Source organism: Rhizobium sp. ZK1 (assembly GCF_047782645.1).
In the GTDB taxonomy this organism is placed as follows: domain Bacteria; phylum Pseudomonadota; class Alphaproteobacteria; order Rhizobiales; family Rhizobiaceae; genus Rhizobium.
Window position 1 is genome coordinate 1,717,300 of sequence record NZ_CP180586.1, and the last position, 55,867, is coordinate 1,773,166.

Sequence of the window (55,867 nt, forward strand, 5' to 3'; positions counted from 1 at the left end):
CGACATGAAGATCACGCCGGCCTTCTTCAGCTCTTCCTTGAAGGTCGTCACGACGGAAACCGAATCGAACACCGCATCGACGGCAATCTTCGGCTTCTCGACGCCGGCGAGGATCTCCTGTTCCTTCAGCGGAATGCCGAGCTTCTCATAGACCTTGAGGATTTCAGGGTCGACCTCATCAAGCGATTTCGGACCCGGCGTGCTCTTCGGCGCCGCGTAATAGTGGATCGCGTTGAAATCGATCTTCGGATAGTCGACGCGCGCCCATGTGGGCTCGTCCAACGTCTGCCAGCGCTTGTAGGCTTCCAGGCGCCATTCGAGCATCCATTCCGGCTCCTGCTTCTTGGCAGAGATCAGGCGGATGATGTCTTCGGAAAGGCCCTTGGGTGCCTTGTCCATTTCGATGACGGTTTCAAAACCGTATTTATACTGGTCCACGTCGATCTGACGGACGCGATCGACTGTTTCCTGGACTGCAGCCATGTCGTTCTCCAATCTCGCCGGAGAAAAGGTCCGGCAGCTTGTCGTGCGGGCAATTTTCTTTTGCCCCTGATATAAGTGGCCAAAAGGGACTTTTCAGCCCTGATGGCAAGTGGAAATTTGCGTTTCCGCAAGTTTGTGAGGCGTTCAGGCCGCCTCGCCCGCCAGCTTTCGGCGGGCGGCAATTTTCGTAAATGCGGCAATCGCCCGATCCACGTCTTCTTCCGTCGTCGAAAAGCCGAGCGACATGCGCAGCGCCCCGAGCTTGGGATCGCGACCCATTGCCGTCAGTACATGGCTTTCGCCGACCCTGCCGGAAGAGCAGGCCGAACCCGCCGAAAGGGCCACGCCTTCGAGATCGAAGGCGATCTGCCCGGTCTCCGCCTTCAGGCAGGGAAGCGTGAAGAAGATGGTGTTGGCGACGCGCGGGCCGCCTGCCCCATGAATGATGACATCGGGCGCCGCAGCGCGCATGCCGGCTTCCAGCCGATCGCGCAGGACCGCAATCGCAGCATTGCGCTCCTCAAGATTCTGCAGCACGGCTTCAGCAGCTGCCCCGAAGCCGATCAGCGCCAGCGAATTCTGTGTCCCCGAGCGGTGACCCTTCTCCTGCCCGCCACCGCGGATCAGCGCTTTCGGCATCAAAGCCTCGCCTCGGGCGATCAACGCGCCCGCTCCTTTCGGTCCACCGATCTTGTGGGAGGAAATGATCATGAAATCGGCGCCGATCCGCCCGATATCGATCGGCAGCCGGCCGGCCGCCTGCACGGCATCGACCACGAAGAGTCCGCCATGAGCACGCACGATCCTGCCGGCCTCTTCGACCGGCTGGACGATGCCGGTCTCGTTGTTGACGAACATGATCGCCACCATCGGCAGGCCCGTCGACTTGTCGTGGGCGTCGAGAAGTGCTGAGAGCGCGGTGAGGTCGACAATGCCGGCATCGGTCACCGGGATCTCGGTCGTCCTGTCCTTCGGGAAACGTCCACCCTCGCGCACTGCCAGATGCTCGACGGCGGAATGGTAGAGGCGGCCGAGCTTCAGCGGCGTGCGACCCATACTGAAATCGGGCGTCAACATCATATTGGCCGCTTCGGTCGCGCCGCTCGTAAAGATCACATTGGCCGGATCGGTGCCCGTCAGCAACGCGACTTTGCGGCGCGCGCCCTCGATGGCGGCACGGGCGGCGCGGCCCTCGCCGTGCACGGAATTGGGATTGCCGAAGACGTCCACGGCGCGCATGACCGCGTCACGCGCGGCAGGGTGCATCGGCGATGTTGCGTTCCAATCGAGATAAAGGCGTGGCGGCGCCATTGTCTTCGGTCCTGCGCTTGACGAGCTTGCTTTGGCGTGGCGGCGCATTTTTCTTGAAATTTCCGCCGGGCTTGCCTTATGACACGTTCCACGCTGCGTGGATTGCCATGCAAGTTTCGAATTGTTCTAAACTGCGTTTTAGAAAAGCTGACAACCGTCGTCAAGTCATGTTGTCGCCAAACGTGGCGTGAACGCGAAATAAAACCCGGAGTACCGATGCCCGAAGTCATTTTCAACGGCCCTGCCGGCCGTCTTGAAGGCCGCTACCAGCCCTCCAAGGAAAAGAGCGCACCGATCGCCGTCATTCTGCACCCGCATCCGCAGTTTGGTGGCACGATGAACAACCAGATCGTCTACCAGCTCTTCTACATGTTCCAGAAGCGCGGTTTTACAACACTGCGCTTCAATTTCCGGGGCATCGGCCGCAGTCAGGGCGAATTCGACCATGGTGCGGGCGAGCTTTCGGACGCGGCTTCTGCGCTCGACTGGGTGCAGAGCCTGCATCCCGATTCGAAGACCTGTTGGGTCGCCGGTTACTCCTTCGGCTCCTGGATCGGCATGCAGCTTCTGATGCGCCGCCCGGAAATCGAAGGCTTCATGTCGATTGCCCCGCAGCCGAACACCTATGACTTCTCGTTCCTGGCGCCTTGCCCTTCCTCCGGCCTGATCATCAACGGCGAGGCGGACAAGGTGGCGCCCGAAAAGGACGTTAACGGCCTCGTCGAGAAGCTGAAGACACAGAAGGGCATCCTCATCACCCATCGCACGGTGCCGGGCGCCAACCACTTCTTCAACGGTCAGGTCGACACGCTGATGGCCGAGTGCGAGGATTACCTCGATCGCCGCCTCAATGGCGAACTCGTGCCGGAACCGGCAGCCAAGCGCATCAGGTGATTTCTTTATACGTCTCGTGGTGGATACGAACGTTTTGATAAGCGCTTGTATCGGCCGCGGGGCGGCCTCAAGCGTTATAGAAGCTTGTCTCGAAGATCGCGTTGTTCCCTACATTTCCGGGCCGCTGCTGCTGGAATATTGCGATGTTATCGGCCGCGATGAGATTTTCCGTGCGGCCCGGTTGAACGCAAATGAGCGAATGTTTCTGCTCGATGTGTTTGTTTCCAAGTGCAGGTTGAGCATTCTGCATTTCAAATGGCGGCCGAACCTTGTCGATGAAGGCGACAATCACCTTGTCGAATTGGCAATCGCGGCGAACGCGCATATTATAGTCACATCGAACATTGGGACTTTTCCAGGTCGGAACTCAAGTTTCCGCATTTGGTCGTGGAGACGCCCGAGCGTTTTATGGAAAGGTTGCAGCAATGAGCGCAATAACAATCGAACTTTCCGAAAGCATTCGCGAGAAGATTGAATTTATCGCAACCGAAAAAGGGCTGCGGAGCGAAACATTGCTGGAGAACATGGCCAAAGATCTGGTTCAGCAATTCGAAGCGATCAAACTCTATCAGGAAATGGCTGAGCGTGGTCGCGGCCGAGAAAAGGAAGCTCTTGAGCTTCTAAAGCGTTAGATAAAAGATTCTCAACATTTCATGGTCTCGCCAGAATGCCACCGGTCATCGGCTGGCTGACACCCGTCGTGCCGGGATAGGTCAGCGGCAGGCCCTCCAGCGAGCGTACGGCGAGATAAGCCCAGGCCTCCGCCTCCATCGCATCGCCATCGAAGCCCGCCTGTTCGGCACTCATCACGCTGGAAGCGCTCTTCCCGGCCATATCGGCAAACTCCGCCATGATCGCCCCGTTCAGCCGCCCGCCACCGCAGACGATGTAGACTGAGGGGCTCTCGGGCAGATAGCCGGCCGATTTGATGATCGAGGCCGCAGCGACATGCGCAAGCGTGCGCGCCCCATCCTCAAGGCTCGCTTCACCATTCGCAAGCGGCTTGAAATCGCCGCGGTCGAGCGAACGGCGGATATTGCCTTGGAAGAACGGGCTGCCGAGGTAGCGCGCGGCGATGTCAGGCACCACCTGCCCGCGCCCGGCGATCTCGCCGCCCGGATCATAGGTCTTGCCGGTCTGCATCTCCACCCACTGATCGATCAGCGTATTGCCGGGGCCGCTGTCGAAGGCGGCGATGCGGCCTTCCGCGCCGATATAGGTGAGGTTGGAAATGCCGCCGATATTGACGAAGCAGACTGTCTGCCCGTCCTTCTGGAAGCGACCAGCAAGCGCAGCGTGATAGGCCGGCACCAGCGGCGCGCCCTGCCCGCCATGCGCCATGTCGTTGGCGCGCATATCATAGACGACAGGAATGCCTGTGCGTTCGGCCAGAAGCTGCCCGTCACCGATCTGGATCGTCAGCGCATCGTCCGGCCGGTGCAGCACGGTTTGGCCGTGAAAGCCGAGCACGTCGATTTCGTCCTTATCCAGGCCGAATTTAACGAGAAATGCCGCAACGGCATCTGCATGACGCTCAGTGAGTTCAATCTCGATGTCGCGCAATTCGTCCGGTCGTGCATTGCGATCCGTCAACGGCCGCGCCAGATCGAGTGCCTGTTTCAGCCGCTCGCGAAAACCGCCGTCATAGGCCACACCCAGGAACGGGCCGCGCTCGATGAAGCCTCGCCCGTCTGTCCTGAGCAACGCCACATCGATGCCGTCCATCGAGGTGCCGCTCATCAAGCCGATCGCAGTCCTGACGATATCCATTGCGCCGCGCGCCTTTCATGCGATTCCCGGATGCACTTTTGGAAAAACAGTGCTAAACGCGCCGCGACGGTTCAACAAGCGTCAATCCCAATTCACGTTCGACGTTCAAGAGACGAAGCCCATGCCCGAGTTCAAGTCCGATTTCCTCCGCACGCTGCAAGAGCGCGGCTTCATTCATCAGATTTCCGATGAAAGCGGCCTCGACGATCTCTTCGCCAAGGAAACCGTGACGGCCTATATCGGCTTCGATCCGACCGCACCCAGCCTGCACGCCGGATCGCTGATCCAGATCATGATGCTGCACTGGATGCAGAAGACCGGCCATCGCGCCATCTCGCTGATGGGCGGCGGCACCGGCATGGTCGGCGACCCCTCCTTCAAGGAGGAGGCCCGCCAACTGATGACCGTCGATACGATCGAAGGCAACATTGCCTCGATCAAGCGCGTCTTTTCCAACTACCTGAACTACGGCGACGGCCCGAAGGACGCGCTGATGATCAACAATGCCGAATGGCTGCGCTCGCTGAACTATCTCGAGTTCCTGCGCGATGTCGGCAAGCATTTCTCGGTCAACCGCATGCTGTCCTTCGACAGCGTAAAGACGCGTCTTGACCGCGAACAGTCGCTGTCCTTCCTGGAATTCAACTACATGATCCTCCAGGCTTACGATTTCGTCGAGCTCGCCAAGCGCTACGACTGCCGCCTGCAGATGGGCGGCTCGGACCAGTGGGGCAACATCGTCAACGGCATCGACCTCGGTCACCGCATGGGGACGAAGCAGCTCTATGCGCTGACCTCGCCGCTGCTGACGACTTCGTCCGGCGCCAAAATGGGCAAGTCGGCGACCGGTGCGGTGTGGCTGAATGCCGACATGCTCTCGGCCTATGACTTCTGGCAGTACTGGCGCAATACGGAAGACGCCGATGTCTCGCGCTTCCTGAAGCTCTACACCACGCTGCCGATGGACGAGATCGCCCGCCTTTCCGCGCTCGCAGGTTCCGAGATCAACGAAGTCAAGAAGATCCTGGCAACCGAGGTCACCGCGATCCTGCACGGCCGCGAGGCCGCAGAACAGGCAGCCGAGACGGCCCGCAAGACCTTCGAGGAAGGCGGCCTCTCCGACAACCTGCCATCGGTCGAGGTTCCGGCCTCCGAACTCGACGCCGGCATCGGTCTGCTCTCCCTGATCGTCCGCGCCGGTCTTGCCGCCTCGAATGGCGAAGCCCGCCGTCACGTCCAGGGCGGCGCCGTGCGCATCAACGACCAGGCCGTCAGCGACGAGCGCAAGATGATCGGCAGCGGCGAAATCACCGCCGATGGCGTCATCAAGCTGTCGCTCGGCAAGAAGAAGCACATCCTGATCCGCCGTGCTGCGTAAGCAGTGCCGCAGAACCAAGACAAAAGCCGGCCCTTGCGCCGGCTTTTGTATGTCTGCGGTAAAGTGAAGCTCAGGATCGAAGCCAGTAGCGCTTCGAATCCGGCGATCACTGGAATTCGAAAATCTGCCGGAAAACGCCGGGCGCGATCACCGAGAGCGGATTGATCTGCAGGTTCGGCTGGTCGAACTTGCCTGTCAGCTTGAAAGTAATGCCGATCAGACCGCGGTCCGAGCCGTTGCCGAGGATGACACCGATCAGCGGCAGTTCGGCAAACAGCCGGTTGAGGCCATAGGCCGGCATGAAGGTGCCGGTCATGTCCATATTGCCCTTCGCATTGCGCACCACACCCTGGAAGGTGGCGCCAATCTGATCACCGCGCAGCACGCCGTTTTCGATGGAGATCGCCCCGCCGCGCGAAACGATACGGGCGAAGCCGCGCTGGAAACGCTGCGAGGAGGTATCGATATCGCGTTTGACGGCTTCGTTCAATGTGCGCTGGTCAGAGCCGACAGGTGTGGAAACGATCGAGCGCAGGCGTTGCTCGTTGACGATCGAGAAGCGACGCACGTCGAGTGAGCCGTCCCAGCCGTTGCCCGCATTGAGGCGGATCGACAGGTTGAGAAGCCCGCCCTGCATATGCTGATAGAGATCGGCAAAACGTGAGACGGAGCCGGCATCGCCGCTGGTGATATTGATGACGCCGCCGCCCTGCATCTGGCTGACGACCGCCTCGCCGCTATCGGTGATGCCGGAGAAATTCAGCGATTGCAGCCGGCTGCCGCTCATGGCGATCTGCGCCTGGAAATTGCCGATCTTCTCGTCATTGAAGCCGATGATGTTCTGCAGCTTCGCCCGCACGGTCACGCTGCTGTTGTCACTGCCATCGCCATCGCTGTCCGAATCCGATTTCAGCCGGGCGATGATCGGTCGCGCGTCGGCGCTGGCGCCGGATACGGAAATATCGAAGCCGCCTTTGCTGCGTTTCAGCGACAACCCGAAATCATCGACCGAAGACAGTTTCACGCTATCGAAATCAGCCGATATCAGGCCGCTTTTGCCGATCACAAGCGCCCCGGTTGCCCCGAAGCCATCCCCCTTCAAACGGAAATTCTTGACCTGCGTATTGTCAGGCGGGCCGGAAACCTCGAATTCGGCATTGGCCGGAATACCGCTGCCCTTCGACCAGCCGATCCAGGGCAGATCGAGCGATGCCTTGCCGAGATCGAGTTGCACGTCCTGCCGGTCCTCGTCAAGGCGCGTCAGTACCAGCTTGATGCTGCCGCCGAGGATGCCGGAAAGGCCAGGCAGCAGCCTGTCACGCTGGTCGCCGTTCAGCGTTGCCGTGATCACGCGCTGCGGCTCGATGCCGGAAGATTTGTCGACAGGCTCCAGCATATCGATATCGGCGGATACGCCGTCGATGTCGGCCTTGCCCTTGACCTTCACCTGCCGCGGATCGGCATCGAGCATGCCGTCGAGATTGGTGATGACTCGCCCCGAGAACGGCTTGGCAAGCGCGACATCGGTAAGCTTCATCTGCGCCTCCCATTCGGGTGGCGGCGGGTTCTGCGAGGACAGAAGTCCGAAATGCGCCTGCACATGCGCGTCGATAGTGCCCTTGAGGTCGTCGGGCACAAAGCCTGCGCGTTGCAGCACCTTGATCGGCTTGTAGGTCAGAAGCTCGCCCACCGCATCCGCCGAGCCTGAAACGGAAATGTCCGCATCGGCCATCAGCGGCTTGTCATAGACTGACGGCATCACGAAGGTGCCCGGGAGCACTGCCACTGAACGCCCGGATGGGAAATAGGAGGTGCCGCTCTTGAGCGAGATCATCGCCTTTCCGCCCGTCAGGTCGAAATGCGCTGCGGTATCGCGCACCGGCGGGATCTCACCGGCGACATTCAGGCGCGTCCCGTCGATGTCGAAGGCGATGCGGAGCTGGTTCTCATCGAGCCGCAGGCCGCGTCCTCCCGCCGCCTCGTCCAGCCGGCCTGCCGGAATGAAGACGGAAATGGAAGCATTGCTCACCGTGCCGCCGAACAGGTTTGCAAGCACCCAGACCCGTGCCTTGGACGCCATCCAGAAGGGCCAAAGCTGCTTGACTGCCGTCGTCTGCATCTGCTGCGACTGACCGGCAAAACTGATCTCCGGTGACTTCTCGTTCAGTCGGATGTGAAGAGCCCCGTAGAGCGAGCCGAGCGGCGAGGAAGCCACCATATTCGTGAACTGAAATTCGCGGCCGGCAACGAGATAGCGCCCGGTCGCCTGCAGATCGAAGGATAGCGGCTGCTCGCCGGAATTGGGTGCGGCAGTGCCGCCGCTGATCAGCGCGTCGATGCCGAACCCCTTGCCCGCATTCGGATCGAGCTTGTCGAGATCGATGATCGCGCCGTTGAACGGCAGAATGGTCGCGCCGAGATGCAGCTGCGACTTGGCGATCTCCAGCGTCTGCTTGTCGAAGTCATAAGCCAGATTGAGTTGCCCGTCCGTCAGCTCCTGAGAATCGCCGTCGACATAAAGAACGCCCGGATCGAGTTTCAGAGCCGCATTGAGTGACGGTTTGACTCCGTCGGCAGTTCTGACCGCAGAAATGGTGAGATTGCCGAAGGTATTGAGGCCCTGGCGGATCTCGCCCTGCTCGTTCCGTTTCAGCGCAAATGGCGTGAGATCGGCGTGCGACAATGTGGCAACGAGCCGGGATGCCCGCCCGCCGGTCTGCTCGGTGATTACATTGAGATCAGCCGCTTCGCCGTTGATGGAAATCTGGCCGCTCAGTTGCAGCGAGTTCGGCCCGGCATGCTCGAAGGCGAGATTGTCGACGACGAGCGAAAGCGGCCCGTTTGCCGTATCCGCAAGCTTGATGTCGATGCCGGAGATGCGCACGGAATCGGTCGCGCCGCGTTCGACGAAGTTTTCGAACAGATCGAGATGCGAGAATATCGTCTCCATTGCCGCCGGAACGGCATCGACGCGCAGATCGTCAAGCTTGACGGGAGCGCCTGACGGAAGCAGCGACGTGTCGAGGGCAATATCGTCGGCTTCCACCGATGTCACAGCGATCCGGCCGCGGAAGAGCTGCAGCGGATCGAGCGCCATACGCATCGAGGACGTCGTGGAAAGATGCTGGCCGCTTTGCTGGTCGATCATGTTGACGTCGCGCGCTTCGAGCGCCAGCCGCAGGCCGGACGTGAAGCGGATGACGGTGGACCCGACTTCGGCCCGGTAGCGCGGTCCGAGCGCACTGTTCAGTGCCGACTGCGCCTGCTGCGACAGCGGTGCGTCGACAATTCCGCTTTCGATGGTGAAAACGATCGCCGCCAGGATGAACAGGATGACCGCGCAGAAGCCGCCGGTGGCTTTTGCGGTGCCGCGCATGCGCGAGCGTGGCGGCGGGCAATGCACGATGAGAGGATCCTCCACTTGCGCGGAAGGCAGGTTATGCAACGCGACGATATCCTTCTTGCGAAACGTGACTTTTTCGCCGCGGATGGCTGACATGCGCCTTGGGAAACTCCTGAATCTGATTTGAACGGCTCTGGGCGGGACGCCGTTTCATCCACTATATAACCCGTCTGATATAGTATCCCTCCTAAACCCGGCAAAAGAAAGTTTTGAGAATGTCTGCACCCGGTATCGGCTCTCCTGCTCCCGATTTCAGCCTCCCGCGCGATGGCGGCGGGCGCATTTCACTCTCGGATTTCCATGGAAAGCCGGTGGTTCTGTTCTTCTATCCCAAGGATGACACGACGGGCTGCACGACCGAATCCCTGGATTTCACGGCACTTGCTGGTGAGTTCGCAGCCGCCGGGGCCGCCGTCGTCGGCATGTCGCCCGATTCGGCGACCTGCCACGATCGCTTCATCAAGAAACACAAGCTGACGGTGGCGCTTGCCTCCGACGAGGAGAAGACGGTGCTGCAGGCCTATGGCGTGTGGAAGGAGAAAAAGATGTATGGCCGCACCTTCATGGGCGTCGAGCGCACCACTTTCCTGATCCGCCAGGACGGCACCATTGCCACCATCTGGCAGAAGGTAAAGGTCGCAGGCCATGCCGAAACGGTACTGGCAGCCGTCAGGAACCTTGCTGCGTGATGAGCATCACCTCGCTGCGCGGCGGCGCGATCGATGCGATCCGTTCCGCCGATCTCGACCGCAAGACGGAACTCGCGCAGGAAAGTGCCGCAAGATGGTTTGCGCGGCGCATCTCGCTGCGCTCGCCGCTGGACGCGCCCCTGCCGGAGCGTCCCGGCCGGCCGGAAAAGCCGCTGCTGGTGCCGCCGACCCAGGTCGAGAAGCGCTCGCTGCATACCATGCCTGGCCGCATCGCCCTGTTGCATGCGATTGCCCATATCGAACTCAATGCCGTCGATCTGGCGCTCGACATCGTGGCGCGATTCGCTTCCGCCCATGTGCCGAATTCTTTCTTCGATGGCTGGATGCAGGTGGCCTACGAAGAGGCCAAGCACTTCCGCATGGTGCGGAAGCGCCTCAAGGATCTCGGCGCTGACTATGGTGATCTGCCCGCCCATGATGGCCTCTGGCAGGCGGCGCATTCGACCCGCAACGACCTGACGGCGCGCCTAGCCGTCGTGCCGCTCATTCTCGAAGCGCGCGGTCTCGATGTCACACCTGCGCTGCAGGCCAAGATGCGCGAGACCGGTGACCTCGAAAGTGCCGCGGTGCTCGACGTCATCTACAATGACGAGAAGGGCCATGTCGCCGTCGGCGCCAAATGGTTCCGCTTCCTCTGCGCACGCGAAAAGCGTGATCCCGCAAGGACATTCCAGGAATTGGTGCGGGCCAATTTCCGCGGTCCGCTGAAGGCACCGTTCAACGATGTGGCCCGAGCCGAAGCCGGGCTGACGCCCTCCTTCTACAGGGCACTGACCTCGACCAGCCAGAGCTGATTGGTAAGCTCTGGCTTGCTGACGTAAACCGACTATTAACCATAAAAGTATGTAATCATTTCCCAATGAGGCGGCGCTGAAACGGCGAATCTTTGGGAGACCCTCCGTGACGAACGGGCATCACAGTCGGGTATTCGGCAAGAGGGCGCAGGAGCACGTCCTCATCCTCGCCAGTGGCGACAAGGTGCGTCACATGACGGTGAAGCCCTGGATGGCGGCGCTGGCCTTCTGCTTCGTCGGTGTCTTTTCCATCGGCTATCTGCTTGCCACCTCTTACCTCGTGCTGCGCGACGATCTGATCGGTGCGACCATGGCCCGCCAGGCCCGTATGCAGCATGACTACGAGGATCGCATCGCGGCACTGCGCGCCCAGGTCGACCGCATCACCTCCCGCCAGCTTCTTGATCAGCAGGTCGTCGAGGACAAGGTCGACAAGCTGATGGAGCAGCAGATGGCGTTGACCTCGCGCCACGGCAAGCTCGATAACCTGCTCGACCGCGCCCAAAGCTCCGGCCTGACGGGCAAGGATGTGCCTGCCGCGAATGTTCCGGCGCAATCCTATGCGCCCGACATCAAGGACAAGCGCGCTTCGCTGACCGGCGGTGCGCAGGCGATTGAAAATATGCTGGCAGGCGACAGCAAGCCGGCCGACGCCGAAACGCCCGATAATTCCACCCTCGCCTATGTTCCATCACAAGAAACTGTTGGCGACCGCGCTGACCGCATCTTTTCCAAGGTCACGCTTTCGCTGAAGAGCGTCGAGCAGGATCAGAAGAGCCGTATCGAGCTGCTGACGAGCGACGCCGGCAATGCCGCCGATACGATCCAAGGCGTACTCGACCGCTTCCATATTGCGGTCCCGGCTGAGGCTGTTGCCGCCAAGGAAGATGAGGACGAAGCCGTCGGTGGTCCTTATGTGGAGCCTGAAAGCAACGACGACTTCAACAATTCGCTGATCCAGCTCGACGGCGCGCTGACGCGTCTGGAGGCCGTGCGCAGCACCGCCGAAGCAATGCCCTTCCGAAATCCGGCCATCGGCAAGGAAGTCACCAGCCCCTTCGGCAACCGGCGCGATCCCTTCCTCGGCCGGCTTGCCCTTCATTCCGGCATCGATTTCCGCTTCTCTCCTGGCGAAAGGATCCGACCCACCGCGCCCGGCAAAGTGATCGCGGCCGGCTGGACCGGCGGCTACGGCAACATGGTCGAGGTCGATCACGGCAATGGGATTTCGACGCGCTACGGCCATATGTCGGAAATTCTGGTCAAGGTCGGCGACACGGTCGACTGCAATGATGTCGTCGGCCTGGCCGGCAGCACGGGCCGCTCCACCGGCACGCACCTGCATTATGAGGTGCGTCAGGATGGACATGCCGTCGACCCGATCTATTTCATGAATGCCGGCCTTAAACTTGCCACTTATATAAAATAGCCGGTCGCGGTAACGAATGCTTCACCTCGCTACCTGGGGTGGAGGCGCTCTTCCTTGACTTGCCGGCCGTTTCGGATTATGTCGCCCAGCATTGCGGCATGCAATCCTGCCGACTCGCCAGAGACCGGCCGAACGAAACGGAAACAGTTTTCCCTTTGACGACATTTGCTGAACTTGGTTTGAGCCCCAAAGTGCTCTCCGCTGTGACCGATGCGGGCTACACGATCCCCACTCCCATTCAGGCCGGGGCAATCCCCTTCGCGCTTGAACGCCGTGACATCTGCGGCATCGCGCAGACCGGCACCGGCAAGACGGCATCCTTCGTTCTTCCCATGCTGTCGCTTCTGGAAAAGGGTCGAGCCCGCGCCCGCATGCCCCGCACGCTGATCCTGGAACCGACCCGCGAGCTGGCCGCCCAGGTTGCCGAAAATTTTGAAAAATACGGCAAGAATCATCGCCTCAACGTCGCCCTCCTTATCGGCGGCGTGTCCTTTGAGGATCAGGACCGCAAGCTCGAGCGCGGCGCCGATGTGCTGATCTGCACGCCCGGCCGCCTACTCGACCATTTCGAACGCGGCAAGCTCCTGATGAGCGGCGTCGAGATCCTCGTCATCGACGAGGCCGACCGCATGCTCGACATGGGTTTCATCCCCGATATCGAGCGCATCGCCAAGTTGATCCCCTTCACCCGCCAGACGCTGTTCTTCTCGGCCACGATGCCGCCGGAGATCCAGAAGCTCGCGGATCGCTTCCTGCAGAACCCCGAGCGCATCGAGGTTGCCAAGCCCGCATCGGCTTCCAAGACCATCACGCAGCGTTTCGTCGCCTCTCACGACAAGGATTACGAGAAGCGCGCCGTGCTGCGTGATCTCATCCGCTCCCAGGAGGATCTCAAGAATGCGATCATCTTCTGCAATCGCAAGAAGGATGTTGCAGATCTCTTCCGTTCGCTGGAGCGTCACGGCTTCTCGGTCGGCGCCCTGCACGGCGACATGGACCAGCGCTCGCGCATGACGATGCTTGCCAACTTCAAGGACGGCAACATCCAGCTGCTCGTTGCCTCCGACGTCGCGGCCCGCGGGCTCGATATTCCCGATGTCAGCCACGTCTTCAATTTCGACGTGCCGATCCATTCGGAAGACTATGTTCACCGTATCGGCCGCACCGGCCGTGCAGGTCGCTCCGGTGCTTCTTTCACCATCGTCACCCGCCGCGACCAGAAACATGCCGACGCGATCGAAAAGCTGATCGGCGAAAAGGTGGAATGGCAGAGCGGCGATCTCTCCGCCCTCCCGGCGGCAGAAGAAAGCCGCGACAGCGAGCGTTCTCCCCGTCGCGGAAAGGGTCGCGAGAGGGATAAGGATCGTGGCCGCGACCGCCGGCCTTCGAGTCATAAATCTGATATCAACGCCGAAGATAATGGCAGCGAAGTCGTGGAAGCAGCACCAGCAAGGGCCGAAAGCGTGAAGAACGAGCGCAAAGCAGAACAGAAGCCACAGAACAACGCGCGCGGCGGTCGGCAGTATCCGGCAAACGATGACAATCGCGATCGTCGCCGCCATCGCGACCATGACGACGGCCCGACGCCGGTTGGATTCGGTGATGACATCCCTGCCTTCATGCTGATCGCGGGCAACGCCAAAGCCTGAGCGGTTCCATGGGTAAGCCCGGCATCGATTTCCCCGGCCTCGGCGTAGGCCTGGTGATTTTGCGTGACGGCAAAATCCTTCTCTACAAGCGCATGCGCCCACCTGAAGCCGGCTACTGGAATATCGTCGGCGGCAAGGTGGACCATATGGAGCCGGCTGAGGAAGCCGCGCGCCGCGAGGCTGAAGAAGAAACGGGACTGACCATCGGTCGCATCGAGCAGATCGGCTCTACCGAACAGATCATCGAAGCTGACCGCCAGCACTGGATTTCCCTTCTTTATATCGCCCGTGAGGTGACGGGTGAGCCACGGCTCACGGAACCGGACAAGCTCTCGGATTTCGGCTGGTTCGGCCTTGCCGACCTGCCCGAGCCGCTGTCGGCTTTCACCAGGGTTGCGATATCAGCCCTTCCGGCCGGGCAATTGTGCTGATCATTCCGCGCGCAATGCTGCCTCATAGGCAAGCCGCACCCAGCGCGCCATGATATCGGGGTCGTCATAGGCCTCTTCGGGGATGCTCCAGTAAGGCATTTTCACCGGAGCGCCCTTCTTGCCCTCATAGAACCATTGGCTGGCGCCTGCCGCGGCAAATTCCGGCGCGCTTTTTTCATCGGCCTTCAGCAGAATTTCGTCGCGCACTTCGAGTGCCAGGATGCGGCCGAGATGATAGATGCCCTTGCCGCCGAACATGCGCTTGATGGTGACGGGTCCAAGCGACTGAAACATCTCCTCGATGCCGGCATTGTCCATGATTTGAAGCCTATACCGAATGATAGCCGCGGTTCAGATAGAGAAGCGCCGGATGCATTTCGGTAAAGCGCACGGCAGCGACCTCGCCGAAAATGACATTGTGGGTCGGCATTTCCTTGATGTCGGTCACCCGGCAGTCGAAGACGGCGAGTGCATCGGCTAGGACCGGCGCGCCCGTTGCCAGCGTTTCGAAGCGGGCGCTCAAGAAACGATCCCCGTTTTCCAGATGCGTGCGGCCTGAAAAAGCATCGGCAACACCCTGATGGTGCGCGCCGAGCGAGTTCAGCGCAAAGATGCCGCTGCGCCAGAAGATCTCGTTCTTCTCATTGGTGTTGTTGAGGCAGACGAGAACGGAAGCCGGATTGTCGGATACCGAGCAGGCAGCCGTGATGGTGACGCCGCGGCGGGCTTCCCCGAGCGCCGTCGTCACGAGCTGCACATGGCCGGCATAGCGGCTCATGGCATCGCGATAGAGGCCGGGATCGATATGCTGCCTGTTCAACACATGCTTCTCCACAATCCGTGTCTTGTTCTTGTTATTTCACCAATATGGCGGGCATCGGTTACCTTTTCTACAATGGCACCCGCTAAAAGCTGCAGAACCTGCTTGTTTTTCTTTGACGATTGCCGCCGTGCGGATAAAAGGGCATGGACAAGACGAGAGACCTGCACCTTTCATGATGACCTTGCGTGTCATAGCCGCCCTTCTGTCGCTCCTGGCGTTGACGGCCGAAAGCCGTGCAGCCGGCGTGACGATCGGTGTCGTGGCGCCCCAGGACGGTACTTTCGCCTCGCTCGGCGCCCAGGTTCGCGCTGGCGCGGTTTTCCAGATTGGGCAGGCTGGCGATACGATCGTTCCGATCAGCGAGACCTGCCAGGACAATAGCGGCCAGGCGATCGCCGATGCGCTGATTGCCGCCAAGGTTCAGATCGCCATCGGTTTCCTCTGCAGCGAAACGCTGGAAGGCGCGCTTCCGAAGCTCAAGGATGCCAATATCCCTGCCATTACCGTGTCGGTGCGCTCGCACATCCTGATGGAGGATTCGCTGAAGAACGGCTGGCCTTTCTTCCGCCTCGGCCCTCAGGACGGCGACGAAGCCGCCAAGATCATCCAGGTCATCTTACAGCAATGGGCGGCGTCTCCGATCGCCCTTGTCGAGGATGGCACGATCCACGGCCGTGAGCTGACGGAAGCCGTGCGCAACGCTCTGGAGGAAAACGGCCTGAAGGCCGTCTTTACCGACACATACAGGCCGGGACAGGAACAGCAGATCGGACTTGTGCGCCGCTTGAAACGGGCGGGCGCCACCAAGGTCTTTATCGGCGGCGATAGGAACGATGCCGCCGTCATCGCGCGTGACGCCAAGGCTGAAAACATTCCGTTGGATATCCTGAGCGGCGATGCGATGCGCGCTGCCAACCAGCCGCTTGCGCTTGCGGACGGCGTACGCGCCGTTGCGATTCCGGAATACGCTCTTCTGCCGGAGGCAGATTCAACCGTCCACGCGATGCGGGCAGCAGGAGTCGAGCCTGAAGGTTATGCCCTGCCTGCGGCAGCTGCGGCACTCATTGCCAGTCAGGCCGTGCAGGCGGCGTTAAGCGAAGGCAAGCCAGTCGCAGAAAAGTTGGTCGGAACGCAATTCAAGACGCCGATCGGCGCCATTATCTTCACACCGGCTCATGAGCTTTCGCAAAATCCCTATCGTCTCCTCGAATGGCGCGGCGACGCTTTCGTCCTGTCCGCCGATGGGACGGACTGACCTATTGACTATGCCGTAAGGCGGCCTTGCCCGCTTCCGGTTGAGATGGAGACCGAGACCATGACGAAATTGCCCATCCGCATCGCCCCATCGATCCTGGCGGCAGATTTTGCAAAGCTCGGCGAGGAAGTGCGCAACGTCACCGCGGCCGGCGCCGACTGGATCCATCTCGACGTCATGGATGGGCATTTCGTGCCGAACATCTCCTTCGGCCCCGATGTCATCAAGTCGCTGCGTTCCTATACGGATGCGACCTTCGACTGCCACCTGATGATCTCGCCCGCCGATCCCTATCTGGAGGCTTTCGCCAAGGCCGGCTGCGACCGCATCACCGTACATGCAGAGGCCGGACCTCACCTGCACCGTTCGCTGCAGACGATCCGTCATCTCGGCAAGAAGGTCGGCGTCACCCTCAATCCGGCAACGCCGCTCTCGGTGGTCGAGAACGTGCTTGACGATGTCGACCTCATTCTCATTATGTCCGTCAACCCCGGTTTCGGCGGCCAGAAATTCATTCCGGCAATGGCAGACAAGATCGCAGCGGCCAAGTCACTCATCGGTGACCGCCCGATCGAGCTTGAAGTGGACGGCGGTGTGACGGTCGATACCGCGCCTGCCGTGGCAAAGGCCGGCGGCAATGTGCTCGTCGCCGGATCGGCAATTTTCAAGGGCGGCTCGGCCGAGGCCTATCGCCAGGCGATATCAGCCCTTCGCAACGCGGCTGAGGGAGCTCGCTGATGACGAAGCGCATGTTCATGGGCGGGTTTTTCGCTGCCTTGCTGACCGGCATGGCCGCCACGGCCTCTGCTGGCGATATCGCCAATATGCAGCCTGTCGGCTTCTCCGCCGACGGCAAGGTCTTTGCCTTCCAGGAATTCGGCATGAAGGATGGCAAGATCCCCTATTCGGAGACCTATTTCATCGATACCGAAACGGGTGCCGATCTCGAGGGCACGCCCTTTCATCTGGAACTGACGGACAAGGACGCCAATCTGTCCAAGGCGCGCCGCCAGAATCTGACGGCAGCCCGCCAGCAGATGGACAAGTACGACCTTCTGACCAATCCCGGCCTGATCGCAGCCTTCAACCCACCGACCGAGCTCGGCTCGCCGATGAAGACGATCCGCTACACAACGATTGCCAGCGACGGCCCGGCACGCGGCGCCTTTTCGCTGTTGCTTGGCGATGCCGAGGTTGCCAAGCCGGAAAGCTGCAAGGACGTCAAGCGCGTCATCGGCTTCACCCTGCAGCTTATCGAGAAGGACGGTGCGCCGAACCGCCAACTCGTCCACGAGGATAAGGCAATCCCTGATGACCGTGGCTGCCCGGTGGAATATCGTATGGGCGGTGCCCTCGTCTATCAGCCGGAATCGGGCAAGCCTGTCCATATCGCCCTCATCCTGGCGCTGAGCGCTACCCCTGACGGCCGCAACGGCCGCTGGATCGCCGTTCCGGTTCACCCCTGAGAATGAACCGTTTGCGGGCGGCATGGCCGTCCTTTTCAGAACTGTTCATCGGCGCCCCGCTCTGGGGCGTCCAGATGCTGATCTCGGCGATGGCCGGGCTCTATCTGCGCAATGGCATGGAGACGAGCCATGTGCTCGATCTCGCCCTCCTCTATTTCGGCGGCGGGATGCTTTCCTGGCCCTTCAACCTGCTTGCCGGACGATACCTTGCGCTCGGCCATCGGGTCGAGACGCGTTTCGCCGCCTTCTTCCTGGCGCTGACGGCGGGCACGGTTCTGATGACGGCCTTTCTCTTCGCCATGGATTATCGGATTTTCTATTCCCGCTGGCACGCGCCGTTCGGGTCGGTCATCTGGGTGTTCCAGTTCGTCTTTACCGGCGCGAGCGCCGTTTATCAGTTCCTCGTAATCGGTCTGGGGCTGTTTTTGCCCATCGGACTCGTCTGTCTGCTCGCTACCAGCTTGGCTCTTGCCAAACGCATGCGTTGAGATTGCCGGCCGTCTTTGCTACAGGGGCGGCAGCTACTGTCACGAAATGAAGGCGCTCGCCCATGATCCCTCGTTATTCCCGACCCGAGATGGTCGCCATCTGGTCTCCCGAAACCAAGTTCCGCATCTGGTTCGAGATTGAGGCCCATGCTTGTGACGCACTCGCAGACCTCGGCGTGATCCCGAAGTCGGCGGCCGCCACCATCTGGGAAAAGGGCGGTAAGGCGACCTTCGACGTCGCCCGCATCGATGAGATTGAAGCCGTCACCAAGCATGACGTCATCGCCTTCCTGACGCATCTTGCAGAAATCGTCGGCCCCGACGCCCGCTTCGTCCATCAGGGCATGACCTCCTCCGACGTGCTCGACACCACGTTCAACATCCAGCTCGTGCGTTCCGCCGATATCCTGCTTGCCGACATGGACCGCGTTCTCGCAGCGCTGAAGACGCGCGCCTTCGAGCACAAGGATACCATCCGCATCGGTCGCAGCCACGGCATCCATGCCGAGCCGACGACGATGGGCCTGACCTTCGCCCGTTTCTATGCGGAGATGAGCCGCAACCGCGCCCGCCTCGTGGCCGCCCGCGCCGAAATCGCCACGGGTGCCATTTCCGGCGCGGTCGGCACTTTCGCCAATATCGATCCCGTTGTCGAAGAGCATGTCTGCGCCGCCCTCGGCCTCGTGCCGGAGCCGGTCTCCACACAGGTCATCCCGCGTGACCGCCATGCGATGTTCTTCGCCACGCTCGGGGTTATCGGCTCTTCGATCGAAAATGTCGCGATCGAAATCCGCCACATGCAGCGCACCGAAGTGCTGGAGGCGGAAGAATTCTTCTCGCCGGGCCAGAAGGGGTCCTCGGCCATGCCGCACAAGCGCAACCCGGTTCTGACCGAAAACCTGACGGGCCTTGCCCGCCTTGTACGCATGTCGGTCGTACCATCAATGGAAAACGTGGCGCTCTGGCATGAGCGTGACATCAGCCATTCGAGCGTCGAGCGTGCCATCGGCCCGGATACGACGATTACCCTCGATTTCGCGCTGAACCGCCTGGCCGGCGTCATCGAAAAGCTCGTGGTCTATCCCGAGAACATGATGAAGAACCTCGACAAGTTCCGCGGGCTCGTCCATTCGCAGCGCGTTCTCCTCGCGCTTACCCAGGCCGGCACGTCGCGCGAGGATGCCTATCGCCTCGTCCAGCGTAACGCCATGAAGGTCTGGGAACAGGGCAAGGACTTCCTTGAGGAACTGCTGGCCGACGCCGAAGTGCGCGCCGCGCTCTCCGAGGCGGATCTTCGCGAAAAGTTCGATCTCGGTTATCATACGAAGCATGTGGATACGATCTTCCGCCGCGTCTTCGGCGAAGCTTGATCGGCACAAAATATGTCATCGGACGGCGCCCACGAGGCGCCGTTTTCATTTCCGCTTGCGTGGCGTGGCAGTCGCCGACGTCTTGCGTTTTCTTGACCCGCTTTTTGCAGGCGATGTATCGGCTTGCTCATCCGATATCCTGCAGGCCTCGGTCTCTCCCCGCCCTTTAGCCGCCTTGGCTACCAGCCGGTCGAGATGTTTGAGATCCTCTTCGTCCAGATTTTCGATGCCGATGAAGCGGTTTTCGGCATGGCTCGTGAGGATGATCTCATTGAGCTTGGCCTGAATGGCCCGTGTATCGCGCGTTTGTGCGTTCTGAAGCAGGAAGACCATCAGGAAGGTGATGATCGTCGTGCCGGTATTGATCACGAGCTGCCAGGTTTCGGAGTAGTCGAAGACAGGACCGAGAGCGGCCCAGATAATGACGGCGATAAGCGCCAGTATGAAGGTCACCGGCTTGCCCGCCAACTCCGATATCTTGGTCGCGAAACGCGCAAACAAATGGCGTAAAGTCACCTTGAAATCCTCCGCAGAAGTCGGCGCAAGACAAACTCCAAGGAAGGTTCCGAGGTTCCCGAGTACGGTGAAATTCCAGGGCGTCGCGCGAAATTCGCGACACCCCGGGAATGTTGCCGTCACGTGGCTTCGCGGGCAATCAGCTTCCTGTAGAGATGCCAGGTCGCATGGCCGAGGATCGGGATGACGAGTGCGAGGCCGGCAAAGAGTGGGATCGTGCCGACGACCAGCAGCGCGGCAACGATCAGGCCCCAGAGCAGCACCGGTACCGGATTGGCAAAGGTTGCCCGGATCGAGGCGACCATCGCGGCCACCGCCCCGCAATCCCTGTCGAGCAGCATCGGAAAGGTCACGACCGTGATCGCCAGAACGACGAACGCAAAGCCGAGGCCGACCAGATTGCCCCACAGGATGAGCTGCATGCCTTCGGGCGTGCCGAATACCTGCTGCAGGAAGAGCGACGTGGAACGCGGGAAAACCTCGCCGAGAAGGTTCGTATAGATGGTCTGCGCTGTGACCAGCCAGACGGTGAAAATCCCAAACAGCAGGAGCCCGACGGCGATGATCGACGGCAGCGCCGGCGAATGGCGCACGTCGAGTGCATGTGTCCAGGAGGAATCGAGCCCGGCCTCGCGCCGACGGCTGATTTCGTAGAGGCCGATTGCGGCTATCGGCCCGATCAGCACGAAGCCCGACATCAGCGGAAAGATCATCGGTGCGAGATTGGCGCCCGAACTCAGCATCGTCAGGAAGATGCCGGCGATCGGATACATGAGACACAAGAAAACGTAATGCGAAGGCTTCTCGCGGAAATCCTCGAAACCGAGCCTGAGCGCGTCGAAGACGTCTGCTATGCTGATGCGATTAATCGTGGGCCGTACGAAGCTTTCGCTAGCGCCTGTCATGATATGGAATGCCGCCATGGCTTTCTCCTCCTCAGCCAAGATGAGCCGGAGGCGAACGTGTCAGCAACGACGAGCCGACACGAAAACGCAACCGGCAGGCGGCGACTATAGCAAATTTCTCAAGCCAAGTCGCTCTCTCCCTTGACATCGCCTTCAAGCTTTCTCACATCGGCGGCACTATGAAAGCTTCAGAAGCAGATATTCTCATCGTTCCCGGCTACACCAACTCCGGTCCCGATCATTGGCAGACTCGTTGGGAAGCAAAACTCTCCACCGCACGCCGCGTCGAGCAGGCGGAATGGTCAAAGCCTGTGCGCGAGGACTGGATCGCCCGCATCGCCGAGGAGGTGAACGCCTCCACACGCCCCGTTGTGATCGTCGCCCATTCCCTTGGCGTACCCTCGGTGATCCATGCGATCCCGCTGTTCGAAAAGCGGGTTGCCGGCGCTTTTTTCGTGGCGCCGCCCGATGTCGCAAATCCGGATATCCGCCCGAAGCATCTGATGACCTTCGGCCCCTACCCGCGTGATCCGCTGCCGTTCCCGTCGATCACGGTGGCAAGCCGCAACGATCCCTTCGGCACTTATGAACATGCTGACGATATCGCCAACAGCTGGGGTTCCTTCCTGGTGGATGCCGGTGAATCCGGCCACATCAATGCGGATTCCGGGCATGGCCCCTGGCCCGAGGGCACGATGGTCTTTGCCCAATTTCTGAGCCGCCTGCCCGGCTGAGACACCAAAAATCCGGCGTTTCCAGCGGATTAAGCGATCGCTTTCTAAGCATTTCTTAATGGAAAGACCGCAGAGTGTGCTGACGCCAGAATAGCGAGAGCGCGCCCGTGAAGCAGAGCCATCCGCAAGACGCCGCCGACCCGGGTCGTGTCGCACCGACCGGGGGCGGATCGGTGAACGTTACGGATGATTCCGATCTTTCCGAACGTGAAAGCCGCTGGAACTATGCGCTCGTCGGCTCCGGTCTTGGCGTCTGGGATCACAACTACCGTCTCGATAAGCGATATTACTCACAGACCTGGAAATCCATTCGTGGCATGGCGGCCAATGAGACGGCCGATGGTGATTACGAGGCTTGGCTGCAACTCGTCCATCCCGGCGATCGGGATTTCGTCGTCAATGCCATCGAACGACAGAATGCCGGCGACCCGGATTATCATGTCTTCCAGTATCGCGAGCGCCACAAGGATGGCCATTGGGTCTGGATCGAATGCCGCGGCGCGCCCGTCGAATGGGACGAAACTGGCAAAGCCCAGCGCGTTGTCGGTACGGATACGGACATTACCGCGCGCAAGGCGACAGAGGAGATGCTGGCGCAGCTCTCCCGTCGCCTCGACCTTGCCCTGCAGATCAGTGACATCGGCGTTTTCGAAGCGGATATCGACCACGGAACGGTCGAATGGGACGATCGTCTCATTGCCATTTACAAGCTGCAGGGCGTCGACCGCCTGACAGCCGGCGCGGCCTGGCCGGGAAGGATCCATCCTGACGACCGCGAACGGGTGCTCGCCACAGTCAAGAGCACTGTCAACAGCGAGACCGGCTTTCACCACGAATTCCGCATCATCAGGGGCGATGGCGTCGAGCGCATTATCCGTGCCCGTGCGGCCTTCTTCATCGACGGAAACGGTTGCCGCAAGCTGATTGGCGCCAATTGGGACGTGACGGAGGAAGTGGGGCTCCGCAACGAGCTGCAACGCGCCAAGGATCTTGCCGAAGCCCGCAACCGCGAACTTGAAGCAGCCAAGGAGAGCATCGAGCATCTGGCTCTTCATGACTATCTGACCGGCCTGCCGAACCGCCGCTATCTCGACAAGATGCTGGAGGAACGTTCCGCCCTGTGTCGCGAAGGAGGCCTGGCGCTTGCCATCCTTCACATCGATCTCGACCGTTTCAAGCAGATCAACGATACGCTCGGCCACCGCGCCGGCGACCACATGCTGAAACATGCCGCTCGGGTGTTGCGCGACTCCATTCGCGGTACTGATTTCGTCGCGCGCATCGGCGGCGATGAGTTCGTCGTCCTCTGCATCGTCGACACAGCCTCGAAGAAGATCGCCACCGTCGCCGAGCGCATTATCCGCGAGCTGAGGAAGCCCATCAAATATGAGGGGCACGACTGCCGCTTCGGCGCCAGCATCGGCATCGCCATCGACAGCGGTCCGAATCTCGACGAAAAGCAGCTTCTCCTCAATGCCGATATCGCGCTCTACCGCGCCAAGGCCTCCGGCCGCAACCGCCACGAATTCTTCTCCAATGCCGTACGACGCACGATCCTGACGGCCAAGCGCCTTGCCGATCAGATCCTGATCGGCCTGGAACGCGACGAGTTCGTGCCTTTCTACCAGCCGCAGTTCGATGCCCGTACGCTCGATATCGCCGGCATCGAGACGCTCGCCCGCTGGCAGCATCCGGAACACGGGCTGCTTTCCCCGGATAGCTTTCTCGACATCGGTGAAGACCTCGACGTCGTCTCGACTATCGATGCCTTGATCCTGGAGCGGGCGATTGCCGACCGGAAAGCCTGGGTTCGCCAAGGCTTCGCCATCCCTCGCATTTCGGTCAATGTCTCCGGCCGGAGACTATCCGATCCGCAGCTTGGCAAGAAGCTGCGTTCGCTGAAGATCGAGCCCGGCACGGTCTCTTTCGAGCTGCTGGAATCGATCTCGCTCGACGATTGCGACGAGGCGGTCACCGCCAATCTCAAGAAGTTGAAGAAGCTCGGCATCGACATCGAGGTCGATGATTTCGGCACCGGCCACGCCTCGATCGTCAGCTTGCTGCGGCTGAGCCCGAAGACGCTGAAGATCGACCGCGAACTGATCAGCCACCTGCCGCAATCGGCAGAGCAGCGCAAGCTCGTGCGATCGATCATCGACATTGGCAACTCGCTGAACGTTCTCGTTACTGCCGAAGGTGTGGAGACCGCCGATCACGTCCGCATCCTGCAGGAGCTTGGCTGCGACATGCTGCAGGGCTATGCACTCGCCCGGCCGATGCCTGCCATGCAGATCCCCGCCTTCATCCGCAGCGAAAGCTGGCGGCAGCCGGAGGGTGCGGCCCGCGCGCTGCAGGCGGATCTGCGCCGTTCCGTCTCCAAAACGGCTTCCAGATAAAGACCTGTATAAACGCTCCGAGATTTCGCCTTCATTTCACCGTAAAGAAAAAGGCGGTAGTCTCCTCTTGCGAAGACATTCGATTCTCTTTGCGGATTTCCCGCTGCAGCCGGAAACCGGGGAAGGAGTGACAGGCGGATTGTGAAACTCTCTCTTTTCCTTTAAGGGGACGCCACGAGATCGATCCACGCGCGCTATCCCAAGAGCGCCAACAGCAGAGAATAACTAAAATGAACCGTCGCCGCCGTATCTACGAGGGCAAGGCAAAGATTCTGTACGAAGGGCCTGAACCGGGTACACTGATCCAGTTCTTCAAGGACGATGCTACCGCTTTCAACAAAAAGAAACACGAAGTCATTGATGGCAAGGGCGTCCTCAACAACCGCATCTCTGAATATATCTTCAGCCATCTGAACAAGATCGGCATTCCTACCCACTTCATCCGCCGGCTCAACATGCGCGAGCAGCTGATCCGGGAAGTGGAGATGATCCCGCTTGAGATCGTCGTACGCAACGTCGCCGCCGGCTCGCTCGCCAAGCGCCTCGGCATCGAGGAAGGCGTGGTCCTGCCGCGCTCGATCATCGAATTCTATTACAAGTCCGACGCGCTCGAGGACCCGATGGTCTCCGAAGAGCACATTACCGCCTTCGGCTGGGCCAATCCGGCTGAGCTCGACGACATCATGGCGCTCGCCATCCGTGTCAACGACTTCATGACCGGCCTTTTCCTCGGCGTCGGCATCCAACTCGTCGATTTCAAGATCGAGTGCGGCCGCCTCTTCGAAGGCGACATGATGCGCATCATCCTGGCTGACGAAATCTCGCCGGATAGCTGCCGCCTCTGGGATATCGAGACCCACAAGAAGATGGACAAGGACCTGTTCCGCCGCGATATGGGCGGTCTGCTGGAAGCCTATTCCGAAGTTGCGCGCCGTCTCGGCATCATCAATGAAAACGAGCCCGTGCGCGGCACCGGCCCGGTTTTGGTCAAGTAAAGACCGTTTGGTCAAGTAAAGGCAGGGAAGAACAAGTGATCAAGGCTCGCGTCACCGTCACGCTGAAAAACGGCGTTCTCGATCCTCAGGGCAAGGCCATCGAAGGCGCGCTCGGCGCCCTCGGCTTCGGCGGCGTCGGCCATGTCCGCCAAGGCAAGGTCTTCGATCTGGAGCTTGAAGGCACCGACAGAGCCAAGGCCGAAACAGATCTCAAGGCCATGTGCGAGAAACTGCTCGCCAACACGGTCATCGAGAACTACGCGATCGCGATCGACTGACGAGCGCAGGCTCGCCACCTGGCGATCCCTCTGGATTAAGCGTCATGATGGAAGCAAAGCTGGAGACGGAAGTCTCGAAATATATGAGCTATGTCTTGCGCCATGCGCCGGAAGCAGTAGGCCTGACGCTTGATGCCGAGGGATGGGTTTCCTTCGATGCATTCGAACAAGCGTTGACGTCGAAATATGACGTCTCACGCGCCGATATTGTCGGCATCATCGAGAACAGTCCGAAGAAGCGCTTTGCGCTTGTCGAGGGCAGAATTCGCGCCAATCAGGGCCATAGCGTCGGTGTCGACCTGGACTTGGAGCCAACCGACCCGCCGGCAATCCTTTTCCACGGCACGTCACGGGCAAGTTGGCCAGCGATCGAGCGCGAGGGCTTGCAGAAGATGGAACGGCATCACGTTCATCTTTCTGCCGATATCGATACGGCGAAGATCGTCGCAACCCGCCGCAAGGGCGACTATATTATCCTGCGCATAGACGCAGCCCGCATGTTTTCAGAGGGTCATTCTTTCTTTGTCTCGGACAATGGAGTATGGCTCGCCGAAAGCGTTCCAGTTCAATATCTTTCGCTAAACGCAGGCACCCCATGAAATCAGCCGTCGTTCAACTTCCGGGCCTCAATCGCGATCGCGACATGATCGCCGCGCTCACCAAGATCTCCGGTCATCAGCCGGTGACGATCTGGCAGACGGAGACGGAAATCCCTGACGTCGACCTCATCGTCATTCCCGGCGGTTTCTCCTACGGCGATTACCTGCGCTGCGGCGCGATTGCCGCCCGCATGCCGGTCATGCAGGCGATCATCGAAAAGGCGAACAAGGGCGTGAAGGTTCTGGGCGTCTGCAACGGCTTCCAGATCCTCGTCGAGGCTGGCCTGCTGCCGGGCGCGTTGATGCGCAATGCCTCGCTGAAATTCGTCTGCCGCGAGATCAAGCTCGAAGTCGTCAATGCCGAGACGGATTTCTCCCGCGCCTATGAAAAGGGCCAGATCATTCGTTGCCCGGTCGCCCACCACGACGGCAACTATTTTGCCGATGCCGAAACGCTGGCTGCCATCGAAGGCAACGGCCAGGTCGTCTTTCGCTATGCCGAAGGAACCAATCCGAACGGCTCGGTCAACGACATTGCCGGCATCATGAACGCCAAGGGCAATGTGCTCGGCATGATGCCGCATCCGGAAAATCTCATCGAAGCCGCCCATGGCGGTTCGGACGGCCGTGGCCTCTTCGCCTCGGCGCTTGACGTCATAGCTGCCTGATTTCTTCTGTCAGGCCGATCGTTCGCCGGACCACTGGAGCAAGATAGATGCGCCCTCGCCTTTTCGCCGCCATCGCCAACGCCGCTGCCTTTGTCGGCCTCGCCGCGCTGGTTGCCGCTTGCCAGTCCTCGGCACCCGCAAAGGGGCCGGACCGCAGTGCGCTGTCGACAATGGAGCGCGTGGCGCTCGGCGCCAACAGCTGCTGGTTCAAGTCGGGCGATCCGGCTTTTGCAGCCTACAAGCTGGCGCCGGAGCTCAATTCCTTCTCCGGACGGCCGCGCATTCTCGTCGTGCACAAGGGAAGCCCGGAAACCCGGCCGCTGCTTGTCGTGCAGGCCGAAGGCAATCCGGCCAAGATGCAGGCCTTCGGCCCGATGATGTCCGAGCCGGTCTCGGGTCGCATCGCTGCTGATGTCACCCGCTGGTCGGGCGGCAGCAAATCCTGCAGCTAAGCTTCAGCTTCAATCCCAAAAGAACGACTTGCCGACTTCGCGTGCGGCATCGGATTGCGACAGGCCGATATCCTTGAGCTGGTCTGCCGTCAGTTCGCGCAGCGACCGGCGGCTTGCCCGCTTCTGCTGCCACAAAAGAAAGGCTGCCCACAACCGCCCGAGCCGCGTCGCGGCCGGCGCCTGTCTGGGCATGATAATCTCATGCCGGCCATCGATAGAGACAATCGATACAATCTGACCCTTGATGTGAGGTGAAGCGGACATTTCTGACTCCTGTAGTTTCCGCTAATGGAATTGTCTCATAGTCTTGACAGGATTAGGGTGACAATCTATTCATTGTCACCATGACAAATTGGCTCCCCGATCTCTCGCAGGGCTCAGGCCCGGTCTATATGCGGCTTGCGGACAATATCGAATCCGCCATTGCTTCCGGCGCCTTGCCGGCGGGAGCCAAGCTGCCGCCACAGCGAAATCTCGCCTATGATATCGGGGTGACAATCGGAACAATCGGCCGCGCCTATGCGCTGGTGCACGAGCGCGGGCTTGTCGCCGGCGAAGTCGGCCGCGGCACCTATGTGCTCGACCGTGCCGATACGCCCCCCAGCGAGCAGGTGGACCCTGTGACCCTTTCGCTGAGTGGCACGCGTGTCGCAGATGCCCCGCCGAACAAGCTTCGCTTCGATACGACTGCCGCGCCCGATCTCGGTCAGGGCAAGATCATCGCCGGCATCATGGCCGAGATCGGCGAACAGCATCTGGCCGAAATCTCCTCCTATTCCCGCAGCTTCCCTTCGAACTGGTTCGAGGCCGGCCGTCTGTGGCTGGCGCGCAATGGCTGGTCGCCGGAGGTCGAAAACGTCGTGCCCACGCTCGGCGCGCATGCGGCAGCCATCTCCGTCATCGCCGCCGTGTCTGCGCCCGGTGACAAGATCGTTTTCGAAAATCTCACCTACACGCAGGTGAGCCGCAGCGTGCGCCTGCTTGGCCGGCGTACGTTGACCGTCGAGTCCGATGAAAACGGCATCATCCCCGAGGATTTCGAGCGGCTCTGTCAGCAGCAGCATCCGAAGCTCGTCTTCACGATGCCGACGCTTCACAATCCGACACTTGCCATCATGCCCTATGAGCGGCGGGTCGCCATTGCCGACATTGCCAGACGGCATGGGGTCTGGATCATCGAGGACGATCTCTATGGCGGCATGGCCAATGACGCTACGCCGCTGCTTGCAGCAATCGCGCCCGACCGCACCTTCCTCGTCAACGGCCTGTCTAAGTCGGTTGCGGCCGGCGTGCGCGGTGGCTGGGTCGCGTGCCCGCCGCATTTCGCTCAGCGCATCAAGGTTACGCATAAAATGGTGACGGGCGGCCTGCCCTTCATTCTGGCCGAAACCTGCGCGCGGCTCGTCCAGAGCGGCAAGGCGCATGAGATACGCAATGCAAGTGTCGTGGAACTGTCGGCCCGCGTGAGCCTCGCCCGCGAGGTAATGCAGGGATTCGATTTCGAATCCCACCCGCATGCGCCCTTCCTGTGGCTGAAACTGCCGGAACCCTGGCTGTCCGGTACCTTCAAGAATGCCGCCTTCCGCGATGGCGTGCTTGTCGACGACGAGGATGAGTTCAAGGCGGCACGGGGCGAGAAAGCCTATCACCGCGTGCGCATCGGCTTCTCCTCACCGAAGGATAGAAACGAGCTGGTCGCAGGCCTTATGGTATTGAAACGCCTGTTGGAAAATGGCGGCTCCGCCTACGACGGTGAAATCTGAACTGTTGCAGATCGGTGTCAGCATTGTGGAAAAGGCCACGATCGAAACACAGGCGCTTTACCGAGATCATCCGCATGTTACCTCTGTATCATCCTGCCGTTTAAGTGGGAATCAAGGGACAGCAGATGAAATCCGATTTCCGTTCACTCATGTTGCGCCTGTCGAGTATCGCGTCGGTCGCAGTCATTGCAAGCAGCCTGGGCATGTCGTCGGCGGCGCAAGCCGGAGACAAGGTTTTCGACGAGTTGCGCTTCGGCGCTTCGGTCTCCATCCAAGGAGGACATTCGCATGAAGATGGCGTTTTCCCGGAAATAACGGCTCTTTTTGATCCCTTTGGCTTTGAGCAGGCAGCCGGCTGGAAACAGCAGCTCTTGCATCCGCGCGTTCATCTAGGCACTTCGATCGGTACGGCTGGCGAAGCGACGCAGTTCTTCGCCGGTTTCACCTGGACTGTCGACCTCAGCGACAAGATTTTCGCGGAAGCCGGTTTCGGCGGCGTCATCCATACGGGTGACATCGATGACAATGACGATGGACCTGATCTCGGCTGTCGTGTGCTGTTCCACGAATATTTCGGTGCCGGCTACCGCTTCAACAGCAAGTGGAATGTCATGGCGCAGCTCGCTCATTCCTCGAATGCCAACCTTTGCGACGGTCCGAACGACGGCATGACCCGCGCCGGACTGATGGTCGGCTATAAATTCTAGTCTTTCGTTGCTAAGCCGGTCCTCACTCAACGGGATCCGTGCAGACGGCCGTTAAACAACCCAGAAGGCGGCATTAGATGTGTCGCCCTTTGGGCTTTCCGCAACGGAACCTTGTTCAGTCCACCGCAGTCCCCTCATAGGCTTGGACAGACGGATAACGACCGAACCGGCCTGTCAGACGATCTTTCCGCGGGCCACGACCGGCCAAGACTCGACTGACGCCATGCCTTTTCCTGCGACGAAAACCGAGTCGACCATATTGGTGACCACGCAAGCGTGGTTCGGCACGATTTGCAGTTTATCTCCTACCGATAATCCGATAGGACCGTTGCTAATCAGCCGGCCATGTTCCTCGGATAGTTGGTCCACGACGATGTCGTCGCGCCCCCGCACATGACCGTAACCTGTGAGACCCAAAAGATCCGATGTCAGGATTTTTGAACCTGCATCAACGATCGCTCGGTTCGCGGCGGGCACTGAGACGACAGTTGTTAGGACGCTGAGTGCGCAATCTTCCCAGCCACATGCGCCGCGCGATACGAGAGAGCGGTCATTGTAGACGTAGGTTCCGGGGCGATATTCAGTCGTAACCGGTGCGTCTGCTGCGTGCATCATCGAAGGCGTCCCGCCTGACGTGATGACCGGCACTGCGAGACCGAGCGCTTCGATGCGAGCCTTGGCCGCCATCATGAAAGCTTCGACAGCAGCCTCCCCGCCCGCAGGAGGATAGGTCATGAGGCCACCGAAAACGATACCAGGCATCGAGTGGATAAAGGCCGAGAGAGCCTCTGCCGCCTCGGGAGTGAGCACGCCGCAGCGGTTTGCGCCGGTGTCGCATTCCACCAGCACTGTCAGCGGTTGAACTTCGTTTCGGAAGGCCTCCGAGAGGCTGTTCACGACAGCCGCACTATCGGCAACGACCGACAATTTCACCTTCTTTGCAAGCGCCTTCAGACGTTCAAGCTTCTCAGCGCCGACGATGTTGTAGGTAATCAGCACATCGGTGATTGCACCACTGGCGGCGACCATCGCTTCGGCCTCCGATACCTTTTGACAGGTGATACCGACCGCGCCGGCCGCAATCTGCAGATTGGCGATTGCCGGCAGCTTGTGCGTCTTGATGTGCGGGCGAACACGCAAGCCGTGAGCATCCGCGTAACGTTGAAAACGGCCGATATTGGCGGTGGCGATATCGAGATCGATCACAACGGCAGGAGTTTGAATGGCAGCGATATCCGCGGGCGAAAAAGTCATGGAAAACCTCGTATGGAACGAACCTGCGGTGCGGACAAATGGGCCGCTGTTTAGCGCCGCATCAAATATCAACCCTCGCTATTGACAATTCATCAACCAGGGGACTTGATATGTCAATCCGATAATACGGACAGATGTCCATTATATTGGATTAATCAGAAACACTCGGTTCTCAGGGGAACAGTCATGACCAAATCCTTCCGCGCCGGCCTGATTGCGCTGGCCGCAACTGCAGTTCTTTCAAACCCGGTCTTCGCCGCCGGAAGTAAGCTAGATGAGGTTCTTGCTCGCGGTCACCTCGTTATGGGCACCGGCAGCACGAATGCACCTTGGCACTTCAAGAGCGCCGACGATAAACTGCAGGGTTTCGATGTGGATATGGGCCACATCATCGCAAAGGCTCTCTTTGGCGATCCTGATAAGATCGAATACGTCAACCAGTCATCCGACGCTCGTATTCCTAACATCACGACGGACAAGGTCGACATCACCTGCCAGTTCATGACGGTCACCGGCGAGCGCGCCCAGCAGATCGCCTTCACGATTCCCTACTATCGGGAAGGCGTCGGCCTGATGCTGAAGGCTGATGGCAAATATGCTGACTATGCAGCGCTTAAAGCTGCCGGCTCATCGGTGACAATCTCGGTCTTGCAGAACGTCTACGCGGAGGCGATGGTTCACGCGGCGCTCCCGGAAGCTACGGTCGACCAGTACGATTCCGTCGATCTCATCTACCAGGCACTGGAATCCGGTCGCGCGGACGCGGTCGCAACCGACCAGTCGTCGCTCGCCTGGTATATGGCTCAGAACCCAGGCAAATATCGGGATGCCGGCTACGGTTGGAACCCGCAGACTTACGCTTGCGGCGTAAAACGCGGCGATCAGGATTGGCTGAATTTCGTCAACACCGCTCTTCATGAGGCCATGACCGGCGTTGAATTCGATGCTTACGCCAAGTCGTACAAGACGTGGTTCGGCAAGGAACTGGCGCCTCCGCAAATCGGCTTCCCGGTCGAATACAAGTAACTGGCCCGAGGGAGCGGGTCTTTCCCGCTCCCTTCCTGAAAGGGGCGGTCTGCCATGGGTTATACGCTGAATTTTGCTGCTGTCTGGCGCAACTTCGATTTTCTTCTTAGCGGCTTGATGTTGAGCCTCGGTCTCGCGGTCATTTCGATCTTGATCGGGGCTGTCATCGGTCTGTTCGTTGCATTCGCGCTGCTCTCCAAGAGCCGTGCCGCGGTCGCGCCGGCAAGAATCTACGTTACCGTCATTCGAAATCTTCCTATTCTCGTGCTCGTCCTCTTCGCGTTCTTCGCGCTGCCTCAGATGGGCTTCCGGCTGGACAAGATCAAAAGCTTCGTCTTGGTTCTCTCACTCTATTCAGGAGCATACCTCGCGGAAGTTTTCCGCGCCGGACTTCTCTCGATTCCCAAGGGATTGACCGAGGCCGGAATGGCGATTGGCTTGACGTCGATGCAGATACGCACATCCATCATAGCGCCGCTGATGTTCCGCAACGTTCTGCCCTCGCTGTCGTCCACAATCATCTCACTCTTCAAGGACACATCGCTTGCCGCAACGATCGCCGTGCCCGAGCTGACGTTTGCAGCGCGCAAGATCAATGTCGAGAGCTTCCGTATCGTCGAGACCTGGATGGTGACGTCGGCTCTCTATGTCGTCACCTGTTTCCTCATTGCCGCTCTGATGCGTTTCGTCGAGCGGCGTCTGGCATTGCCGAGGTAAGCCGATGTCTCAGACCTTTCTCGATCAACTTTGGATCGCCCGTCATGTCATCCTGAATGGCATGGCGATGACCGTATCGATCTCCCTTCTGGCCATTCTCGCAGGCTCCGTGCTCGGCCTCTTCGTAGGCCTGGCGCTGGTCTATGGAAACAGTGTGCTGCGCCTGATCGTGCGGGCCTATACTGATGTGATCCGAGGCACACCCGTTTTGGTACTCGTCCTCGCGAGCTATTACGTCTCCAGTGCCGTGGGCCTGGAATTGGGAGCATTCGCGGCGGGCGTTCTGGCGCTGGCGGTATTTTGTTCGTCCCACGTCGGTGAGATCGTTCGCGGTGCTCTTCAAGCCATCCCGAAGGGGCAAACCGAAGCCGCAAAAGCGATCGGGCTGACGTTTACCCAGACATTCACCTCCGTCCTATGGCCTCAGGCGCTGCGCCAGTGCTTGCCGGCCTGGGTCAACACGGCGGCGGAAATGGTGAAAGCGTCGACGCTGCTGTCGGTGATCGGTGTAGCGGAACTGTTGCTGCGAACGCAGGAGATCATCTCCCGCAACTTCATGAGCCTGCAGTTCTATTTCCTGGCAGGGGCTCTCTATTTCGTCGTCAACTTCGGTATCGAGCGCTTCGGCAGATTCATCGAGCGCAAGACTGCCCTTCCATCCTGAGGAGCCGATCGATGTCCAAAACAATGCTTGAAATCAAGAGCCTGCGCAAAAGCTACGGCCAACACGAAGTGCTCAAAGGGGTCGACTGCTCCGTACAGGAAGGCGAGGTTATTTCGATTATCGGCTCGTCCGGCTCGGGCAAGACCACGATGCTGCGCTGCGTGAACATGCTGGAGGAATTCCAGGGCGGCACGATCAGCCTGGACGGTGAAGAGATCGGGTACCACGCGGAGGGGGCGACCCGTCGGCGCAAGAGCGAGAAAGAGATCGCCCGTCAGCGCGCACTTACCGGGATGGCCTTCCAGCAGTTCAACCTGTTCCCGCACATGACAGCGGCCCAAAATGTCATGCTCGGCCTCGTCAAGGTCAAGAAGATGCCGAGGAGCGAAGCGAGGTCGATCGCGGAGCGTTGGCTCGACCGTGTCGGGCTGTCGGCGCGGGCCGATCATTACCCAGGCCAGCTCTCCGGCGGTCAGCAGCAGCGCGTGGCGATCGCCCGTGCGATCGCGATGTCGCCGCGTCTTATGCTGTTTGATGAAGTGACCTCGGCTCTCGATCCCGAACTGGTGGGCGAAGTGCTGCAGGTCATCAAAGGGCTTGCGGCAGATGGAATGACCATGCTGCTGGTCACCCACGAAATGCGCTTTGCCTACGAGGTATCCTCGCGGGTCATCTTCATGAACCAGGGGGTGATCTGCGAGGAAGGCAATCCAAGAGAAATGTTCGTGAATCCCAGGACCGAACGCCTGGCCGAATTCCTGAAGACCTCCAGCTTCAACTAAAGGAAAGTGAAAGAATGACTATCAAGCGTTATGGGGCTGGCGAGACTGGCGCAGGCGGACAACCACTTCCCTTCGCCCGAGCCACCGAAGCAGGCGGCTGGCTATATGTTTCCGGCCAGGTGCCCATGGAGAACGGCGAGATCGTTCCTGGCGGAATCGTTGTCCAGAGCCGAAAGGCTATCGAAAACCTGATTGCCATTCTCAATGAGGCGGGCTACAGCCTTGAAGACGTCGTGCGTGTGGGCGTGTGGCTTGACGATCCGCGTGATTTTTGGAGCTTTAACGGCGTGTACGCTGAATATTTCGGAGGAAACCCTCCGGCCCGCGCTTGTGTCCAATCCAGCATGATGGTCGACTGCAAGGTCGAAGTTGATTGCGTGGCCTACCGCGCGGATCGCGCCTAATATCGGAGAAAGCATGGCTGAGGCTGGTATCGACACAGTATCGCGGCGCACCCGAGGACTGGATCGTGCCTTTGAGATCCTCGAATTCCTGCGGGTGAAGCGACAGCCGATGCGGCCGAACGAAATCGCGGCCGAAATTGGCGCGCCTCGATCTTCGGTCTACGAGCTGGTCAATCTCCTGCTCAGCCACGGCATGCTTGACTACCATGGCGGAGACGGCCGCGTTAACCTTGGCCGCCGCCTGTATTTCCTCGGGACGGCCTACGCCGAACAATTCGACCTGATGCGGGAATGCGACCGCATGCTGGTGCGGCTGGCCGAAGAAACCCGTGAGACGGCACAGATGTGTCTGCTCGAGGGACGCAAATACACCGTCGCCATGATGCGCGAGGGCATCCGGCCGTTTCGCATCTCCTCGAATGTCGGCGAGCTCGTTTCCATCCCCTGGACGGCGTCCGGACGGTTGCTGGTTTCGCACCTGAGCGATCAGGAGATTGTCGATTTGATTCCGCCGGAGGACTTCGTTCTCCCAAACGGTCGGCAGATGAAGCCGGCGGAATTTATCGCCCAGGTGCGTCAGGCGGCCCGCGACGGATTCTTCACCTTCAACAGTGAGGTGGAGAATTTCACGCATTGCTTCGCCGTGCCGGTTCATCAGGCCGACGGTGCCTGTATCGCCACCCTGTGTCTTGTAACTCCGCGCGAGGACGGCGTACGAAATCGGAGCAAGTACCTGGAGAGCTTGCTTGGTGCAGCCAACGAGATTTCCGAGAAGCTTGGATACCAGCGAGCCCAAAGGCCGGTCGCATTCGAAGACGCTGGGAAGGTCTCTGCCAGTATCCGGCAGTAGACGTAAGGGTCCCTGATTACCGGTACGGAACCTATCGGGCCTGCCTCTGTTGACGGCAGGCATTTTCCTGTCGCGCATAGTTCTTACATAGGCTAAAGACACGGCAAACGCGCTAGAGCATGTCCGTTTTGCCTTGAACCACAGACATGCTCTATCTCTTTGTTTTCACGCATTCCGAATGCAAGACCGCTGCGCACGTTTGCTGGATTGCTCTAGGCAGGGATTTTCGAGAGCTCATGACCATTCCCAACACTATCAAGATCACGCCGGAACTCATCGCTTCACACGGCCTCAAGCCGGATGAATACCAGCGCATTCTGGATCTGATCGGCCGCGAACCGAGCTTTACCGAGCTCGGCATCTTCTCGGCCATGTGGAATGAGCACTGCTCCTATAAATCCTCCAAGAAGTGGCTGCGCACGCTGCCGACCAAGGGTCCGCGTGTCATCCAGGGACCGGGCGAAAATGCCGGTGTGGTCGATATCGATGACGGCGATTGCGTCGTCTTCAAGATGGAGAGCCACAACCACCCCTCCTATATCGAGCCCTATCAGGGTGCCGCGACCGGTGTCGGCGGCATCCTGCGCGACGTCTTCACCATGGGCGCGCGCCCGATTGCGGCCATGAACGCGCTGCGCTTCGGCGAACCGGATCATCCGAAGACCCGCCATCTCGTCTCCGGCGTGGTCTCCGGCGTCGGCGGCTACGGCAATTCCTTCGGCGTGCCGACGGTCGGCGGCGAGGTTGAGTTCGATGCCCGCTATAACGGCAATATCCTCGTCAACGCATTTGCTGCCGGCATTGCCAAATCCAATGCCATCTTCCTGTCGGAAGCAAAGGGCGTCGGCCTTCCGGTCGTCTATCTCGGCGCCAAGACCGGCCGCGACGGTGTCGGCGGCGCGACGATGGCATCGGCCGAATTCGACGAATCGATCGAGGAGAAGCGTCCGACGGTTCAGGTCGGCGACCCCTTCACCGAAAAGTGCCTGCTCGAAGCCTGCCTGGAATTGATGCAGACCGGTGCGGTCATCGCCATCCAGGACATGGGTGCGGCCGGCCTCACCTGCTCGGCTGTCGAAATGGGCGCCAAGGGCGATCTCGGCATCCTGCTCGAACTCGACAAGGTGCCGGTGCGCGAGGAGCGGATGACCGCCTACGAGATGATGCTGTCGGAAAGCCAGGAGCGCATGCTCATGGTGCTGCAGCCGGAGAAGGAAGAGGAAGCCAAGGCGATCTTCGTCAAGTGGGGCCTCGATTTCGCTGTTGTCGGCAAGACCACGGACGACCTTCGCTTCCGCGTCATGCATCAGGGCGAGGAAGTCGCCAACCTGCCGATCAAGGATCTCGGCGACCAGGCTCCGGAATATGACCGCCCCTGGCGCGAATCCGCCAAGCGCGCGCCCCTGCCCGCCAATCTCGTGGCAGCACAGCAAGATTATAACGAAGCGCTGCTGCAACTCGTCGGCTCTGCCAATCAGTCCAGCCGCCGCTGGGTCTATGAACAGTATGACACGCTGATCCAGGGCAACTCCTTGCAGCTTCCGGGCGGCGACGCCGGCGTCGTGCGTGTCGAAGGCCATCCTCTGAAGGCGCTTGCTTTCTCCTCCGATGTGACCCCGCGGTATGTCGAGGCCGATCCCTTCGAAGGCGGCAAGCAGGCTGTGGCCGAATGCTGGCGCAACATCACCGCGACCGGCGCCGAGCCGCTGGCGGCGACCGACAATCTGAACTTCGGCAATCCCGAAAAGCCCGAGATCATGGGCCAGTTCGTCGAGGCCGTGAAGGGCATCGGCGAAGCCTGCCGCGCGCTCGACTTCCCGATCGTATCCGGCAACGTCTCGCTCTATAACGAGACCAATGGTGTTGCGATCCTGCCGACGCCCACCATTGCCGGCGTTGGCCTGATGCCCGACTGGCGCAAGATGGCCCGCATCGGCAGCGCTGCCGAAGGCGACAGGGTTCTGCTCATCGGCATCGACGGCAGCCATCTCGGCCAGTCCGTCTATCTGCGCGATGTCGTCGGCAGCACCGAAGGCCCGGCACCGGAAGTTGATCTCTTCGCTGAACGCCGCAACGGCGATTTCGTCCGCTCCGTCATCCGCAACGGTCAGGCGACCGCCTGCCACGACATTTCCTCCGGCGGCCTCGTACTGGCGCTCGCTGAGATGGCAATGGCGTCAGGCAAGGGTCTCAAGGTCAGCCTCAGCGAAGGCAAGGGTGCTGCGCATGCGCAGCTCTTCGGCGAGGATCAGGCGCGTTACGTGCTGACGGTTCCAAAGGATGTCGCGGATTTCGTCTGCGCCAATGCCGAAGGCGCCGGCGTGCCCTTCCGTCGCCTTGGCACGGTCCAGGGCGACAGCCTCGTCGTCGACGATCTGATTGTGCTGCCAATTCAGCAATTGCGCGATGCCCATGAATCGTGGTTCCCTGATTATATGGAAGGCCGCGGCGAGCTTGCCGCGGAATGATGTGCAAGGAGTAATGATCATGGCCATGAAACCCGGCGATATCGAAGACATGATCAAGGCTGGGATTCCCGGTGCCAAGGTGACGATCCGCGATCTGGCAGGTGACGGCGACCACTACGCCGCCGAAGTTGTCGCGGAAGCCTTCCGCGGCAAGAGCCGCGTGCAGCAGCACCAGATGGTCTATGAGGCGCTGAAAGGAAATATGGGCGGCATCCTGCACGCCCTTGCCCTGCAGACCTCGGCACCGGATTGAAATTAGAGCTTCGTCCGACTGAAAATCTCAGATGAACAGGCCCGGCTGGAAGGCTTTCTGCCGGGTTGTTTTGTTTTGAAACGGAAGCGATCGGCTCGAAACTGTTCGACGCCTCCTCGCCTCTTTTTTGCTGAGCTCTCAGGCCGGCAGCTTGTCCTGCTCAGGATAGGCAAAGACCGAGGCCGGCATCGGGCCTGCAGTGAGCAGCGTGAAATCGAAGGAGGATTTCATGTCTGGCCCCAGCACATACTGGCGATGCACACGCAACTGATCCCCGCGGATCTTCTTATAGTGCTCCGGCGTCAGCATCTGCCGCACGCGGATATGGATCATGCTCGCCTGCGGCGCATCCGGATGGCCGGAAACGCTGACGACTGGCACCTTGTAGAAATTGATCGAGTCCGTCAGGCACTGCACATCCAGCCAGAAAATATCCGGACAACGTGCAATCAGGCCGACGCGCGAGCGCAGCAGGGTGGCAGATGACATCAGCGCACATTGCAGGATGGCGCCGCCGAGTGTTGCAAAGACCACGCGCTTGCCCTTGAAAACATCCGGCTCCCGCTCCAGCAGAATGCCGACGACATGGGCTGCGACGCTGGAGCCCATGCTGTGCGAGGAGATGACATATTCATCGGCCTCCTCGTTGAGCGCTTCGCGCATCGACGTCGCGCATTGCTCCAGCCAGTCGTTGAAATCAGGCCTGCCCATGCGTGCCAGCGCCACGGCCATTTCCCAGTCCGCGAAGAGATGCAGGGTATGGAAGCGCTCCGAGAACGGCAGGAAACCGAAGGTGAAGAAGACGGCCGCCAGCGGTGCGCTCCAGCCGACATGCCAGCCGGGAAGCCCAAGCCAGTAGTGCAGCGTCAGGATCTGCAGCGTGATCAGGATTGCAAATGCCGTCAGCAGGAAGGGAAAGATGAAGAACAGGCCGAAGCGCCAGGCGTGGCGGAAATAGCCGGCCATGCCGCCTTCCCGCACGACCTGCCAGAAGCTTAGAAAGCCTGTCGCGATCCGGCTTGCCGTATTGCCGGTGCGCAACCGCTGAACTAATTCGTTGTGGTCGAAGACATGGACGCGCGTCTGCGTCTGCCAGCCATCGGCGCTGGTGCCGACATCGAAGGAGACGTAGTGCCCATCGGCCGCAGCACCTGTGTCGACATTATAGCCCCAGACGGATGCGCTTTGCCTTGCGGTACGCTCGTACCGCGCCCGGTGCGCTGCGCCATCGAGCGGTTCGAATCCGGGGAAATGCAAGACAACCCGCCTGTCGATCAGTTTCATAGTCTTTTTCTTCTTTCAGTCGGGTTGGTGACGCCGTTGCCAGGATGACGGGTTCGCTTGAAAATACGGCGAAAAACCGGATAAAACCTTCGAGCCGTCTTGCTAAGCGAACTCTTACGGAATTCAATAGCGCAGGTGCGTTTCGATAGGATTGAGGGGGATTTTGTGGCCAATCTCGTGAATGAACTGGTATCAGGCGTCGTCAACAGCGTGCTGAAGGAAATCCTGAAGAAGACGACGGGCCGCACCACGACCAAGCGTAAGCGCCGCAGGGCAGCGTCTGCAACGACAAGTCGCACCACCCGCAAGGCAACGTCGACGAGCCGTAAGCCTGCTCGCAAGCAGGTCAGCAAGCGCCGGACGGCGGCAGGCCGCAGCCGGCAGCGCCGCGCTTAGAGGCTTTCTCCACTGCAAGCTGCAAGGCCACTTCACCGATACCGAGATTGAACGGATCAAGGTGTTTCGCCGAGGGACGTATCGCAGAGGCAACAATCTGCGCCGCTAAGTGTCGCGGATCGGTCTTTTTTTGGTTTTGGCGGGTGGAATTCCGGCCCCCACATGCTATCTAAAGAAAACGATTGAAACGGCGGGCCTTTAACCCGCCTGTTGAAAGGATTAGAGCCTATGAGCGGTATCAACGAATTCATCGGAAACGAGATCAAGAGCAACGACGTCGTCCTCTTCATGAAGGGCACGCCGCAGTTTCCGCAGTGCGGTTTCTCCGGCCAGGTCGTCCAGATCCTCGATTACCTCGGTGTCGACTATAAGGGCATCAATGTGCTCGCCGATTCGGAAATCCGCCAGGGCATCAAGGATTATTCCAACTGGCCGACGATCCCCCAGCTCTACGTCAAGGGTGAGTTCATCGGCGGCTGCGACATCGTCCGGGAAATGTTCCAAGCCGGTGAGCTCCAGCAGCATCTCCAGGAAAACGGCGTCACCGTTAAGACCGCCGTCGCCTGATCGGTCACCGGGCGTCCGTCCGGTTTCCAATTCTGTATCTTGAGTTCGAGGCGCTGCGCCAAGCAGCGCCTTGACCTGTTTATGGGAATTTCATTGTGACAGATTCATCACAAGCCATGTCCGCGGGTCGGCTGCCCATGGGCAAGCTTGAATTTATCGCGCTTGCGGCTTTCCTGATGGCCGTCAACTCGCTGGCAATCGACATCATGTTGCCAGCGCTGCAGCAGATCGGGGCCAGCCTCGGTGTCGAGAACGAAAACCATCGCCAGTATGTCGTTTCCGCCTATCTCTTCGGCTTCGGCCTTGCCCAGCTTTTCTACGGTCCGCTGTCCGACCGCTTCGGTCGCCGTGTTCCGCTGCTGATCGGCCTCGTCGTCTATATCGTCTCCGCCTTCGGCATTGCCATCGTTCCGACCTTCGCCGGCCTTCTCGCGCTCCGCTTCGTCCAGGGGCTCGGTTCGGCCGCCACCCGCGTCATTACCATCTCCATCGTCCGCGACGTCTACGGCGGCCGGCAGATGGCGGAAGTCATGTCGCTCATCATGATGGTCTTCATGATCGTGCCGGTCATTGCACCCGGCAGCGGCCAGATCATCATGCTGATCAGCACCTGGCACATGATCTTCGTCTTCATCGGCACCATGGCGACGGCCGTCGGCACGTGGATGTATCTGCGCCTGCCGGAAACGCTTGATCCCGCCAATGTCCGTCCGTTCACGGTCCGCTCGGTGGCGCAGGGCTTTGCGATCTTCTTTTCCAACCGCATCGCCCTCTGTTACACCATTGCCAGCACGATCCTCTTCGGCGCGTTGTTCGGCTTCATCAACTCCGCTCAGCAGATCTATGTCGGCATCTACGGGCTCGGCGCCTATATGCCCGTCGCCTTTGCCGGAGTGGCGCTGTTCATGGCCTTCTCGTCCTTCATCAATTCGCAGCTGGTCGGCCGCTTCGGCATGCGCCGCCTGTCGCACGCCTCGATCCTCGGTTTCTGCGGCTTGAGCTTCATCTGGCTGATGGTGCAGATATCGGGGCCGCAGCCGATGCCTTTCCCGATCTTCATCGTGTTCTTCGCACTGGTCATGTTCCAGTTCGGCTGGATCGGCTCCAACTTCAACTCGCTCGCCATGGAGCCGCTGGGTCACCTTGCCGGCACCGCCTCCTCGGTGATCGGCTTCATGAGCACGATCGGCGGCGCATTGATCGGAGCCCTGATCGGGCAAGCCTTTGACGGCACGGCGACGCCGATGATCGCTGGCTACTTCGCGGTCTCGCTTGTCGGCATCGTCTTCGTGCTGATCGCCGAAAAGGGCCGGCTGTTCAGACCGCAGCATGCGCCGCTGTCGAAGGACGCATCGCTTTCCAGCTTCACTGATATTGGCCACTGATATCAGGCTGAGGCTTTCAGACACATCAGGCGGCGAGGCGTCTTGGTAGGAGCCTGCCGCATCCCGCATCAATTCGGCCGCTTTTGCGTCCGTTCTTCTGTCATTCAGGGGGATTCGAATGACTCCGACGCACAAACCGCACACGGAAAATCAGGGTTCTGCCCGCATCGGCATGGGCTTTGTCGAGTTCGTGGTGACGATCGCCATCATGACCGCCAGCATCGCTATGGCGATTGACAGCATGTTGCCGGCGCTGCCCAATATCGGCCATTCGCTGGGTGTCACCAGCAACAATGACGCACAGCTCGTCATCGGCGTCTTCTTCTTGGGATTTGGCGCCTCGCAGATCGTCTTCGGCAGCCTCTCGGATGCCTTCGGCCGCCGCAACATCCTGCTCGGCGGTCTGGTCTGCTACGTGGTTGGCATGTTTGCGGCAGCTGCGACCGGCAGCTTCGAAATGCTGCTGATCATGCGCTTCGTTCAGGGCATCGGCGGTGCGGCCGTGCGCATCACCACCATGGCGATCGTCCGTGACTGCTTCGGCGGCCGTGAGATGGCTCGTGTCATGTCCTATGTCATGATCGTCTTCATGATCGTGCCGATCGTCGCCCCCTCGGTCGGCCAGCTCATCATCACCTATGCCCACTGGAACTGGATCTTCATCCTGCTGGGCATCGTTGCGACGATCCTTTTCGTCTGGGCGCTGCTGCGCCTGAAGGAATCCCTGCCGCCGGAGGAGCGCATCCCGCTGTCTTTCGGCGCCGTTGTTGATGGTTTCAAGACGGTGCTGACCAACCGCATCACCTGCGGCTACATGATCGGGTTGACCATGTTCACCGGCGTCATCAGCGCCTATGTGATCTCCGTGCAGCAGGTCTTCGGCGAGGTTTACGGTCTCGGCGACTGGCTGCCGATTGCCTTTGCGGCAACAGCGGGCGGCATCGCTGTCGCCAACTTCCTGAACGGCATGTTGGTGCGCACTTTCGGCATGCGCCGGATCTCGCATGCAGCCATGCTGCTGTTCACCATCATCTCGGCGATCGGCTTCGTGGCGGCGCTCGGCGGCAAGCCGTCCTTCGCCTTCTCATATGCGCTCTTCTCGATCCTCTTGATGATGTTTGCGGTGATCGCCACCAACTTTACGGCGATCAGCCTGGAACCGATGGGCAATCTCGCCGGCACGGCAACGGCCGTCACAGGCTTCGTGTCGACGACCTTCGGCGCTATCATCGGCGGCGGCGTCGGCCAGCTCTTCAACGGCACCGTCCAGCCGCTCTTCGGCGGCTTTGCGCTCTTCGGCGCCGTTACCGTCGTCATGGTGCTTTGGGCGGAAAAGGGCAAGCTTTTCACCCATCCCGGCGACAGCCCGCAGATCGACCCCGGTGCCGTTCACATGTAATGCTGCAGCAGGCATAAATTGGAAAATCGCGATGAGCCGTTTCTGGAGCCCCATTGTCCATTCCTTGACGCCCTACGTGGCGGGCGAACAGCCTGTCATCGACGGCCTGGTCAAGCTCAACACCAATGAGAACCCCTACGGCCCATCGCCCCGTGCGCTGGCGGCGATTTCGGAAGCCGTCAACGACACGCTGCGGCTTTATCCCGAGCCGACAGGCCTCAAGCTTCGCAAGGCGATTGCCGCAAGCCACGATCTCGATCCCGGTGAAGTCTTCGTCGGCAATGGTTCGGACGAGGTCCTGGCACACACGTTCCAGGCGCTGCTGAAGCACGAACTGCCCCTGCTCTACCCCGACATCACCTACAGCTTCTACCCGACCTATTGCGGCCTCTACGGCATCGATTTCCGCGAGATTCCGCTGGACGAAAAGATGCAGGTTCGCATCGAGGATTACCGCCAGCCCTGCGGCGCGATCATCCTGCCCAATCCGAACGCGCCGACGGGGACGGCACTGCCGCTGGCTGCGATCGAGGCGCTGTTACAGGAGCACCCGGATCAGGTCGTCGTCATCGATGAAGCCTATGTGGATTTCGGCGGCGAAAGCGCCATCCCGCTGGTGCGGAAATATCCGAACCTGCTCGTTATCCAGACCTTCTCGAAATCGCGCGGCCTCGCAGGTCTGCGTGTCGGTTTCGCCGTCGGCCAGCGGCCGCTGATCGATGCGCTGGTAAGGGTCAAGGACAGCTTCAATTCCTATCCGCTGGACAGGCTGACCCAGGCAGGCGCCGTGGCTGCCTGGGAAGATCGGGAGTGGTTCGGGAAACATTGCGAGCTGATCGTCGCAAGCCGCGAGCGCCTGATCGTCGCGCTTGGCGGGCTCGGCTTCGAAGTCCTGCCCTCATCCGCCAATTTCGTCTTCGCCCGCCATGGTACGCGCGGTGGCGCGGAACTTGCTGCGGAACTGCGCAAACGCGCGGTCCTCGTGCGGCATTTCCGCGGGGAACGCATCCAGAACTTCCTGCGCATCACCATCGGCACCGATGCCGAATGCGACAAGCTTCTGGACGCGCTGAAGCAGATCCTCGCCTGATGGCTCAGATGGTAACGACCTCGCGACGCAGGACGTCCCAGCTTTCCTTATCGGGCGTGATCAGCAGCCCGCCGCTGACATGATGCGGCAGATAGGCTGAGCCGTCGAAGCGGGCGGCATAGGCACCGGCCTCCTGGCAGATCAGCGTGCCGGCCAGATGATCCCAGGGCATCAGCTTGTTGTACATCAGGTAATGCACATGCCCGCCGGCAAAGGTGCGGTATTCATGGGCCGCACAGCGATAGTTGGTCAGGAAACGCACCTTCGCGAGATTGCCAAGAATTTCGGCGCGTTTGTCTTGCGGCAGGTAGCCGGTCGAGGCCATGCCCACCATCTGGTCGAGCGCCACAGGCTCGGCCACCCGCAGCCGCTGCGCCTCGCCATCCGGCCGTCGCAGCCAGGCGCCACCGCCCTTTTCCGCCATGACCCAGTCGTCGCCCATCGGATCATAGATGATGCCGGCAACCGTCTCGCCCTTGGAGACGACCGAGGCCATGACGCCGAAGGCCGGAATACCGGCAGCAAAGTTGAAAGTGCCGTCGACGGGATCGACGATGATGGCGAGATCCGCACCTTCGATCTTGTCGAGAAGGGCTGCATCGGCGGCGACCGATTCTTCGCCGATGAAGAGCGCTTCTGGCCAGAAGCGCGCGGCCTCCGCCTTCATCATTCTTTCGGTCTGCTCGTCCGCCTCGGTCACGAGGTCGGTCGCTTCCGTCTTGGCGCGCACATAACTGCTGCCCAGCCGGCGAAAGCGCGGCAGGATCTCGGCTTTCGCTGCCTGCCTCAAGAGATCGGCAAGCTTCATCGTATCTATGGCAGTCGTCATGGCGGTCTCCTTTCGGTTTATCGGTAGCCGACGATCTCGTTGCGGATCATTTGCCAACTTTCCTTATCGGGAGCCGAGATGATGCCGCCGGAAATTTCGCCGGGTCTGTAAGGCGTTCCGTCGAATTTCGCCGTGTGGCCGCCGGCTTCCTGATGCGTCAGCACGCCGGCCAGATGATCCCACGGCATCAGTTTAGGATGGCCGATGAAATGCAGCTTGCCCGAGGAAACCATCCAATATTCATAGGCCGAGCAATTGAAAGCGAAGGTCATGCGGGTCTTGGCCATATTGCCGGCAATGCGCGAACGGTCAGGCTCGTCCATATGGCTGAAGGACATGGCGCCGACCATGCGGCAAAGCTCGATCGGCTCTGCGACCTTTAAACGGACAGGCTCGCAATTGCGCTTGTGCTGGAAAGCGCCGGCGCCCTTGATGGAAACGACGGTATCGCCGAGTGCAGGATCGTGAATGAGGCCGGCAACCGTCTCGCCCTTGACCGTCACGGCGAGGATCGTGCCGAAGACCGGCAGGCCGGCTGCGAAATTGAAGGTGCCGTCGACGGGATCGATGACGAAGGCAAGATCGGCATCGGCAAGCGCCGGCACGACCGAACGATCCGCCTCATAGGCTTCCTCGCCGACGATGAGCGCGGCAGGAAAACGCTCGCGGATGGCGGCCGTCAGATAGGCTTCGGAGCGCAGGTCGGCCTGCGTGACGAGATCGACGGAAGATGTCTTTTCGGAAACATTGGCCGCGGCCGCATTGCGGAAGCGCGGCATGATCTCTTCTTCGGCGACGTGCCGGAGGCAATCGCCGAGAAACTCTATGTCATTGTCTGAGAAATTCATTTTGGACTCGTTGCATGGATCTGCAGAGGCTCATAGCAAGTCCATTATGACGTTTGGGTGACGGTCAGTGCAGAAAAGTCGAAAAGTTTCGGATCGAGCAGGTGCGACGGGTTCACATGCGCGAGAGCACGCAGCATCGTGTCCTTGCGGCCCGGCATGCGGCGCTCGATATCGGCGAGCATGTCCTTCATCGCATTGCGCTGCAGCCCGTCCTGCGAGCCGCAGAGATCGCAGGGAATGATCGGAAACTGCATAGCGGCCGCGAACTTCGCCATGTCGTCTTCGGCGCAATAGGCGAGCGGCCGCAGCACCATCACATTGCCTTCGTCATTCAGAAGCTTCGCCGGCATGGCGGCAAGCCGCCCGCCGTGGAAGAAGTTCATGAAGAAGGTTTCGAGAATATCCTCGCGGTGATGGCCAAGCACCAGCGCATCGCAGCCTTCTTCCTGGGCGATCCGGTAGAGATTGCCGCGGCGCAGACGCGAACAGAGCGAACAGTAAGTCGCGCCCTCAGGCACCTTTTCCTTCACGATCGAATAGGTGTCGCGATACTCGATGCGATGTTTGACGCCGATCCTGGCGAGGTATTCCGGCAGTACATTCTTCGGAAAATTCGGCTGGCCCTGATCGAGATTGCAGGCAATCAGCTCCACCGGCAGCAGGCCGCGCCATTGCAGGTCGAGCAGCAGCGCCAGCAGCCCATAGGAATCCTTGCCGCCGGAAATGCCGATCAGCCAGCGCTTTTGGTCCTTCAACATGTCGAAATCGTCGAAGGCCTGTCGCACCTGCCGTAGGAGACGTTTGCGCAGCTTGTTGAAGGAGACCGAATGCGGCGCATCGGCAAACAGCGCATGGCCGATGCCGGTTTCAGCCGTTTCCAGATCGTCGACAATATTGGCTGCGATATTCATCTTCTCGTCCAGTCTGATGTGCGCGCTCTGCTTAGCAGAAAGCCACCGCCCAACCCAGTCTCAATCGCCGAAAACGGACCAGCCGGTGCGCGCCGCCAGCATCTCCAGCGCCACCGCGCCGAGCTGCGAATTGCCGACCTTGTTCAGCCCCGGCGACCAGACGGCGATCGAGGCAATGCCCGGGGCCACCGCAAAGATACCACCACCAACGCCGCTCTTGCCCGGCAGGCCGACATGATAGGCGAAATCGCCGGAACCGTCGTAATGGCCACAGGTCAGCATCAGCGCATTGATGCGCCGCGCCCGCTTCGGCGACACGACCGAATGACCGGTCAGCGGATTGCTGCCCCGCGCCGCCAGGAACAGGCCGGCGCGAGCCAGCTGTTCGCAGGTCATGGACAGTGCGCACTGGTGGAAATAGACGCCAAGCACATGGTCGACGGGATGGTCGAGATTGCGGTAGGAGCGCATGAAGTTGGCAAGCGCAAAATTGCGATAGCCGGTCGCTGTCTCCGAACGCGCCACCTTGTCGTCGATGGTGATGGATTCATCGTCTGCGAGGTAGCGCACGAAGCGCAAAAATTCACCGATCGCCTCGCGCGGTGCATGGCCGGCCATGACGACGTCGCTGACGGCGATCGCGCCGGCATTGATGAAGGGATTGCGCGGAATGCCATGCTCATGCTCGAGCTGGACGATGGAATTGAAAGCCGAGCCCGAGGGCTCGCGGCCGACCCGCTTCCACAACCCCTCGCCCACCTTGCCAAGCGCCAGCGTCAGCATGAAGACCTTGGAAATGCTCTGGATGGAGAAGGCGACATCGGCATGGCCGACGCTGTAGACCTTGCCGTCGACGGTGATGATCGACATGCCGAACTGCTGCGGATCGACCTTGGCAAGCTCGGGAATATAGTCCGCCACCTTGCCCTCGCCGATGCGCGGCTGGATCTCTTTGTGAATGCTGTCGAGGACTGCCTGCAAATCCATGATGGCTTCTCTCCAGGTACGAAAAAGCCGCCCCGAGAGGCGGCTTTTCCAGAATGCGAAAACGCCTCGCGTATTAACGCGAATAGAATTCGACGACCAGATGCGGTTCCATGACGACCGGGTACGGAACGTCGGACAGCGTCGGAACGCGTGCGAAAGTGGCAACCATCTTGTGATGGTCGACTTCGATGTATTCCGGAACGTCACGCTCTGCGAGCGAAACAGATTCCAGAACGGTCACGAGCTGCTTGGACTTTTCACGAACTTCGATGACGTCGCCGGCCTTGCAACGGTAAGAACCGATGTTGACGCGCACACCGTTGACCGTGACGTGGCCATGGTTGACGAACTGACGGGCAGCAAAGACCGTCGGAACGAACTTGGCGCGGTAGACAATCGCGTCGAGGCGGGATTCCAGAAGACCGATCAGGTTTTCCGAGGTGTCACCCTTGCGGCGGTCAGCTTCAGCGAAGATCGCGCGGAACTGCTTCTCGCGCAGGTCACCGTAGTAACCCTTCAGCTTCTGCTTGGCGCGCAGCTGCACACCGAAGTCGGAAAGCTTGCCCTTGCGGCGCTGGCCGTGCTGGCCCGGGCCGTATTCGCGGCGGTTCACCGGGGACTTCGGACGGCCCCAGATGTTTTCGCCCATACGGCGGTCGATCTTGTACTTGGACGATTCGCGCTTGCTCATCGTATTTCCTTTCAAAGTGTTATGACGGTTTGTTACCAAACCGCGCGAAGGAAACACGCCCTCCTTTGATCCCGTTTCCAGGACCCGACAGAATCTTTCCATTCGCGAACGGACAAGATCCACGGGACATGTCAAATGAAACACCGGACATTGCTGCCCGGTGCTGGCGCGGTGTTTAGTCGGGCGTCATGAAAATGTCAACAGCGGCAAGGCGCTGAAAGCCTTTTATTCCGCGGCTTCCCGGCCATTGCTGTCATCGGGGGCATTGGCATCACCGGGTGCCGTCTGACAGCCGATGTCGGGGAAAGCCACGATGCGCTTGCCGGAGAAATCCGTATGCACGACGATGCTTCCCTGTTCCTCGAAATAACCGAGAAGCCGGCGGGCACGCCGGGCCGAATGTGTGCCGTAGGCGCGTGCGATCCGCGCATCCGACGGGCACGCGTCACCGCAGACGGCGGCCTTGGCAAGCATGAGGAACACGCCTTGCAGATCGTCGGTGACTGAGCCCGAGAGCGATAGCGCCGTCGCCCAGTTTTCCGAAGCTGCTGTCTCCGCATCGACGCCCGACCGGGAAACCGCAACACGCCGCCGGAAGTCCGGCAGCGACATCGGCGGTCCGGGAACGCGCCGCATGCGCAGCCGGACAAGAAATTCCTGATAGAGAACCGCATCCGTGCGGAAGCCGGAGCCTGGATCGTCGAGGATTTCGGCGAGCACGCCGGCCAGCCGCTCCTCGCGCTCTTCGGCTGACAGTTCCGGTTGCGCCACCCGTGGCTCGGCAGCCTGCATCGGGCTGGCGGCCGGCGTCGAGCGTGAAAGCTCGGCGAGAATATCGGTGGTCGGGCGTGGCGCCGGCGGCGCGCGCCGCACGATCGGCCGCTGGAATTCTTCCGGATCCGGCGTGAAGATCAGGTCTTCCACATCCTGAGGCGCATCCGGCAGCGGCATCAGCTTTGGGCTCGACGAGCGCGCCGAGGTCTCGACATTGCCGATCTGGATCGGCAGCGGCCGGCGCGACAAGGCCGGGCCGAGCGCCACGAAATGCCCACGCTTGAGATCTCGGAACATTTCCGCCTGGCGGCGGTCCATGCCGAGCAGATCTGCGGCGCGCGCCATGTCGATATCGAGAAAGGTGCGGCCCATCAGGAAGTTGGAGGCTTCGGCCGCGACGTTCTTCGCAAGCTTTGCCAGACGCTGCGTGGCAATGACGCCCGCAAGCCCGCGTTTACGTCCGCGGCACATCAGATTGGTCATGGCGCCAAGCGAAGCCTTGCGCGCATCTTCCGACACGTCGCCGCCGACCGAAGGCGCAAACATCTGCGCTTCGTCGACCACGACGAGAACAGGATACCAATATTCGCGATCTGCATCGAACATGCCGTTGAGGAAGGCGGCGGCGGCCCGCATCTGCTGCTCGATATCGAGACCTTCCAGCGTCAGCACGCAGGAAACGCGGTGCTGGCGGATACGGTTGGCAATGCCGGCAAGCTCGGCTTCGGTGCGCTCACCGTCGACGACGACATGGCCGTAGCGGTCGGAGAGCGTGACGAAATCACCTTCGGGATCGATGATGACCTGCTGCACCCATTGGGCGGATTGTTCCAGCAGACGACGGAGAAGATGCGATTTGCCGGAGCCGGAATTGCCCTGCACGAGCAGACGCGTCGCCAGCAGCTCCTCGATATCGAGCGTCGCCGGAGCGCCGGACGCCAGTCCCATATCGATGCCAACCTGCACGTCCAATTCCCCTTACAAATTCCCGGTCCGTCTCTAGCAGATTCGCAGGCACTGTTGTCGTCAAACCGTCAAGAACCCACAGGGAAAGTCAACCCTGGGAAATAGGGCTTCACACTGCCTCGCGCTCGATAAGCTCGCCCGCCATGTCCGTCTGCGTCGGGATCAGCAAACGGGTGCAGAGCAGGCTGACGAAAAGCGGTACCAGCAGGACCGCAAGCCCCACACGCAAGCCCAGAAGTTCGCCGAGAAAGCCTATGATCGGCGGCCCGATGAGAAAGCCGCTCAGGGCTGCGAAGGAAAGTGTCGCAACGCTTGACGCAGGCGGGCGGTCGGTGAGCGAAGCAACGGCCGTCACCGCGAGCGGAAAACCGACCGAGACGCCGACCCCGACGGCTGCAAAGCCGATAAGAGCAAGTAGTGTCACCGGTGCAAGAAGAACGATGAGCATGCCGGCAAGCGAGGCGATGCCGCAGCCGCGGGCAATCGCAACCGCGCCGAAACGGCCTTTCATGTAGTCACCGCTGAAGCGTCCCGCGGCAACCATGAAAGCGAAAACCGAATAACCAAGGCCGGTTTGCGCGCCCTCCGCATTCATCACATCGCGGAGGTAGACCGCAGACCAATCGGCGATCGCACCTTCGGTCATCGTCACGCCGAAGACGAAGGCGCAGATCCCGAGCAGAGCGAGACTGGGCGGCTTGAAGCCGGTCTTTGCCTGCGAATTCTCTGCATGGTGACTTTCCGGCAGTTTCGGCAGACGCAGGCTGGCAAGCAGCGCGGCCGGCAGGATGCCGATCGTCGTGATCAGGATCGACCAATGCGGCGAAAGCCCGATGGCGATGGCACCGACGCCGATGAGGCTGCCGGCCATGATGCCCAAGCTCCAGAAGCCATGGCAGCGGCTCATGATGATCAGCCCCGTCGCCTTCTCCGTCACGTCGGCCTCGACATTCATGCCCAGTTCGACCGTCGAAAGCGCGACCCCGACGATCATCAAGGCAAAGAACAGAAGCACGGCGCTGGGCGCGAAGGCCGGCAGCGGGACCACGGCAAGAAAGAAGATGAAACCATAGACGATCGCCATGCGCCCGCCGATGCGCGAGACGAGGCGGCCGGCAAACGGCAGCGTGATCAGCGTACCAACAGGCAATCCCAGAAGGGCTACCGCGAGATCGGCAGTGCCGAGTTCGAGCTTCGCCTGGATATCTGGAATGCGCGGCAGCCAAGCGCCAAAGGCTATCGGTTGCAGAAAGAAGATCAGCATGACAAGTCTTTGCAGCGGCACAGCGCATCCCTTTGCATCTTGAACGGCAAACACCCGCTCGCGATTCCCCGCGGCGGATCTTGCGTGATGAGACAGGGGAAATAAAGCGCGCAGTGCCTTCTCAGGCGCTCAGCCCGAAACCTTGCATCAGCCGCCGCGTGGCGAAATCCGGATTGCCTGATGTAAAGACGGCAAAGTCGAAATTATCCGGGTGAACCGAATCGGCCACCTGCGGCACCAGCGTGCGTGCGCGCCGCGCGATGGCTTCGGCCGGATCCAGCCAGTCCACCGGCCAGGGTGCCAGCCTGCGGAATAGATTGGCCATGAACGGATAATGCGTGCAGGCAAGCACGACGATATCTGTCTTGCGACTGTCCTTCTCGACGAAACACTGCTCGATCTCGGTCAGCACGGCATCGTCGGAAACGGCATCGCCGCGAATATAGGCCTCCGCCATGCGCGCCAGGTTTTCCGAGCCGACCAGCCGCACATGACACTGCTGCGCGAAGGACTGGATGAGATCACGCGTATAGGCGCGCTTGACCGTGCCGGGCGTGGCGAGCACCGAGACGAGGCCGGAACGCGTGCGCTCGGCGGCAGGCTTGATGGCGGGCACCGTGCCGACGAAGGTCATCTGCGGAAAGGCAGCGCGCAGATCCGCACCCACAAGCGTGAAGGCCGTGTTGCAGGCGATGACGCAGACTTCCGGATCATAGTCTTCGAGCAGCTTGGCGAAGAGGCCGATGATACGCTCCTTCAGCGCCTGCTCTTCCCAGCCGCCATAGGGAAAGCCGGCATCATCAGCGATATAGATGAACCCGCGCTCCGGCATCAGCATGCGCGCCTCGCGCAGCACGGTCAGCCCGCCTATGCCTGAATCGAAGACGAGGACGGGTTTCAGCTCATTCGTCGGCGCTGTCATCGGTCGGGGCACCCTTGCCGGATCTGGTGAAACCGCCTTTGCGCGGACTGTTGCGCGAAAAGCGGTCGAGGGAAGAGATGACGCCGCGCAGCACGCTGATTTCCTGTTCCGTGAATGCCCGGCGGGAGAGGACAGCGCGCAGGTTGTCGACCATTTTCGGCTTTTTCGAGGGCGGGTGGAAATAGTTGCGCGAATCCAGCGCTTCCTCGAGTTGGTCGAACAGTCCGAAAAGCTGCTCCTTGGTGGACGGGCGCTGCTCAAGCGCCTGGAACGGCACGGCTTCCAGATCCTCCATGCTCGATTTCATCCATTCATAGGACATGAGCAGCACGGCCTGGGCGATATTGAGAGAGGCAAAGGCGGGATTGACCGGGAAGGTGACGATCTCGTCGGCAAGCGCCACTTCTTCGTTGGTCAGCCCCCAGCGCTCGCGGCCGAACAGAATGCCGGTTGCCTCGCCTGCCCGGAACCGGCTGCGCAGCGTTTGCGCGGCAAAGACCGGCGAGCGCACCGGCTTGTAGTTGTCGCGGCTGCGCGCCGTCGTCGCATAGACGAAATTGAGATCGGCAATCGCCTCTTCCAGCGTGGCGAAGACCTGCGTCCCCTCGATCACGTGATCGGCCTTGGAGGCCGCAGCCTGCGCCTTTTCATTCGGCCAGCCGTCACGCGGATTGACGAGGCGCAGATCGGCAAGGCCGAAATTCGCCATGGCGCGCGCCACCATGCCGATATTCTCGCCCATCTGTGGCTCGACCAGAATGATAACCGGCCCTTCGGCCAGAAGTTGACGCTCGCTGTTCGTACCCGCCATGTGCTTCCTATTCCTGATTTACGGGCGCAATAGCTTTGCCGGCCGCAAACGGCAAGTCCTGCGTCTCCGTCGGGTAGAGCCGTTCCAGCGTCGAGCCGATCATTTCCACGGCCAGCCGCGCACCTTCCCGCCACAGCGGCAGATGGCGGCCGGTCGACCGCATCTGCTTGCGGGTAACGAGGAAACATTCCGAGCCGCGCAGTGCAACCGCATCCAGAACGCCGATATCGGCAGCGATCCTGCGCTTCAGGTCGTCGTCGACAACGTCAGCCGTGTTGTTCCGTGCCAGAATACGCGACCAATAGGTGATCGAAAGGAAGATCGCCAGCGTCTGGCGTATTTGTCCCGGCCTGGTGACAATAGACCAGGTGGAGCCGAGCGGGCGTGCGGCAAGCGTGATGTCACGGTAACAGGCGTCGACCTTCTGCGACAAGACGATCAGCTCCGGCTGGCTCTTGGCGGCTGATACGGCTGAGAGCAGCTCCTTCAGCGCCTCGAACCATTTGGCGACCGCCGTGTCGAGCGCGCTGCGCGTGCGGGCTGGTAGCACGAGGAAGGCAACCAGCGTTCCCGCAGCCGCGCCAATCAAGGTTTCCTCCAGCCGCAGCTTCAGGAGATCGAAGGTCAGGACACCCATCATGCCATAGACGAGGCAGAGCACGATCGAGATGAAGAAGGTCATCGTCGCATAGGAAATCTGCAGGAAGTAGAAGGCGAGGAAGACGCAGACGAATGCAACCATCAGCGCAATCGCCAAATGCCCCGTGAGCAGTGTCGCGAGCACCAGGCCGAAGGCAATGCCGAACAGCGTGCCGATTGACCGCTGCAACGCTTTGATCGCGGTGTCACCGCGCGAATTGGTATTGGTGAAGACGAGGAAGGACGCGAGCACGGCCCAGAACCAGCGTTCGCGCGACAGGGCGAGCCCCAGCGTCATAGCAATCGCCGCTGCCAGCGTGATCTGCAGCGCCGAGCGCATCAGTGGGTTGGTCAACGAAAAATCGATGGTGGCAGGTGTGCTAGCCTCTTCAACCGAGGCAATCTCGGCAAAATCCGTCCTGCGCCCGGTATCGATCGTTTCGACGAGCTGCCGGCGTGCCGCTACGAGCCAAAGGAGCGCCCGCGCTGTCTCGCCCTGCGGCTGGCCTTCCATATCGGCGACCGCCCTTTCCTGCGCAGACAGCACGACCTTGTCATCCTCGATGACGGCATGGACGAGCATAAAGGACGGTGCGCTTTGATAGCTGAGCACGATGGCGCTTTCGGTCGCCAGATGCGCATCGAACAGCCGGATTGCCAGTTCCGCGGCCGGTGCGGAAGCGCCATCGAAAACGCCGCCCGGTGGACGCGGAATGAAGCTCTCGGCCATCAGCACCACTTCCTTCAGCCGGTCTTCCAGTTGGCGCAGTTCCTGCCGGTCAGCCTCGTCGATCTTTCCATCTGTTGCAAGGGCACCGAGCTTGAAGAGGATCTGATTGATGCGGCCCCGCACGCTCTCCAATGAACGCAGCAGGTCGCGCCGCCAATTGTCGGGCAGAAGCACCGCCCTCACCCAATGGCTGACGAGCGCCGAGACAACAGGCCCTATCAAGACGACAGGCAATTCCCCGATCGTCGGGTGGAAGTAGGAGCCCATAAAATAGGAGGTGAAAGCGAACATGCCGATCGCAAAGCCGCGCGGGCCGTAGACGCGCGCGGATGAGGCGAGGAAGATCACCACGAGGAAGACGAAATCCGAGAGAACGCGTTGCGACTCCAAGGCCGCCGCAATACCGACGACGACAAGACTTGCAAGACACCCAAGCAGCCTGGTGATGAGCTGGCTCGCCGAGCCCTTATCGCGCACCGCGACCCCGCCTTCGATCGACAGCACGATGCCGAGACCATAGGACGCGGTCGGCAGCGGCACGATAAGCATATGGATCAAAAGCAGGATCGCGAAGGAGAGCAGGATCGACAGCGTAACCCGCGTGCCCATGCGCAGGCGCGACAGCGCCGGGTCGTTGGCAAGCAGCCAGTCTCGGAACTCAAAGCCGGAAATCACCCTTGCCAGTCCTCATGCCCGCCGGATGCGGCAAACCAGAGAGCGAGATACCGCCGCCCCGGTAAAAATCAAATCAACCCGGTGTCACTCGCCGTTGGCGATCTGCACCATGGCTTCCTTGAGCGAGATCGGTCCCTGGCCCTCTTCGCCCTGGACCATGATATCGTCGATGACGGATTTGCCGTTCTCCTCAATCACCTCGAAACGAACGGTTGTGAAGGCATCTCTGTTGGGTGCGCCTTCCATGCAGGTCGCCGCCTTGAACTTCGCCGTCACCTCTGTCGTGCCGTTGACCGGCTGGCCGCCTCTGATGGAGAGATCCTGCAGCGGGCAGGCATCCTGGCCGTTGACGATCACATCATAGTCGAAGGGTGAAATGCCATCCTCGTCGGCCGCCGGATTCTTGGCGGCTGCTCTGTATTTGTCGCCGAAGTCCTTGCTGTAGAGACGGACGAGCCTGCTCTCTTCGAAAATATCGATCCAGTCGCTGGTGTCGCTCGCCCAGTTCTTCTTCGTATCATCAATGATTTCGTTGACCGGCGCAGTGGCATCGGCCGCAAGCGAAAGGCCAGGTGCCACAGACAGGGTGACAACGAGGCCGGCAAACAGAACGG

58 protein-coding genes (2 of these 58 running past the window's edge) are annotated in these 55,867 nt (G+C 60.5%); 36 read left to right on the plus strand and 22 right to left on the minus strand.

From position 1 onward, the window contains the following. A protein-coding gene (gene sufB / locus ACK9YZ_RS08845) for a Fe-S cluster assembly protein SufB (RefSeq protein ID WP_216758148.1) crosses the window boundary here: on the minus strand, positions 1-483 show its 5' end (the start). Its footprint begins 987 nt before the window's first position; the window shows 483 of its 1,470 coding nt (coding positions 1-483); its start codon is at positions 481-483; the stop codon falls past the left edge of the window. Between the two features lie 144 nt (positions 484-627). Beyond that, on the minus strand, positions 628-1,794 hold the full coding sequence (locus ACK9YZ_RS08850; RefSeq protein ID WP_216758149.1) for a cysteine desulfurase family protein: 1,167 nt from the start codon (positions 1,792-1,794) through the stop codon (positions 628-630). Positions 1,795-2,010: 216 nt separating this feature from the next. On the opposite strand from ACK9YZ_RS08850, the gene ACK9YZ_RS08855 reads away from it, so the two are divergent. Genes ACK9YZ_RS08855 through ACK9YZ_RS08865 form a run of 3 tightly spaced genes read left to right on the plus strand, consistent with a single transcriptional unit; the run spans position 2,011 to position 3,320 of the window. Beyond that, entirely contained in the window at positions 2,011-2,688 is a 678-nt protein-coding gene (locus tag ACK9YZ_RS08855) for an alpha/beta hydrolase (RefSeq protein WP_025668882.1), read from the plus strand. After that, on the plus strand, positions 2,645-3,163 hold the full coding sequence (locus ACK9YZ_RS08860; protein ID WP_416066306.1) for a putative toxin-antitoxin system toxin component, PIN family: 519 nt from the start codon (positions 2,645-2,647) through the stop codon (positions 3,161-3,163). Before ACK9YZ_RS08855 ends, ACK9YZ_RS08860 begins: the two co-directional genes overlap by 44 nt. Beyond that, positions 3,114-3,320, plus strand: a complete 207-nt coding sequence (locus ACK9YZ_RS08865; protein ID WP_216758153.1) for a hypothetical protein — start codon at positions 3,114-3,116, stop codon at positions 3,318-3,320. The genes ACK9YZ_RS08860 and ACK9YZ_RS08865 overlap by 50 nt, the downstream gene beginning before the upstream one ends. 19 nt (positions 3,321-3,339) lie before the next feature. Here ACK9YZ_RS08865 and ACK9YZ_RS08870 read toward each other — a convergent pair whose 3' ends face one another. Beyond that, positions 3,340-4,458 carry an anhydro-N-acetylmuramic acid kinase gene (locus ACK9YZ_RS08870; RefSeq protein WP_416066307.1) on the minus strand — a complete coding sequence of 373 codons (1,119 nt, stop codon included), beginning with the start codon at positions 4,456-4,458 and terminating at the stop codon, positions 3,340-3,342. A 121-nt stretch (positions 4,459-4,579) separates the two neighbouring features. On the opposite strand from ACK9YZ_RS08870, the gene tyrS reads away from it, so the two are divergent. Beyond that, on the plus strand, positions 4,580-5,836 hold the full coding sequence (gene tyrS, locus ACK9YZ_RS08875) for a tyrosine--tRNA ligase (protein WP_112968183.1): 1,257 nt from the start codon (positions 4,580-4,582) through the stop codon (positions 5,834-5,836). Positions 5,837-5,942: 106 nt separating this feature from the next. On the opposite strand, the gene ACK9YZ_RS08880 is transcribed toward tyrS, so the two are convergent. Continuing rightward, positions 5,943-9,335, minus strand: a complete 3,393-nt coding sequence (locus ACK9YZ_RS08880; RefSeq protein WP_216758157.1) for an AsmA-like C-terminal region-containing protein — start codon at positions 9,333-9,335, stop codon at positions 5,943-5,945. 119 nt (positions 9,336-9,454) lie between these two features. Here ACK9YZ_RS08880 and ACK9YZ_RS08885 point away from each other — a divergent pair, with 119 nt between their 5' ends. From ACK9YZ_RS08885 to ACK9YZ_RS08905, 5 genes are all read left to right on the plus strand, one after another. Next, positions 9,455-9,928, plus strand: a complete 474-nt coding sequence (locus ACK9YZ_RS08885) for a peroxiredoxin (RefSeq protein ID WP_216758158.1) — start codon at positions 9,455-9,457, stop codon at positions 9,926-9,928. Beyond that, the gene (locus tag ACK9YZ_RS08890) at positions 9,928-10,743 is read left to right on the plus strand and encodes a ferritin-like domain-containing protein (RefSeq protein ID WP_416066308.1); all 816 of its coding nucleotides are present in this window, start codon (positions 9,928-9,930) and stop codon (positions 10,741-10,743) included. The genes ACK9YZ_RS08885 and ACK9YZ_RS08890 overlap by 1 nt, the downstream gene beginning before the upstream one ends. Positions 10,744-10,849: 106 nt before the next feature. After that, positions 10,850-12,172, plus strand: coding sequence for a M23 family metallopeptidase (locus ACK9YZ_RS08895; protein ID WP_416066309.1), 1,323 nt, complete (start codon positions 10,850-10,852; stop codon positions 12,170-12,172). A 98-nt stretch (positions 12,173-12,270) separates the two neighbouring features. Then, a complete protein-coding gene (locus ACK9YZ_RS08900; RefSeq protein ID WP_416066704.1) occupies positions 12,271-13,821 on the plus strand; it encodes a DEAD/DEAH box helicase in 1,551 nt (516 codons plus the stop codon). An 8-nt stretch (positions 13,822-13,829) separates the two neighbouring features. After that, on the plus strand, positions 13,830-14,252 hold the full coding sequence (locus tag ACK9YZ_RS08905; protein ID WP_216758163.1) for an NUDIX domain-containing protein: 423 nt from the start codon (positions 13,830-13,832) through the stop codon (positions 14,250-14,252). Here ACK9YZ_RS08905 and ACK9YZ_RS08910 read toward each other — a convergent pair whose 3' ends face one another. Both ACK9YZ_RS08910 and ACK9YZ_RS08915 read right to left on the minus strand, forming a co-directional pair. Beyond that, the gene (locus tag ACK9YZ_RS08910) at positions 14,253-14,570 is read right to left on the minus strand and encodes a TfoX/Sxy family protein (RefSeq protein WP_132651605.1); all 318 of its coding nucleotides are present in this window, start codon (positions 14,568-14,570) and stop codon (positions 14,253-14,255) included. 10 nt (positions 14,571-14,580) lie between these two features. Further along, entirely contained in the window at positions 14,581-15,075 is a 495-nt protein-coding gene (locus ACK9YZ_RS08915) for a flavin reductase (protein ID WP_216758165.1), read from the minus strand. A 172-nt stretch (positions 15,076-15,247) separates the two neighbouring features. Between ACK9YZ_RS08915 and ACK9YZ_RS08920 the strand changes: the two genes are divergently transcribed. The 5 genes from ACK9YZ_RS08920 to purB all read left to right on the plus strand — a co-directional run bounded on the left by ACK9YZ_RS08920 (position 15,248) and on the right by purB (position 19,654). Continuing rightward, positions 15,248-16,330 (plus strand): branched-chain amino acid ABC transporter substrate-binding protein, encoded by a 1,083-nt coding sequence (locus ACK9YZ_RS08920; protein ID WP_216758166.1) that lies wholly within the window; start codon positions 15,248-15,250, stop codon positions 16,328-16,330. A 60-nt stretch (positions 16,331-16,390) separates the two neighbouring features. Continuing rightward, complete coding sequence (gene rpe, locus ACK9YZ_RS08925; RefSeq protein ID WP_416066310.1) at positions 16,391-17,068, plus strand: ribulose-phosphate 3-epimerase; 678 nt, start codon at positions 16,391-16,393, stop codon at positions 17,066-17,068. After that, positions 17,068-17,796 carry a DUF2259 domain-containing protein gene (locus ACK9YZ_RS08930; protein ID WP_416066311.1) on the plus strand — a complete coding sequence of 243 codons (729 nt, stop codon included), beginning with the start codon at positions 17,068-17,070 and terminating at the stop codon, positions 17,794-17,796. The genes rpe and ACK9YZ_RS08930 overlap by 1 nt, the downstream gene beginning before the upstream one ends. Before the next feature lie 2 nt (positions 17,797-17,798). After that, on the plus strand, positions 17,799-18,284 hold the full coding sequence (locus tag ACK9YZ_RS08935; RefSeq protein WP_416066312.1) for a hypothetical protein: 486 nt from the start codon (positions 17,799-17,801) through the stop codon (positions 18,282-18,284). Between the two features lie 62 nt (positions 18,285-18,346). Continuing rightward, positions 18,347-19,654 (plus strand): adenylosuccinate lyase, encoded by a 1,308-nt coding sequence (gene purB / locus ACK9YZ_RS08940; protein ID WP_416066313.1) that lies wholly within the window; start codon positions 18,347-18,349, stop codon positions 19,652-19,654. A gap of 45 nt (positions 19,655-19,699) precedes the next feature. Here purB and ACK9YZ_RS08945 read toward each other — a convergent pair whose 3' ends face one another. Beyond that, positions 19,700-20,170 carry a low affinity iron permease family protein gene (locus ACK9YZ_RS08945; RefSeq protein ID WP_216758177.1) on the minus strand — a complete coding sequence of 157 codons (471 nt, stop codon included), beginning with the start codon at positions 20,168-20,170 and terminating at the stop codon, positions 19,700-19,702. A gap of 119 nt (positions 20,171-20,289) precedes the next feature. Continuing rightward, on the minus strand, positions 20,290-21,093 hold the full coding sequence (locus tag ACK9YZ_RS08950) for a DUF2189 domain-containing protein (protein ID WP_416066314.1): 804 nt from the start codon (positions 21,091-21,093) through the stop codon (positions 20,290-20,292). Positions 21,094-21,254: 161 nt separating this feature from the next. Between ACK9YZ_RS08950 and ACK9YZ_RS08955 the strand changes: the two genes are divergently transcribed. The 7 genes from ACK9YZ_RS08955 to ACK9YZ_RS08985 all read left to right on the plus strand — a co-directional run bounded on the left by ACK9YZ_RS08955 (position 21,255) and on the right by ACK9YZ_RS08985 (position 27,197). Then, entirely contained in the window at positions 21,255-21,809 is a 555-nt protein-coding gene (locus ACK9YZ_RS08955; RefSeq protein ID WP_216758180.1) for an alpha/beta hydrolase, read from the plus strand. Between the two features lie 107 nt (positions 21,810-21,916). After that, entirely contained in the window at positions 21,917-24,205 is a 2,289-nt protein-coding gene (locus ACK9YZ_RS08960; protein WP_416066315.1) for a putative bifunctional diguanylate cyclase/phosphodiesterase, read from the plus strand. A gap of 230 nt (positions 24,206-24,435) precedes the next feature. Continuing rightward, the gene (gene purC / locus ACK9YZ_RS08965) at positions 24,436-25,200 is read left to right on the plus strand and encodes a phosphoribosylaminoimidazolesuccinocarboxamide synthase (RefSeq protein WP_183734953.1); all 765 of its coding nucleotides are present in this window, start codon (positions 24,436-24,438) and stop codon (positions 25,198-25,200) included. Positions 25,201-25,235: 35 nt separating this feature from the next. Then, the gene (gene purS / locus ACK9YZ_RS08970) at positions 25,236-25,478 is read left to right on the plus strand and encodes a phosphoribosylformylglycinamidine synthase subunit PurS (RefSeq protein WP_416066316.1); all 243 of its coding nucleotides are present in this window, start codon (positions 25,236-25,238) and stop codon (positions 25,476-25,478) included. Between the two features lie 44 nt (positions 25,479-25,522). Then, positions 25,523-26,077, plus strand: coding sequence for an RNA 2'-phosphotransferase (locus ACK9YZ_RS08975; RefSeq protein WP_416066317.1), 555 nt, complete (start codon positions 25,523-25,525; stop codon positions 26,075-26,077). Further along, positions 26,074-26,745 carry a phosphoribosylformylglycinamidine synthase subunit PurQ gene (gene purQ / locus ACK9YZ_RS08980; protein WP_216758185.1) on the plus strand — a complete coding sequence of 224 codons (672 nt, stop codon included), beginning with the start codon at positions 26,074-26,076 and terminating at the stop codon, positions 26,743-26,745. Before ACK9YZ_RS08975 ends, purQ begins: the two co-directional genes overlap by 4 nt. A gap of 47 nt (positions 26,746-26,792) precedes the next feature. Further along, a complete protein-coding gene (locus ACK9YZ_RS08985; RefSeq protein WP_416066318.1) occupies positions 26,793-27,197 on the plus strand; it encodes a hypothetical protein in 405 nt (134 codons plus the stop codon). Positions 27,198-27,206: 9 nt separating this feature from the next. Here the strand turns inward: ACK9YZ_RS08985 and ACK9YZ_RS08990 are convergent, their stop codons facing one another. Beyond that, positions 27,207-27,461, minus strand: coding sequence for a DUF1127 domain-containing protein (locus ACK9YZ_RS08990; RefSeq protein ID WP_416066319.1), 255 nt, complete (start codon positions 27,459-27,461; stop codon positions 27,207-27,209). An 80-nt stretch (positions 27,462-27,541) separates the two neighbouring features. On the opposite strand from ACK9YZ_RS08990, the gene ACK9YZ_RS08995 reads away from it, so the two are divergent. Further along, on the plus strand, positions 27,542-28,960 hold the full coding sequence (locus tag ACK9YZ_RS08995) for a PLP-dependent aminotransferase family protein (protein WP_416066320.1): 1,419 nt from the start codon (positions 27,542-27,544) through the stop codon (positions 28,958-28,960). A gap of 125 nt (positions 28,961-29,085) precedes the next feature. Continuing rightward, positions 29,086-29,667, plus strand: a complete 582-nt coding sequence (locus ACK9YZ_RS09000; protein WP_416066321.1) for an acyloxyacyl hydrolase — start codon at positions 29,086-29,088, stop codon at positions 29,665-29,667. Between the two features lie 174 nt (positions 29,668-29,841). Here ACK9YZ_RS09000 and ACK9YZ_RS09005 read toward each other — a convergent pair whose 3' ends face one another. Then, on the minus strand, positions 29,842-30,921 hold the full coding sequence (locus tag ACK9YZ_RS09005; protein WP_416066322.1) for a D-TA family PLP-dependent enzyme: 1,080 nt from the start codon (positions 30,919-30,921) through the stop codon (positions 29,842-29,844). A 186-nt stretch (positions 30,922-31,107) separates the two neighbouring features. Between ACK9YZ_RS09005 and ACK9YZ_RS09010 the strand changes: the two genes are divergently transcribed. The 8 genes from ACK9YZ_RS09010 (at position 31,108) to ACK9YZ_RS09045 (ending at position 38,085) form a co-directional block, all read left to right on the plus strand. Further along, the gene (locus ACK9YZ_RS09010) at positions 31,108-31,947 is read left to right on the plus strand and encodes a transporter substrate-binding domain-containing protein (protein ID WP_416066323.1); all 840 of its coding nucleotides are present in this window, start codon (positions 31,108-31,110) and stop codon (positions 31,945-31,947) included. Positions 31,948-32,001: 54 nt separating this feature from the next. Further along, complete coding sequence (locus tag ACK9YZ_RS09015; protein ID WP_216758195.1) at positions 32,002-32,664, plus strand: amino acid ABC transporter permease; 663 nt, start codon at positions 32,002-32,004, stop codon at positions 32,662-32,664. A gap of 4 nt (positions 32,665-32,668) precedes the next feature. Continuing rightward, on the plus strand, positions 32,669-33,328 hold the full coding sequence (locus ACK9YZ_RS09020; protein ID WP_183746898.1) for an amino acid ABC transporter permease: 660 nt from the start codon (positions 32,669-32,671) through the stop codon (positions 33,326-33,328). Between the two features lie 11 nt (positions 33,329-33,339). Further along, positions 33,340-34,110, plus strand: a complete 771-nt coding sequence (locus ACK9YZ_RS09025; protein WP_416066324.1) for an amino acid ABC transporter ATP-binding protein — start codon at positions 33,340-33,342, stop codon at positions 34,108-34,110. 14 nt (positions 34,111-34,124) lie between these two features. Beyond that, positions 34,125-34,514, plus strand: coding sequence for a RidA family protein (locus tag ACK9YZ_RS09030; RefSeq protein ID WP_183734941.1), 390 nt, complete (start codon positions 34,125-34,127; stop codon positions 34,512-34,514). 13 nt (positions 34,515-34,527) lie between these two features. Next, the gene (locus ACK9YZ_RS09035) at positions 34,528-35,364 is read left to right on the plus strand and encodes an IclR family transcriptional regulator (protein ID WP_416066325.1); all 837 of its coding nucleotides are present in this window, start codon (positions 34,528-34,530) and stop codon (positions 35,362-35,364) included. A gap of 236 nt (positions 35,365-35,600) precedes the next feature. Beyond that, positions 35,601-37,832, plus strand: a complete 2,232-nt coding sequence (purL, locus tag ACK9YZ_RS09040; protein WP_416066326.1) for a phosphoribosylformylglycinamidine synthase subunit PurL — start codon at positions 35,601-35,603, stop codon at positions 37,830-37,832. Between the two features lie 19 nt (positions 37,833-37,851). Then, entirely contained in the window at positions 37,852-38,085 is a 234-nt protein-coding gene (locus ACK9YZ_RS09045; RefSeq protein ID WP_007826248.1) for a BolA/IbaG family iron-sulfur metabolism protein, read from the plus strand. A gap of 138 nt (positions 38,086-38,223) precedes the next feature. On the opposite strand, the gene ACK9YZ_RS09050 is transcribed toward ACK9YZ_RS09045, so the two are convergent. After that, positions 38,224-39,369, minus strand: a complete 1,146-nt coding sequence (locus tag ACK9YZ_RS09050; protein ID WP_416066327.1) for a hypothetical protein — start codon at positions 39,367-39,369, stop codon at positions 38,224-38,226. 165 nt (positions 39,370-39,534) lie between these two features. On the opposite strand from ACK9YZ_RS09050, the gene ACK9YZ_RS09055 reads away from it, so the two are divergent. The 5 genes from ACK9YZ_RS09055 to hisC all read left to right on the plus strand — a co-directional run bounded on the left by ACK9YZ_RS09055 (position 39,535) and on the right by hisC (position 44,206). Next, positions 39,535-39,765 (plus strand): hypothetical protein, encoded by a 231-nt coding sequence (locus ACK9YZ_RS09055; protein ID WP_416066328.1) that lies wholly within the window; start codon positions 39,535-39,537, stop codon positions 39,763-39,765. Positions 39,766-39,993: 228 nt separating this feature from the next. Continuing rightward, entirely contained in the window at positions 39,994-40,332 is a 339-nt protein-coding gene (grxD, locus tag ACK9YZ_RS09060) for a Grx4 family monothiol glutaredoxin (protein ID WP_216758206.1), read from the plus strand. A gap of 137 nt (positions 40,333-40,469) precedes the next feature. Then, a complete protein-coding gene (locus ACK9YZ_RS09065) occupies positions 40,470-41,717 on the plus strand; it encodes a multidrug effflux MFS transporter (RefSeq protein WP_216758207.1) in 1,248 nt (415 codons plus the stop codon). 118 nt (positions 41,718-41,835) lie between these two features. Then, positions 41,836-43,116: a multidrug effflux MFS transporter gene (locus ACK9YZ_RS09070; RefSeq protein ID WP_216758209.1), complete on the plus strand. Its 1,281-nt coding sequence runs from the start codon at positions 41,836-41,838 to the stop codon at positions 43,114-43,116. A 31-nt stretch (positions 43,117-43,147) separates the two neighbouring features. Beyond that, positions 43,148-44,206: a histidinol-phosphate transaminase gene (gene hisC, locus ACK9YZ_RS09075; RefSeq protein WP_416066329.1), complete on the plus strand. Its 1,059-nt coding sequence runs from the start codon at positions 43,148-43,150 to the stop codon at positions 44,204-44,206. 4 nt (positions 44,207-44,210) lie between these two features. Here hisC and ACK9YZ_RS09080 read toward each other — a convergent pair whose 3' ends face one another. From ACK9YZ_RS09080 to ACK9YZ_RS09130, 11 genes are all read right to left on the minus strand, one after another. Further along, positions 44,211-45,035, minus strand: coding sequence for an inositol monophosphatase family protein (locus ACK9YZ_RS09080; protein ID WP_416066330.1), 825 nt, complete (start codon positions 45,033-45,035; stop codon positions 44,211-44,213). Between the two features lie 17 nt (positions 45,036-45,052). Next, a complete protein-coding gene (locus tag ACK9YZ_RS09085) occupies positions 45,053-45,883 on the minus strand; it encodes an inositol monophosphatase family protein (protein ID WP_216758214.1) in 831 nt (276 codons plus the stop codon). A gap of 44 nt (positions 45,884-45,927) precedes the next feature. Beyond that, the gene (ttcA, locus tag ACK9YZ_RS09090) at positions 45,928-46,794 is read right to left on the minus strand and encodes a tRNA 2-thiocytidine(32) synthetase TtcA (RefSeq protein WP_416066331.1); all 867 of its coding nucleotides are present in this window, start codon (positions 46,792-46,794) and stop codon (positions 45,928-45,930) included. Positions 46,795-46,854: 60 nt separating this feature from the next. Next, positions 46,855-47,784, minus strand: coding sequence for a glutaminase (locus ACK9YZ_RS09095; RefSeq protein WP_183735102.1), 930 nt, complete (start codon positions 47,782-47,784; stop codon positions 46,855-46,857). Between the two features lie 70 nt (positions 47,785-47,854). Further along, positions 47,855-48,472, minus strand: a complete 618-nt coding sequence (rpsD, locus tag ACK9YZ_RS09100; protein WP_216758224.1) for a 30S ribosomal protein S4 — start codon at positions 48,470-48,472, stop codon at positions 47,855-47,857. Between the two features lie 225 nt (positions 48,473-48,697). Further along, complete coding sequence (locus ACK9YZ_RS09105; RefSeq protein WP_416066332.1) at positions 48,698-50,212, minus strand: helicase HerA domain-containing protein; 1,515 nt, start codon at positions 50,210-50,212, stop codon at positions 48,698-48,700. A gap of 109 nt (positions 50,213-50,321) precedes the next feature. After that, the gene (locus ACK9YZ_RS09110) at positions 50,322-51,497 is read right to left on the minus strand and encodes an MFS transporter (RefSeq protein WP_416066333.1); all 1,176 of its coding nucleotides are present in this window, start codon (positions 51,495-51,497) and stop codon (positions 50,322-50,324) included. A gap of 100 nt (positions 51,498-51,597) precedes the next feature. Continuing rightward, positions 51,598-52,398 (minus strand): glutamate racemase, encoded by an 801-nt coding sequence (murI, locus tag ACK9YZ_RS09115; protein WP_416066334.1) that lies wholly within the window; start codon positions 52,396-52,398, stop codon positions 51,598-51,600. After that, positions 52,379-53,209 carry an RNA methyltransferase gene (locus ACK9YZ_RS09120; RefSeq protein ID WP_416066335.1) on the minus strand — a complete coding sequence of 277 codons (831 nt, stop codon included), beginning with the start codon at positions 53,207-53,209 and terminating at the stop codon, positions 52,379-52,381. The genes murI and ACK9YZ_RS09120 overlap by 20 nt, the downstream gene beginning before the upstream one ends. 7 nt (positions 53,210-53,216) lie before the next feature. Then, a complete protein-coding gene (locus ACK9YZ_RS09125) occupies positions 53,217-55,253 on the minus strand; it encodes an FUSC family protein (RefSeq protein WP_416066336.1) in 2,037 nt (678 codons plus the stop codon). A gap of 84 nt (positions 55,254-55,337) precedes the next feature. Further along, positions 55,338-55,867: the 3' portion of a hypothetical protein gene (locus ACK9YZ_RS09130; protein ID WP_416066337.1), read on the minus strand. It continues 13 nt past the right edge of the window; the window shows 530 of its 543 coding nt (coding positions 14-543); its start codon lies beyond the right edge, outside the window — the gene reads right to left on this strand; its stop codon occupies positions 55,338-55,340.

Bases quoted from the DNA above. Each gene is read 5' to 3' on its own strand.
- purQ (WP_216758185.1), top strand. From the start codon at position 26,074: ATGAAATCAGCCGTCGTTCAACTTCCGGGCCTCAATCGCGATCGCGAC.
- ACK9YZ_RS08930 (WP_416066311.1), top strand. From the start codon at position 17,068: ATGACGAAGCGCATGTTCATGGGCGGGTTTTTCGCTGCCTTGCTGACC.
- ACK9YZ_RS09000 (WP_416066321.1), top strand. From the start codon at position 29,086: ATGAAATCCGATTTCCGTTCACTCATGTTGCGCCTGTCGAGTATCGCG.
- ACK9YZ_RS08905 (WP_216758163.1), top strand. From the start codon at position 13,830: ATGGGTAAGCCCGGCATCGATTTCCCCGGCCTCGGCGTAGGCCTGGTG.
- ACK9YZ_RS09025 (WP_416066324.1), top strand. From the start codon at position 33,340: ATGTCCAAAACAATGCTTGAAATCAAGAGCCTGCGCAAAAGCTACGGC.
- ACK9YZ_RS08900 (WP_416066704.1), top strand. From the start codon at position 12,271: ATGCAATCCTGCCGACTCGCCAGAGACCGGCCGAACGAAACGGAAACA.
- grxD (WP_216758206.1), top strand. From the start codon at position 39,994: ATGAGCGGTATCAACGAATTCATCGGAAACGAGATCAAGAGCAACGAC.
- ACK9YZ_RS09010 (WP_416066323.1), top strand. From the start codon at position 31,108: ATGACCAAATCCTTCCGCGCCGGCCTGATTGCGCTGGCCGCAACTGCA.
- ACK9YZ_RS08870 (WP_416066307.1), bottom strand. From the start codon at position 4,458: ATGGATATCGTCAGGACTGCGATCGGCTTGATGAGCGGCACCTCGATG.
- ACK9YZ_RS08890 (WP_416066308.1), top strand. From the start codon at position 9,928: ATGAGCATCACCTCGCTGCGCGGCGGCGCGATCGATGCGATCCGTTCC.
- tyrS (WP_112968183.1), top strand. From the start codon at position 4,580: ATGCCCGAGTTCAAGTCCGATTTCCTCCGCACGCTGCAAGAGCGCGGC.
- ACK9YZ_RS08865 (WP_216758153.1), top strand. From the start codon at position 3,114: ATGAGCGCAATAACAATCGAACTTTCCGAAAGCATTCGCGAGAAGATT.
- ACK9YZ_RS09005 (WP_416066322.1), bottom strand. From the start codon at position 30,921: ATGACTTTTTCGCCCGCGGATATCGCTGCCATTCAAACTCCTGCCGTT.
- purB (WP_416066313.1), top strand. From the start codon at position 18,347: ATGATCCCTCGTTATTCCCGACCCGAGATGGTCGCCATCTGGTCTCCC.
- ACK9YZ_RS08880 (WP_216758157.1), bottom strand. From the start codon at position 9,335: ATGTCAGCCATCCGCGGCGAAAAAGTCACGTTTCGCAAGAAGGATATC.
- rpe (WP_416066310.1), top strand. From the start codon at position 16,391: ATGACGAAATTGCCCATCCGCATCGCCCCATCGATCCTGGCGGCAGAT.
- ACK9YZ_RS08885 (WP_216758158.1), top strand. From the start codon at position 9,455: ATGTCTGCACCCGGTATCGGCTCTCCTGCTCCCGATTTCAGCCTCCCG.
- ACK9YZ_RS09045 (WP_007826248.1), top strand. From the start codon at position 37,852: ATGGCCATGAAACCCGGCGATATCGAAGACATGATCAAGGCTGGGATT.
- ACK9YZ_RS08950 (WP_416066314.1), bottom strand. From the start codon at position 21,093: ATGGCGGCATTCCATATCATGACAGGCGCTAGCGAAAGCTTCGTACGG.
- ACK9YZ_RS08985 (WP_416066318.1), top strand. From the start codon at position 26,793: ATGCGCCCTCGCCTTTTCGCCGCCATCGCCAACGCCGCTGCCTTTGTC.
- ACK9YZ_RS08860 (WP_416066306.1), top strand. From the start codon at position 2,645: ATGGCGAACTCGTGCCGGAACCGGCAGCCAAGCGCATCAGGTGATTTC.
- ACK9YZ_RS09085 (WP_216758214.1), bottom strand. From the start codon at position 45,883: ATGAATTTCTCAGACAATGACATAGAGTTTCTCGGCGATTGCCTCCGG.
- hisC (WP_416066329.1), top strand. From the start codon at position 43,148: ATGAGCCGTTTCTGGAGCCCCATTGTCCATTCCTTGACGCCCTACGTG.
- purL (WP_416066326.1), top strand. From the start codon at position 35,601: ATGACCATTCCCAACACTATCAAGATCACGCCGGAACTCATCGCTTCA.
- ACK9YZ_RS08850 (WP_216758149.1), bottom strand. From the start codon at position 1,794: ATGGCGCCGCCACGCCTTTATCTCGATTGGAACGCAACATCGCCGATG.
- ACK9YZ_RS09050 (WP_416066327.1), bottom strand. From the start codon at position 39,369: ATGAAACTGATCGACAGGCGGGTTGTCTTGCATTTCCCCGGATTCGAA.
- ACK9YZ_RS09080 (WP_416066330.1), bottom strand. From the start codon at position 45,035: ATGACGACTGCCATAGATACGATGAAGCTTGCCGATCTCTTGAGGCAG.
- ACK9YZ_RS08990 (WP_416066319.1), bottom strand. From the start codon at position 27,461: ATGTCCGCTTCACCTCACATCAAGGGTCAGATTGTATCGATTGTCTCT.
- purC (WP_183734953.1), top strand. From the start codon at position 24,436: ATGAACCGTCGCCGCCGTATCTACGAGGGCAAGGCAAAGATTCTGTAC.
- ACK9YZ_RS09030 (WP_183734941.1), top strand. From the start codon at position 34,125: ATGACTATCAAGCGTTATGGGGCTGGCGAGACTGGCGCAGGCGGACAA.
- ACK9YZ_RS08975 (WP_416066317.1), top strand. From the start codon at position 25,523: ATGATGGAAGCAAAGCTGGAGACGGAAGTCTCGAAATATATGAGCTAT.
- ACK9YZ_RS08855 (WP_025668882.1), top strand. From the start codon at position 2,011: ATGCCCGAAGTCATTTTCAACGGCCCTGCCGGCCGTCTTGAAGGCCGC.
- murI (WP_416066334.1), bottom strand. From the start codon at position 52,398: ATGACAGCGCCGACGAATGAGCTGAAACCCGTCCTCGTCTTCGATTCA.
- rpsD (WP_216758224.1), bottom strand. From the start codon at position 48,472: ATGAGCAAGCGCGAATCGTCCAAGTACAAGATCGACCGCCGTATGGGC.
- ACK9YZ_RS08955 (WP_216758180.1), top strand. From the start codon at position 21,255: ATGAAAGCTTCAGAAGCAGATATTCTCATCGTTCCCGGCTACACCAAC.
- ACK9YZ_RS08935 (WP_416066312.1), top strand. From the start codon at position 17,799: ATGAACCGTTTGCGGGCGGCATGGCCGTCCTTTTCAGAACTGTTCATC.
- ACK9YZ_RS08920 (WP_216758166.1), top strand. From the start codon at position 15,248: ATGATGACCTTGCGTGTCATAGCCGCCCTTCTGTCGCTCCTGGCGTTG.
- ttcA (WP_416066331.1), bottom strand. From the start codon at position 46,794: ATGAATATCGCAGCCAATATTGTCGACGATCTGGAAACGGCTGAAACC.
- ACK9YZ_RS09070 (WP_216758209.1), top strand. From the start codon at position 41,836: ATGACTCCGACGCACAAACCGCACACGGAAAATCAGGGTTCTGCCCGC.
- ACK9YZ_RS09015 (WP_216758195.1), top strand. From the start codon at position 32,002: ATGGGTTATACGCTGAATTTTGCTGCTGTCTGGCGCAACTTCGATTTT.
- ACK9YZ_RS08995 (WP_416066320.1), top strand. From the start codon at position 27,542: ATGACAAATTGGCTCCCCGATCTCTCGCAGGGCTCAGGCCCGGTCTAT.
- ACK9YZ_RS09035 (WP_416066325.1), top strand. From the start codon at position 34,528: ATGGCTGAGGCTGGTATCGACACAGTATCGCGGCGCACCCGAGGACTG.
- ACK9YZ_RS09065 (WP_216758207.1), top strand. From the start codon at position 40,470: ATGGGCAAGCTTGAATTTATCGCGCTTGCGGCTTTCCTGATGGCCGTC.
- ACK9YZ_RS09120 (WP_416066335.1), bottom strand. From the start codon at position 53,209: ATGGCGGGTACGAACAGCGAGCGTCAACTTCTGGCCGAAGGGCCGGTT.
- ACK9YZ_RS09020 (WP_183746898.1), top strand. From the start codon at position 32,669: ATGTCTCAGACCTTTCTCGATCAACTTTGGATCGCCCGTCATGTCATC.
- ACK9YZ_RS08910 (WP_132651605.1), bottom strand. From the start codon at position 14,570: ATGGACAATGCCGGCATCGAGGAGATGTTTCAGTCGCTTGGACCCGTC.